At 40.4% G+C, this 57671-nt stretch carries 47 protein-coding genes, 1 tRNA gene and 1 pseudogene (2 of these 49 cut by a window edge); 37 read left to right on the top strand and 12 right to left on the bottom strand.

Annotated features, from left to right (window positions below):
• From VYJ22_RS10415 to VYJ22_RS10400, 4 genes are all read left to right on the top strand, one after another.
• A protein-coding gene (locus VYJ22_RS10415; RefSeq protein WP_329903989.1) for a D-alanine--D-alanine ligase crosses the window boundary here: on the top strand, nucleotides 1-771 show its 3' portion. Its footprint begins 222 nt before the window's first position; 771 of the gene's 993 nt are visible here — the last part of the coding sequence; the start codon falls outside the window, past its left edge; the stop codon is at nucleotides 769-771.
• Nucleotides 772-789: 18 nt separating this feature from the next.
• Nucleotides 790-1968 carry an acyltransferase gene (locus VYJ22_RS10410; RefSeq protein ID WP_329903987.1) on the top strand — a complete coding sequence of 393 codons (1179 nt, stop codon included), beginning with the start codon at nucleotides 790-792 and terminating at the stop codon, nucleotides 1966-1968.
• A 936-nt stretch (nucleotides 1969-2904) separates the two neighbouring features.
• Nucleotides 2905-4365: an Ig-like domain-containing protein gene (locus VYJ22_RS10405; RefSeq protein ID WP_329903986.1), complete on the top strand. Its 1461-nt coding sequence runs from the start codon at nucleotides 2905-2907 to the stop codon at nucleotides 4363-4365.
• Nucleotides 4366-4540: 175 nt separating this feature from the next.
• Nucleotides 4541-4708, top strand: a complete 168-nt coding sequence (locus VYJ22_RS10400) for a hypothetical protein (RefSeq protein WP_329903985.1) — start codon at nucleotides 4541-4543, stop codon at nucleotides 4706-4708.
• A 13-nt stretch (nucleotides 4709-4721) separates the two neighbouring features.
• On the opposite strand, the gene VYJ22_RS10395 is transcribed toward VYJ22_RS10400, so the two are convergent.
• Together VYJ22_RS10395 and VYJ22_RS10390 are read right to left on the bottom strand one after the other, a co-directional pair.
• Nucleotides 4722-5939: a bifunctional 3,4-dihydroxy-2-butanone-4-phosphate synthase/GTP cyclohydrolase II gene (locus VYJ22_RS10395; protein ID WP_329903984.1), complete on the bottom strand. Its 1218-nt coding sequence runs from the start codon at nucleotides 5937-5939 to the stop codon at nucleotides 4722-4724.
• A 17-nt stretch (nucleotides 5940-5956) separates the two neighbouring features.
• A complete protein-coding gene (locus tag VYJ22_RS10390; protein WP_329903983.1) occupies nucleotides 5957-7903 on the bottom strand; it encodes an LptF/LptG family permease in 1947 nt (648 codons plus the stop codon).
• A 227-nt stretch (nucleotides 7904-8130) separates the two neighbouring features.
• Between VYJ22_RS10390 and VYJ22_RS10385 the strand changes: the two genes are divergently transcribed.
• On the top strand, nucleotides 8131-8457 hold the full coding sequence (locus VYJ22_RS10385) for a hypothetical protein (protein ID WP_329903982.1): 327 nt from the start codon (nucleotides 8131-8133) through the stop codon (nucleotides 8455-8457).
• Here VYJ22_RS10385 and VYJ22_RS10380 read toward each other — a convergent pair.
• Nucleotides 8414-8833: a YkvA family protein gene (locus VYJ22_RS10380; protein ID WP_329903981.1), complete on the bottom strand. Its 420-nt coding sequence runs from the start codon at nucleotides 8831-8833 to the stop codon at nucleotides 8414-8416. The two genes, VYJ22_RS10385 and VYJ22_RS10380, sit on opposite strands and share 44 nt — an antisense overlap.
• A gap of 140 nt (nucleotides 8834-8973) precedes the next feature.
• On the opposite strand from VYJ22_RS10380, the gene VYJ22_RS10375 reads away from it, so the two are divergent.
• Nucleotides 8974-9480: an RNA polymerase sigma factor gene (locus VYJ22_RS10375; protein ID WP_329903980.1), complete on the top strand. Its 507-nt coding sequence runs from the start codon at nucleotides 8974-8976 to the stop codon at nucleotides 9478-9480.
• A gap of 389 nt (nucleotides 9481-9869) precedes the next feature.
• Here the strand turns inward: VYJ22_RS10375 and hemN are convergent, their stop codons facing one another.
• From hemN to VYJ22_RS10355, 4 genes are all read right to left on the bottom strand, one after another.
• Nucleotides 9870-11246: an oxygen-independent coproporphyrinogen III oxidase gene (gene hemN / locus VYJ22_RS10370; RefSeq protein WP_329903979.1), complete on the bottom strand. Its 1377-nt coding sequence runs from the start codon at nucleotides 11244-11246 to the stop codon at nucleotides 9870-9872.
• Nucleotides 11243-12457 (bottom strand): MFS transporter, encoded by a 1215-nt coding sequence (locus VYJ22_RS10365; protein ID WP_329903978.1) that lies wholly within the window; start codon nucleotides 12455-12457, stop codon nucleotides 11243-11245. Before VYJ22_RS10365 ends, hemN begins: the two co-directional genes overlap by 4 nt.
• Nucleotides 12454-14541: a TonB-dependent receptor gene (locus VYJ22_RS10360; RefSeq protein WP_329903977.1), complete on the bottom strand. Its 2088-nt coding sequence runs from the start codon at nucleotides 14539-14541 to the stop codon at nucleotides 12454-12456. Before VYJ22_RS10360 ends, VYJ22_RS10365 begins: the two co-directional genes overlap by 4 nt.
• 132 nt (nucleotides 14542-14673) lie before the next feature.
• Nucleotides 14674-15027, bottom strand: a complete 354-nt coding sequence (locus VYJ22_RS10355) for a hypothetical protein (RefSeq protein ID WP_329903976.1) — start codon at nucleotides 15025-15027, stop codon at nucleotides 14674-14676.
• A 425-nt stretch (nucleotides 15028-15452) separates the two neighbouring features.
• Here VYJ22_RS10355 and VYJ22_RS10350 point away from each other — a divergent pair, with 425 nt between their 5' ends.
• The 8 genes from VYJ22_RS10350 (at nucleotide 15453) to VYJ22_RS10315 (ending at nucleotide 20858) form a co-directional block, all read left to right on the top strand.
• Nucleotides 15453-16151, top strand: coding sequence for an energy transducer TonB (locus tag VYJ22_RS10350; RefSeq protein WP_329903975.1), 699 nt, complete (start codon nucleotides 15453-15455; stop codon nucleotides 16149-16151).
• A 110-nt stretch (nucleotides 16152-16261) separates the two neighbouring features.
• Nucleotides 16262-17248 carry a polyprenyl synthetase family protein gene (locus VYJ22_RS10345; protein WP_329903974.1) on the top strand — a complete coding sequence of 329 codons (987 nt, stop codon included), beginning with the start codon at nucleotides 16262-16264 and terminating at the stop codon, nucleotides 17246-17248.
• An 11-nt stretch (nucleotides 17249-17259) separates the two neighbouring features.
• Nucleotides 17260-18051 carry a TatD family hydrolase gene (locus VYJ22_RS10340; protein ID WP_329903972.1) on the top strand — a complete coding sequence of 264 codons (792 nt, stop codon included), beginning with the start codon at nucleotides 17260-17262 and terminating at the stop codon, nucleotides 18049-18051.
• A gap of 154 nt (nucleotides 18052-18205) precedes the next feature.
• Nucleotides 18206-18293: transfer RNA gene (locus VYJ22_RS10335), tRNA-Ser, on the top strand.
• An 83-nt stretch (nucleotides 18294-18376) separates the two neighbouring features.
• Complete coding sequence (locus VYJ22_RS10330; protein ID WP_329903971.1) at nucleotides 18377-19216, top strand: MotA/TolQ/ExbB proton channel family protein; 840 nt, start codon at nucleotides 18377-18379, stop codon at nucleotides 19214-19216.
• A gap of 15 nt (nucleotides 19217-19231) precedes the next feature.
• Nucleotides 19232-19708 carry a hypothetical protein gene (locus VYJ22_RS10325; RefSeq protein ID WP_329903969.1) on the top strand — a complete coding sequence of 159 codons (477 nt, stop codon included), beginning with the start codon at nucleotides 19232-19234 and terminating at the stop codon, nucleotides 19706-19708.
• Nucleotides 19709-19749: 41 nt separating this feature from the next.
• Nucleotides 19750-20373, top strand: coding sequence for an ExbD/TolR family protein (locus VYJ22_RS10320; protein ID WP_329903968.1), 624 nt, complete (start codon nucleotides 19750-19752; stop codon nucleotides 20371-20373).
• Nucleotides 20373-20858 (top strand): ExbD/TolR family protein, encoded by a 486-nt coding sequence (locus VYJ22_RS10315; protein ID WP_329903966.1) that lies wholly within the window; start codon nucleotides 20373-20375, stop codon nucleotides 20856-20858. The genes VYJ22_RS10320 and VYJ22_RS10315 overlap by 1 nt, the downstream gene beginning before the upstream one ends.
• 152 nt (nucleotides 20859-21010) lie before the next feature.
• Here VYJ22_RS10315 and VYJ22_RS10310 read toward each other — a convergent pair whose 3' ends face one another.
• Nucleotides 21011-21136 carry a hypothetical protein gene (locus tag VYJ22_RS10310; RefSeq protein ID WP_329903965.1) on the bottom strand — a complete coding sequence of 42 codons (126 nt, stop codon included), beginning with the start codon at nucleotides 21134-21136 and terminating at the stop codon, nucleotides 21011-21013.
• A 983-nt stretch (nucleotides 21137-22119) separates the two neighbouring features.
• Here VYJ22_RS10310 and VYJ22_RS10305 point away from each other — a divergent pair.
• The 9 genes from VYJ22_RS10305 (at nucleotide 22120) to ppdK (ending at nucleotide 34250) form a co-directional block, all read left to right on the top strand.
• Nucleotides 22120-23271 (top strand): NADH-dependent flavin oxidoreductase, encoded by a 1152-nt coding sequence (locus VYJ22_RS10305; protein WP_329903964.1) that lies wholly within the window; start codon nucleotides 22120-22122, stop codon nucleotides 23269-23271.
• 2708 nt (nucleotides 23272-25979) lie between these two features.
• Entirely contained in the window at nucleotides 25980-26861 is an 882-nt protein-coding gene (locus VYJ22_RS10300) for a cell division protein FtsX (protein WP_329903963.1), read from the top strand.
• 96 nt (nucleotides 26862-26957) lie between these two features.
• Nucleotides 26958-27176 carry a DUF3098 domain-containing protein gene (locus tag VYJ22_RS10295; protein WP_329903962.1) on the top strand — a complete coding sequence of 73 codons (219 nt, stop codon included), beginning with the start codon at nucleotides 26958-26960 and terminating at the stop codon, nucleotides 27174-27176.
• 88 nt (nucleotides 27177-27264) lie between these two features.
• Nucleotides 27265-28107 (top strand): undecaprenyl-diphosphate phosphatase, encoded by an 843-nt coding sequence (locus tag VYJ22_RS10290; RefSeq protein WP_329903961.1) that lies wholly within the window; start codon nucleotides 27265-27267, stop codon nucleotides 28105-28107.
• Nucleotides 28108-28111: 4 nt separating this feature from the next.
• Complete coding sequence (gene truB / locus VYJ22_RS10285) at nucleotides 28112-28861, top strand: tRNA pseudouridine(55) synthase TruB (protein WP_329903960.1); 750 nt, start codon at nucleotides 28112-28114, stop codon at nucleotides 28859-28861.
• Between the two features lie 16 nt (nucleotides 28862-28877).
• Entirely contained in the window at nucleotides 28878-29927 is a 1050-nt protein-coding gene (gene queA, locus VYJ22_RS10280) for a tRNA preQ1(34) S-adenosylmethionine ribosyltransferase-isomerase QueA (protein ID WP_329903959.1), read from the top strand.
• A gap of 31 nt (nucleotides 29928-29958) precedes the next feature.
• Nucleotides 29959-30450 (top strand): 2-amino-4-hydroxy-6-hydroxymethyldihydropteridine diphosphokinase, encoded by a 492-nt coding sequence (gene folK, locus VYJ22_RS10275; RefSeq protein WP_329903958.1) that lies wholly within the window; start codon nucleotides 29959-29961, stop codon nucleotides 30448-30450.
• Nucleotides 30451-30541: 91 nt separating this feature from the next.
• Complete coding sequence (locus VYJ22_RS10270) at nucleotides 30542-31213, top strand: glycerophosphoryl diester phosphodiesterase membrane domain-containing protein (RefSeq protein ID WP_329903956.1); 672 nt, start codon at nucleotides 30542-30544, stop codon at nucleotides 31211-31213.
• 310 nt (nucleotides 31214-31523) lie between these two features.
• Nucleotides 31524-34250 carry a pyruvate, phosphate dikinase gene (gene ppdK / locus VYJ22_RS10265; protein ID WP_329903955.1) on the top strand — a complete coding sequence of 909 codons (2727 nt, stop codon included), beginning with the start codon at nucleotides 31524-31526 and terminating at the stop codon, nucleotides 34248-34250.
• Nucleotides 34251-34262: 12 nt separating this feature from the next.
• Here the strand turns inward: ppdK and VYJ22_RS10260 are convergent, their stop codons facing one another.
• Complete coding sequence (locus tag VYJ22_RS10260) at nucleotides 34263-34547, bottom strand: hypothetical protein (protein WP_329903954.1); 285 nt, start codon at nucleotides 34545-34547, stop codon at nucleotides 34263-34265.
• Nucleotides 34548-34676: 129 nt separating this feature from the next.
• On the opposite strand from VYJ22_RS10260, the gene VYJ22_RS10255 reads away from it, so the two are divergent.
• The 13 genes and pseudogenes from VYJ22_RS10255 to VYJ22_RS10200 all read left to right on the top strand — a co-directional run bounded on the left by VYJ22_RS10255 (nucleotide 34677) and on the right by VYJ22_RS10200 (nucleotide 52264).
• On the top strand, nucleotides 34677-34856 hold the full coding sequence (locus tag VYJ22_RS10255; protein ID WP_329903953.1) for a hypothetical protein: 180 nt from the start codon (nucleotides 34677-34679) through the stop codon (nucleotides 34854-34856).
• A 1003-nt stretch (nucleotides 34857-35859) separates the two neighbouring features.
• The gene (folP, locus tag VYJ22_RS10250) at nucleotides 35860-36774 is read left to right on the top strand and encodes a dihydropteroate synthase (RefSeq protein ID WP_329903952.1); all 915 of its coding nucleotides are present in this window, start codon (nucleotides 35860-35862) and stop codon (nucleotides 36772-36774) included.
• Between the two features lie 16 nt (nucleotides 36775-36790).
• Nucleotides 36791-37555: a diadenylate cyclase CdaA gene (gene cdaA / locus VYJ22_RS10245; protein ID WP_329903951.1), complete on the top strand. Its 765-nt coding sequence runs from the start codon at nucleotides 36791-36793 to the stop codon at nucleotides 37553-37555.
• A gap of 90 nt (nucleotides 37556-37645) precedes the next feature.
• On the top strand, nucleotides 37646-38698 hold the full coding sequence (locus VYJ22_RS10240; protein WP_329903950.1) for a branched-chain amino acid aminotransferase: 1053 nt from the start codon (nucleotides 37646-37648) through the stop codon (nucleotides 38696-38698).
• Nucleotides 38699-38928: 230 nt separating this feature from the next.
• Nucleotides 38929-40110, top strand: a complete 1182-nt coding sequence (locus VYJ22_RS10235) for an AAA family ATPase (protein WP_329903948.1) — start codon at nucleotides 38929-38931, stop codon at nucleotides 40108-40110.
• A gap of 116 nt (nucleotides 40111-40226) precedes the next feature.
• Nucleotides 40227-43772 (top strand): pyruvate:ferredoxin (flavodoxin) oxidoreductase, encoded by a 3546-nt coding sequence (gene nifJ / locus VYJ22_RS10230; RefSeq protein WP_329903946.1) that lies wholly within the window; start codon nucleotides 40227-40229, stop codon nucleotides 43770-43772.
• A 293-nt stretch (nucleotides 43773-44065) separates the two neighbouring features.
• Nucleotides 44066-45301, top strand: a complete 1236-nt coding sequence (locus VYJ22_RS10225; RefSeq protein WP_329903944.1) for a PDZ domain-containing protein — start codon at nucleotides 44066-44068, stop codon at nucleotides 45299-45301.
• 677 nt (nucleotides 45302-45978) lie between these two features.
• The gene (locus VYJ22_RS10220) at nucleotides 45979-47286 is read left to right on the top strand and encodes an IS5 family transposase (RefSeq protein WP_329903943.1); all 1308 of its coding nucleotides are present in this window, start codon (nucleotides 45979-45981) and stop codon (nucleotides 47284-47286) included.
• Between the two features lie 657 nt (nucleotides 47287-47943).
• Nucleotides 47944-48111: pseudogene (locus VYJ22_RS10215) on the top strand (Arm DNA-binding domain-containing protein); the annotation flags it as partial.
• A 787-nt stretch (nucleotides 48112-48898) separates the two neighbouring features.
• Nucleotides 48899-50641 (top strand): DNA mismatch endonuclease Vsr, encoded by a 1743-nt coding sequence (gene vsr, locus VYJ22_RS10210; protein ID WP_329903941.1) that lies wholly within the window; start codon nucleotides 48899-48901, stop codon nucleotides 50639-50641.
• On the top strand, nucleotides 50622-51710 hold the full coding sequence (locus VYJ22_RS10205) for an HpaII family restriction endonuclease (protein ID WP_329903939.1): 1089 nt from the start codon (nucleotides 50622-50624) through the stop codon (nucleotides 51708-51710). Before vsr ends, VYJ22_RS10205 begins: the two co-directional genes overlap by 20 nt.
• A gap of 9 nt (nucleotides 51711-51719) precedes the next feature.
• Nucleotides 51720-51881 carry an AAA family ATPase gene (locus VYJ22_RS11650; RefSeq protein ID WP_407989477.1) on the top strand — a complete coding sequence of 54 codons (162 nt, stop codon included), beginning with the start codon at nucleotides 51720-51722 and terminating at the stop codon, nucleotides 51879-51881.
• Between the two features lie 197 nt (nucleotides 51882-52078).
• On the top strand, nucleotides 52079-52264 hold the full coding sequence (locus tag VYJ22_RS10200) for a hypothetical protein (RefSeq protein ID WP_407988940.1): 186 nt from the start codon (nucleotides 52079-52081) through the stop codon (nucleotides 52262-52264).
• Nucleotides 52265-52387: 123 nt separating this feature from the next.
• Here the strand turns inward: VYJ22_RS10200 and VYJ22_RS10195 are convergent, their stop codons facing one another.
• The 3 genes from VYJ22_RS10195 to VYJ22_RS10185 form a co-directional block, all read right to left on the bottom strand.
• Entirely contained in the window at nucleotides 52388-54364 is a 1977-nt protein-coding gene (locus VYJ22_RS10195) for a TonB-dependent receptor plug domain-containing protein (protein ID WP_329903938.1), read from the bottom strand.
• A gap of 76 nt (nucleotides 54365-54440) precedes the next feature.
• A complete protein-coding gene (locus tag VYJ22_RS10190) occupies nucleotides 54441-55136 on the bottom strand; it encodes an HmuY family protein (RefSeq protein WP_329903936.1) in 696 nt (231 codons plus the stop codon).
• A 293-nt stretch (nucleotides 55137-55429) separates the two neighbouring features.
• Nucleotides 55430-56737 (bottom strand): IS5 family transposase, encoded by a 1308-nt coding sequence (locus tag VYJ22_RS10185; RefSeq protein ID WP_329903935.1) that lies wholly within the window; start codon nucleotides 56735-56737, stop codon nucleotides 55430-55432.
• A 218-nt stretch (nucleotides 56738-56955) separates the two neighbouring features.
• On the opposite strand from VYJ22_RS10185, the gene VYJ22_RS10180 reads away from it, so the two are divergent.
• A protein-coding gene (locus VYJ22_RS10180) for a SusC/RagA family TonB-linked outer membrane protein (protein ID WP_329903934.1) crosses the window boundary here: on the top strand, nucleotides 56956-57671 show its 5' portion. It continues 2590 nt past the right edge of the window; 716 of the gene's 3306 nt are visible here — the first part of the coding sequence; the start codon lies at nucleotides 56956-56958; its stop codon lies beyond the right edge, outside the window.

The following is a 57671-nucleotide window of genomic DNA, read 5'->3' as shown; positions in this document are numbered from 1 at the left end:
CAGCATATAAAGTTCGATTATGCTTTCATTACCATACACGGTACACCCGGAGAGAATGGGCTGTTACAAGGCTATCTGGATATGCTGGGTGTGCCTTATAATACGGGTGACGTGCTGGTAGAGTCGCTTACGTTCAATAAATTTGTTTGCAATAAATTCTTGAGTACTTTCCCCGGTATACGTGTGGCTCGTGCTTATCGTTTGGCCCATGGTGACACTATTCCCTCAACATCCGATATTGTATCTGATTTGGGGTTGCCTCTCTTTATAAAACCCAATGTGGGAGGATCCAGTGTAGCTACTACCAAAGTAAAGGATGAGGAGGGTATCATGCCTGCTATACAATCAGCTTTTGAAGAAGGGAATGAAGTGATGGTCGAATCTTTTATCAAAGGTACCGAGGTCACTTGCGGTTGTTATGCTCTTGGGGGGGAGATACATCCCTTACCTGTTACAGAAGTAGTAACGCACAATGAGTTCTTCGACTTTAATGCCAAGTACAATGGTCAAGTAGAGGAGATCACTCCTGCCCGCATTTCAGCCGAGCTTACTCAAAGCATACAGAGCCTCACGGCACAAATTTATCATCACTTGCGTACCAAAGGTATTATTCGTGTAGATTTTATCATCGAACCTGATGGTATACCTACACTACTTGAGGTCAATACCACCCCAGGTATGACACCTACAAGTTTTTTACCCCAGCAAGTTGTTGCTGCAGGTCTCGAAATGAAGACTTTATTGAGTGATATTATTATGGATCAAAAATAACCTAAAACATTACATAACATGGCCGATACACAGAGCGAAAATAAACGATTCGAATCTATCAGACCTCTGATGGATTGTGAGGTTACCGAAGCTGTGAACTATCTTGCTTCTCTACCTGTGCTTGAGGATACTTTTAATAACCTGCACTCCGGTTACCCTTGGGAGTTACTTGTAGCCAAAGCCAAAGAATGCCACACAGTGGAGGAATTTAAGCTTAGGATCAGCTTCTTCTTGGTGATGAGAATCGCAGAGAATACAGCTTTTTCCTTATCTCTTTCGGGTAAATCCAAACTTAATAGTAATACCCCTTATACATTTATATCCAATCACCGGGATATCATCCTTGATTCTGCTTTTCTCAACGTATTGGCTGCCGATGCAGGGCTCAAAATACCGCAAGTAGCGATAGGCGACAATCTCCTACTCGATGAGTGGGTAAAGATTTTGGTCAAGCTAAACAATAGTTTTATTGTCAAGCGCAACCTCAAGGGGCGCGACACGCTCTTTGCCGCCAAAGAACTCTCGGAGTATATGCATGAAAACATAGTTCAGGGCAATTCGCAGTGGATAGCACAACGTGAAGGTCGTGCCAAGGATGCTAATGATACTACACAGCTAAGCCTCCTCAAGATGCTGGCAATGGGTGGTGCTTCGAGTGATTTCATTGAGAGTATCAAGGAGCTTAATATAGTACCGCTTACCTGCTCATACGAGTATGATCCTTGTGACTATCTCAAAGTACGTGAGATGCAGTACAAGCGAGATAATGAGAATTATAAGAAAACCCCTCAGGAGGACGCCTTGAATATGAAGAGCGGTGTTATGGGCTATAAAGGCAGAGTGCACCTTACGCTATCCCGCCCGCTCAATGAGATCATAGACCGTATATCTCCTAAATTGCCCAAACAAAACCAGGCAGAAGAACTGGCTAAACTACTCGACAAAGAGATCCATAGCAACTACCGCTTATATCCCGGAAATTATGTGGCGCTCGACTTGCTCAACAAAACCGAGCTATATGCATCACATTACAGTGAAGAGGAAAAACAGTTTTTTATTGATTATATTATCGGTCAGGTAGCCAAGATAGAGGTGGAGGAAGGCTATACCAAAGATATTCCTTTCCTATACCATAAGATGTTGCAAATGTATGCCAATCCGGCTATCAATAAGTTGCGTACCGGTAAAGCAGAGTAAGCTCACACGAGCAAGTGACAGCTTTGAATGAATAAGAGGTTATCCGTATCATTACGGATAACCTCTTATTCATTCACACTAGAGACCGTTGCATAGCAGGCTAATTGCTTCGTTGCTTGCGAGATTCGCGCTTGGTCATTTACCTGAAGTAAACTCCCTGTGCACTCACTCTTAGCGCCTTGCACTTTACCCTCTCTGCCCGGTCAAAGAGTCTTTTGTCGGCTTTACCTCCAAAATCCATGAGACTGTTGACTTTTGCAACAGTCTCACTAAATCTTATCATCCATGTAGAGGCTATGATCTGCCAATGCTGCTCCGTCGAAGCTATTTTTATGATTACACTTATGTCGGTAGGAAATGAGAAATTCGGGTATAACCGGTGAGATAAGCAACAAGCCTTGACAAGCAAAAAATTACAATTGGAATTTATGATAATGACCCAAGCTAAATCATTCCTTTTTTACCAATAAGAAGATCTCTGAAATCAACTTCAAATATTGAACATATCAACTTCAAAATTTGACGAGATTAATCTCAAACTTTGACGAGATCAACTTCAAAGATTGATCTGGGTGTTTTTTTAGAAATATTTTTCAGCTTGTTCAAGCTATGGGATAGTAGATATATAACACCGCATTACCTTCTTATCCGGAACCTCAGAACTTATTTTTAGTGTGCATGAATAAAAAATATAAAGCTGAAATCAGGAAAATACCATAAAAAGATATACTTTTAGATACCATACTTTTGTTTTAGAGATTGGTATGGGCGAACTTTCAGTTATATATTAATGAAATCTTGATCTCTGCATCGTCTCTAACGATCTTTCTTACAGTCAGTATATCGTCAGATATGTTTTATGATAATGCAGTAGCCGGATGTATGGATTACATCCGCTTATATATATCAATAACTTAACTCAAAAAAATTACAGCAATGAAATACATCGTTTATTTTATATCTGCCATATGTGCGAGTCTTCTCATTGTATCATGTGACAAAGAAGATAGAGTATCACTCCAAAAAATCTCTATTGACCCTACTTCTCTGAATATCCAAGTGGGTGCATCACAAAAGCTCAAACTGACCGCAGAGCCTTCCGATTTTGTTTTGGACAAGGTAGCATGGAGCGTCAAAGACAAGAAAATCGCTTCCGTAGATAATAATGGCTTGGTAAAAGCTCTTAGTGTAGGAGAGACGGAAGTTTATGCTGATGCGGAAGGGAAGCGTGCCATGTGTAAGGTAGTGGTGAAGCCCCAGCCTGTGACTTCTATGCGTATAGTGCCTAGTCAAGCTAATTTGCAAGTGGGACAGTCTCTTGCTCTCAGTGTAGATGTTGTACCTGATGATCCTTCTTCTAAAAAAACACTTATTTGGTCAAGCTCAGATAAAGCCATAGCCACAGTGGAAAAGAATGGCATTGTCACTGCTATAAGCCCCGGAAAGGTAATAATATACGCCAGTATTGGCGACGTGAAAGCAGAATGTCACTTAGTTGTGGAAAATAATAAAAATCCACTTTTTTATGTTGCAGAGTTTAACCTCGAAGCGGTAAATAAGTTTGCAAGTGGTGATCCCCAAACAACTATGGGCGGTATATTCCAGTGGGGACGGAACGTGGTTTTTGATAATAAAACGGAAACTATAGATACCTATGATAATCAAGTCGCTCCGGACGATGCACGAGTGTGGGGAAACTTGTACTTTACAAACAAACATGATAAATCTTGGATGACAGGGAGTACCAAGACTGACACCTGGAGCTCTGTGGTAATGAAAGCGCATGGTGCGCCAAAAAGCTATATAGGTGATAACGGAGGTGATCCTTGTCCCAAAGGTTATCACATCCCAACCTCATCACAAGGACGGATTTTTACGGGTTTATACAAAGTAGGTCCCAATTTTAAACTCAATAGTGATTACTCCGGTACGGAAACTGTGAACTTCCAAGGTCACAATATGACCTATACAGCTCAGTATAGAGCTACACCCAATAATATCGTTTACGGAATCAAGATGAAAGGGGTATCTAATGATGAATATGCCTGTGTATTCAAGTGGGAGAAAATGTCTAAAAATAATGTGATTTATCTCAAGATTACCGCACGACATGTAGGCGTAGAGGTACGCAAGCTTAGTTTGGACAACATTTCTAATCCTCAATATTGGGAAAAAGATAACAAAAATGATATCTCTCGTTACTTTCCCAGTGCGGGATTCAGGTACAATGATGACGGCTCTCTTGATGGTGTAGGGGAGAACGGTGAGTTTTGGTGTGCTGATACAGGCTTTGAAAATCACGCATGGCATATAATCACTGCTCCGGACTTAGTATCTACCTTTTACAGAGCTCGTACATGGGGACAATCGATCCGCTGTGTTTCTGAGGCTTATTAGAAATTCTTCCGGGAGACAAGTGTTTACATGATAGTTTTTGCTATTGGAGACTGTTGCAAAAGTCAACAGTCTTGTGGATTTTGGAGGCAAAGCCGACAAAAGACACTTTGACCGGGCAGAGAGGGTAAAGTATAAGGCGCTAAGAGTGAGTGCACAGGGAGTTTACTTCTGGTAAATGACCAAGCGCGAATCTCGCAAGCAACGAAGCAATTGGCCTGCTATTCAACGGTCTCTATTGGTAAAAGTATATATGACCTCACTCTCCAATAAATATCAAAGCCCAACCTTGCACACAGAGCATGGTTCGGCTTTGATATTTATTGGGCTGCTATACGGCTTATAAGGCGTGAATGACTTTATTTGATATTATGAAGGGTGTGTCCCATGCGTTCTTTTTTGGTCTGCATGTAAAACATATTGTATTTATTGGGCTCTACTTCTATGGGTACGATCTCCGATACTTCCAATCCGTATGCTTCGAGTCCGATGCGTTTTACGGGATTGTTAGTAAGCAGTTTCATTTTGGTTACACCCACTGATTTGAGTATCTGCGCTCCCACACCATAGTCACGCTCATCAGCATCATGCCCAAGATGGAGGTTGGCATCCACAGTATCCATGCCTTCTTCCTGTAATTTGTATGCTTTCATCTTGTCCATAAGCCCTATGCCACGTCCTTCCTGATTGAGGTATACCACAACGCCCTTACCTTCTTTTTCTATCATGCTCATAGCCTTGTGAAGTTGCTCGCCGCATTCACAACGCATAGAACCGAAGATATCGCCTGTAGCACAGCTGGAGTGTACTCTTACTAGTATGGGTTCATTGTCGTCAATATTGCCTTTGATGAGTGCTACATGCTCCAGTCCGTTGCTTTTCTGCTTGAAAGGAATGAGTTTAAAATGCCCCCAATGTGTAGGCATATCTACTTTTACTCCCTCTTCTACAATACTCTCGTTGCGTAGGCGGTAAGCGATAAGATCTTTGATGGAAATGATCTTGAATCCGAATTCACGTGATACTTCTATGAGCTGAGGTAAACGAGCCATGGTGCCGTCCTCATTGATAATCTCGATGAGAGCTGCAACAGGTTGTAGCCCGGAAAGACGAGCCAGGTCCACTGCTGCTTCCGTATGTCCTGCACGGCGTAGTACACCTTTGTTTCGAGCACGAAGCGGGCATATATGCCCCGGGCGTCCCAGATCGGACGGGTGAGTATTGGGATCAGCAAGCGCCAGGATGGTCTGGCACCTGTCGTACATGGATACCCCTGTTGTGCAGCCGTTGCCCAGTCTGTCTACTGTGACAGTAAAAGGAGTTTCGTGTACAGATGTATTGGTAGGGACCTGCATTTCTAACTCCAACTTCGCAGCACGATCTTCTGTAATAGGTACACAAAGTACACCCCTGCCGTAGCGCATCATGAAATTGACTTTTTCAGGAGTTACTTTTTCAGCGGCTATAATAAAGTCGCCTTCGTTCTCACGATCCTCATCATCAACAACGATGACAAATTCACCGTTACGAAAATCTTCTAAAGCTTCTTCAATTGTATTTAATCGGAAGTTATCCATAGTTATATTTTAGTTGTTTAAATCTTCTTATCGTTGTTTATTATAGCTTTTATTTCCTCCAAGACGTTGGTGAGTACGTTGAGATCTCTCACAATGTGCTTCCTTTTGTGAGCAAAATATATGCTTAAAGGTAATGATATTGGGACGATTACCCAAAGAACTTTACTCAGTATCTTATTCTGTGGAATCCACATGCTCAGCTTTTGCGGGAAAAGAGGGATGTCCATAAGTTTGACTATGATAAGCGTATTAGCACTGTTTCGCAAGTCATCGATGATGGCTTCCACCTTCGTCCTTATCTCGCTGATGGTATAGTTGTATTCCGAGTGAAGCGGTATCTTGAAGGCTGATTGGCTGATAAGTGGCAGTTGCATATATCTCTTGATATCGGATTGCAATTGAGCGATGTCGGCAAGAGCCTTTTCTTCATCGGCATATACCATAATCACCTCTTTGAACTCTACTTTGCGTACAGCCTTACGTCCGAAGAGCTTCTTGAAGAAATTGGCGTAAGCATCGGTGTTGAGTGATGCGGAGTCTTTGGTGGCCTTATAGGTGAGGAAAAATCCGAGTGGTAACAAGATGAGTGTGCTTAGCCACATACCCAGGGCAATGTTTATCTCTCCGCTTCGAGCCATTTTGAAGCCGAAAGTATCGATCATATAATAGATGATAAACAATACAACTGATGCCACGATGGGAGTGCCCAACCCTCCTTTGCGGATGATAGCTCCGAGTGGGGCTCCGATAAAAAAGAATACGATGCAGGCTACTGGGAATGTGAATTTACGGTGCCACTCTATCGTATTGATGCGGTATTTATAATTCTCTTCATCCTGCAGATACTTTCTGTTGTTGAGCTCACTTTCCAATAGCTCTACTCTGGAGATGGCATTGGCTATGGCTGATGTGCTATCTTCGTAATTACTCGCTTTGGCAAGTGTATCTAAGGGGTATGACTTTTTGTTATCTATAGCGAGTATCTTTTGCCTGTATTGTTTGGCTGTCGTAGTTGTGTCTGATTCGTATGGCATGCTACTGCTGTAACGCCCTGCAAACTGTATGGCCGATATAGCCTGGGAATTGGCAGTACTGACGCTGTCGGCAATGACTGATACGGAGTCAGCATAGTGCTGCAACTGAAAGAGGTTTTTACCGACGTATTGAGACTTTAGCTCGTTTTCGTCGATCATCTTGAAGTTGGCGTCAAATGCTATGACTATTTGCTTTTTTGTAAAACGCTCTTTGGCAAAAGAGCTGGGGTCATTGGAGATAGTCGAAAAGTCCTGACTCTTGAGGTTATAAAAACTCTGTCCGCTGAAGAGTGAAAGAGTGAGAAACTGCTTGCTTGCATCCATTACCAAGCGAGCAGAGTCCGCAGCTATAATACGTGTGTTTTCAAATCCTTGAGAGTGGTCGTAGATGAGGACTTCTTTGAGTAGGCCGTTCTTTTTGTCTTTTTGTTTCACAAAGATATTGTAGCCTTTGATACCGCTGTAGAAAGTCCCTTCAGGGATCTCTAATTCAGGTGCAGAGTTGCGAGCGGATAGCAATATGGTAAACATCTTTACCTGTGACTTGATCATCAAATCGTTTTGGAAGATAAACAAACCCAATGCGGCAGTGAGTACGGCTACAAATATGGGGTACATGATTTTGTACAATGGTAAGCCTGAGGATTTCATAGCAAGTAGCTCAAGGCGTTCGCCCAAGTTGCCAAAAGTCATAAGCGATCCTAAGAGTATACCCAGAGGTAAAGCTAAATTGACCAATGACAAGGCGGCATAGAACATGAATTGCATGAGCACATCCATACTCAAGCCTTTGCCTACCATTTCATCTACGTATTTCCATAGGAACTGCATGAGCACCACAAACCAGCAGATAACGAAAGTCATCAGCAGAAGAGGGATGAAGGTCTGGAGTATATAGGTATATATTCTTTTTTTTAAGACTACTTTCATTTTTACGAATAAATATTCTGCTTATTCAGAGGTACAAAAGTAATCATTTTATATCAATGCATGTTTGCATAGCCTCTTAGAAACGTACAAAATAAGGTGAGACTGTTGCAAAAGTCAACAGTCTCATGGATTTTGGAGGCAAAGCCGACAAAAGACACTTTGACCGGGCAGAGAAGGTAAAGTGCAAGGCGCTAAGAGAGAGTGCACAGAGAGTTTACTTCAGGTAAATGACCAAGCGTGAATCTCGCAAGCAACGAAGCAATTTGCCTGCTATGCAACGGTCTCAAGGTGTGAAATTGTGCGGTTTTTACATAATGATAAAGATTACACCCACATTACTCCCAGGCGCAATACTTTGTTCTCATGATGCGAACAGTTTTTATTTGCTTTGGAATGATGTGGGTGCTTACCTTTATTGTAATGCTGTGGATGTACGACCCTCTGATGCAGTTGACTATGGTATAGGAGCTATAGTACGATCAATAATGCTGGTCCAATGTGAAAAGGTGGTTATTGAGCCTTTGCCGCAAGTTTGTTACATGAGAATAGCTTGATGGCCTTAGCATGAGCCTTGGCTCTTACGTTGGGCGTTACCTTCGCTCCCAATACGCTCATCACAATAGCTGCTACTGCAAGATCATCACTGAATCCGGCAAGAGTGAAAAGGAAGTCGGGTATAATATCTATAGGTAAAATAAAATATCCTAAACATCCCACGAGCATCGCTTTCTCCTTTGTTGTCAGAGGTAGCCCCTCCCCTTTGAGCAAGTAGTAGAGAGATAAGAACTCCTCTGTGGCTACTTGGCCTATTGCAATCCCGGATCGAACGAGTTTGTTTTTGAGTTTCGACTCATCATAGTATTCTTTGTATCGCGATAGATTTTTGAGATCTGAAGGCAATCTTTTCAAAAGAGAAAAAGGGATTTTCATTGTTTCTATTTATTATGTGATAGAGAAAATCTATTAAAAATGTTAAAAATGAAATTTGCAAGTCTGGAAACTTTTTTTAACTTTGTAATATAACAAATCGAAAAGCTCAATTTGTTCACATACAACAAAAAATAATCGTTATGAATTCACTGCAATTTCAGAAAAAACTTTTAGGGATGCAAGATTATATGAAGAATTTTGCACTATCTCTCACTGCTGATATGGCCGATGCAGAGGATTTGGTGCAAGATACTACATTAAAAGTCTTAAATAATAGGGAGAAGTTTGTTGATAATGTAAATTTCAAAGGATGGGTTCTTACCATCATGAGGAATATCTTTATCAATAACTATCATAAAATTGTTAGAAGTCAGTCTGTTATAGACTATGGTGTTGATCCCTATAATGTGTCTATACTTAATGAGGGTGGGTATGAAACTCCTGAGGGCAGCCTTGAGATCAAAGAGATATCAGAGGCTATCGAACGCCTTTCAAACTCGTTGAAAGAACCTTTTTCAATGTATGTTTCGGGTTATAAATATAATGAAATAGCCGACGCTCTTGATATTCCATTGGGTACGGTAAAGAGCCGTATCTTCTTCGCAAGACAAGAATTGCAGAAGGAGTTGAAAGATATGAGGTATTAGTTTTTAGGAATATTTTTGATTGATTTGAAAAAGGGTTCTCTGTAAGGAGAGCCCTTTTCTTTCATCTATCCGCTGCATTTCTATTTGTGTGTTTACAAATAATTACATTCTTGTTAAGATTTTGTTTTGCTTTCATATTGATTGTTTAACATTTATTAGCATTAATTAGGGCCTGTCATTATTATCTATCACGGATAGTGTCTCAAAAAAGTGTGTAAATCTTAAGAGTATTATCTTGGATTTCTGAAGGGAAAACAATAATAACACTCTTAAGACTTATACATTTTTGGGGATAATACCAAAAAGACGCATAACCAGAATGGTTATGCGTCGAGGTCATATTTGTATGAGAGAGCACTCTTTCTGTGAGTTATTCTCGTGTATATTGTTTATAGAGTTCTGGAGTACTTGTTTTGTTCAGGCTTGTATTGAGGATCAAAGGCGGCTGCAATGTTGCGTACCACCATCATTCCTGCTTCGTTTACGGCTATGGAATCAGTGCCTAGTGTCACGATGCCGTCTTGTAGCTGTGAAGCTACTTTGCTTTGGTCGAACGCTGTGCAGATGTAAAAGTCGGCCATGCTGATTCCATACTTCTCTGCAATACTACCGAAGTGCAGTTTGCCGTTGCACATGATCTCATCTATGGTGTCGCGTATGATCTTGTCCTGTTGTGTGAGAGCATAGCCTCTTTCTGTAGCATATTTTCCCGATTGTATCAATGATACATATAGTGGAGTACTTTTGACATTCTGAGCATAAGCACCATCCATCTGGCTGATACCCGATGCTCCGAAAGCATACACTTGACCGGTAGTCTTCTTGGTATTGTAGCCTTGGAAATTACGGTGCAGGTTGTGCTCTCTGAGAGCTATAGCAAGCTCATCATCTTTTTTTGCGAAGTGATCCATACCTATCACATCGTATCCTGACTCAGAGAGGTAATTGATCGTATTCACCAGCATGGTCAGTTTTTCATCAGGTTGAGGGAAAGGATATATCTCCAGCCTTTTCTGATTTTCATTGAACCATGGTACATGAGCATAGGAAAAGGTAGCTAGCCTGTCAGGCTGTAAGCGTGCTATCTCTGCTATGTTTTCGGCAAAGCTCTCTACCGTCTGTAGTGGAAGTCCGTATACAAGATCGATGTTTACACCCTTGAATCCCTGAGATTTGATATGCTTGAGCATATCTTCCACAGGGTGAAGCGGAGGCTTGCGGTTGATGGCATCCAATACCGGAAGGTGAAAATCCTGAATACCCAGGCTGATCCTGTTGAATCCCATTGCTTTGAGGTGATCCACATGCTCGAACTCTAAATAAGCCGGACTGCACTCAATGGCGATCTCTGCACCGTCATCGAAAGTAAACACTTCTCTCAGGGTGTTCATGATGCTCTCAATGTATTCATACTTGATGGAGTTGGGGGTACCGCCTCCCCAGCTCACTTGGGTTACACGGCGCGACTTATCTACGTGAGCTCCCGTCATCCTGATTTCTGCTTGTACACAGCGTACATATTCTTCTATCTTTTCTTCACGGGGATATAGTACCGTGTTGCATCCGCAAAAGTGACATCGTTGCGGGCAGAAGGGGATATGGATATATATTGATATGTTGTGGGGCGAAGCTTGGTTGGATTGTTGTACAAACCGCACAAAATCTTCTCCCTTGAATGATGTATCAAAACTTGTGGCAGGCGGATAGCTGGTGTATCTGGGCACTGCCGTGTTATATTTATGTAAAAGGCTTTCTGAAATAATCATACAGCGTGGATGTTTTTCTCTCTTTTGCTGAGAGATAGGATGAAAAAAGTAAGTAAGGAGAGTCCTGCTTCGATAAGAAAAAGATTACTATAACCCCATAAATCCGATATTTTGCCACTCATAGAGGATATCAAAAGACTACTCAGGTGAGTGAGCATGATCTGGATGGTAAAATCGGTACCCTCCCTGCCGGGTCTTACCTGATCCATGGATATAGTATATACTCCCACGGTGGACAATCCATAGGCTCCCCAAATAAGAGCAATACCCATATATAGCATGCCACGGGTGGGGGATTGTATACCGGAGATAACCCAGAAGTATAATGCAGTAATAAAGCTTATACCCAAGAAGAGATACAAAGCCTTTTTTCTCCCTATAAGTTTTATGGTAAATCCGCTGGCAAAAGCGCATAGCGCAGCTACCGAACAGCCAAATATACCAAGCATGAAAGCGATTTCTTTGGTGCTGTAACCAAGGTCCACCATGAAAGGCTTGAGCATCGTCATGATACCGATGATACCCGAGTAATAAAAAATCAGAATGAGGATATGTGGCAGATTGTTCTGGGCGGAGAAAAATGCTACAATATCTTTGAGGTTTACCTTGCGAGAGGGAAGGGTAGCTTGCTGTATGGGAGACTGCTCTTTCCTAAGCAATAAGGGCAATACGGCCACTACAATAAATAGAGAGAGGAGTAGCAGAACATTGGACCATCCGTAGTAATGATAAGCCATAAGCAAGATACCGGTACCAAAAAGGCTACCTATAAAACTGCCCGCAGATTGCATGCTATTACCCAAGCCTCGCTCTTCCTTCTTCAGCGTCAGGATGGCGTACTTGTCTACTGCTATGTCCTGTGTGGCAGAAGCGATAAAGGAAAGTATGATGAGAATAACGATTAGGCTAAAGTCCGTTTTCAGACTAAACATTCCAATGCACAAAATCACCAATGCGTAAAACATTTCCGAGAAAACAATCCACCTTTTGAGACTGCCGGATGTGCGACCTTTGTTGTCTACCACAGGTGCCCATAAAAATTTGAATACCCACGGAAGTTTGATAAGTTGCAACAATCCTATCGATGCCAAAGAATATTGTTCTTGTCTCATGATGATAGGTACCACCGTGGAGAAGAAAGACATCGGTATTGACTGTGCTATGTATAGACTGAAAAGTATGGGGAATTTAGCCCAATCGTTTTGTTTCATTTCGGGAATTTTAGTGAAAGAGTTACACCGGCTTGGAAGGGCTTGCCTTTTTGGGCATAGGCCGTGTTTTCCGCACCCATGACAAAGAAGTGTGCCAAGTAATTTTTGTTTGTAATATTATTGGCCCAAAGGTCGATCTGTACAGCTCTGCGTATGATACTAATGCGTGCGTCAAGGAGTCCGTAATACTTTTGTTTAAGTGTATTGGCGTCATTGTAATAGAAATTGCCCGCACCCTTATATAAGGATGAAAGTATGATTTTGTCGGCAAAACCATTAGGTGCTAATGCAAAAGTTTTACGTAGCTGTACTGACAATGTGTTTTGTGGTACATAAGGGATATAATTGCCACTGTAATCACTTTTGTCATTCTTTTTGTTGTCAAGGAACTTAGCATGTGTGAATCCGTATGACCCCATGAGTTCGAAGCCGTGGATAGGAGCTGTGTGAAAGCTAAACTCTAATCCCTTGCTCGCAGAGTGTCCCGCATTGATAAGCATGGCACCTCCTACCTTGAGTGTGCGATAGATCTGCTGGTCTTTCCAGTCTATATAGAATAATGCCAATTCGGTAAACAGATTCTTATTGAACCAAGATGATTTTATCCCCAGTTCGAAGTTCCAGCTATATTCGGGCTTGAAGGTAACCTCATCCGGTTTGGAGAAGCTCGTATTGAATCCCCCGGTTTTGTAACCTCGGGCTATAGTCCCGTAGATATTATGATTGGGCATTTCGTAGGTAAGGGCCAGTTTGGGTAAGAATTCCAGAGAGTTTAAAGCCTTGAAGGTGGTATCTGCTTTGGTAGAGGTTCCTTTTGGGGTAATGAGGTCGTATTTATATTTGAGTACGTCACGCTCCATATCCATCCTGAGACCTGCCGTCAGATTGAGGTTTTCTACCAGCACGTTTTTTATAGTAGTCTGCTGGAAGAGAGCAGCCCCCATGATAGCATGATCATAGGTCTTGAATGTCTCAGTCTTTTTAGGGTAGGCATGAACCCTTACGTTATTGTCGAAATTTTGATAAAAGGCATTGACTCCGATGAGCATATTGTAACGCTCACTCCATTTGGATTTGAGTGTGAGATCTTGTGTAACCAAGTGCTGATTCTGTTTTTGGGTTACATAGGTTATGGAGTCTTTACTGAAGTCTTGGTCGATAGATTGGTTGTCTTTGAAGAACTGATATGATGTTGCGGATGTAAGCTCGTACTTGTCCGTATTGTATTTTACAAGAAAAGCATCGGAGATCATCCCTCTCTTGTAACTGCTGTATTGATTATAGGAGATGTCTTCAACTTTTTGGGTATTTGTATCGTATATTGCATAGGGGTAACCACCCTGATTGCTGATCTCAAAATTGAGGATATTCTCGAACGATAGCTTGGACGATACTATATAGTTCATTCTGTTTCTCATGCCGTAAGAGTTGATTTTATCCACTTTGCTATTGAGAAATTTATTGGTGAAAAAACCGTCACGATGCAGATAGTTACCACTTATAGAGTAAGCAAACTTGTCGGTAGGGCGTGCATAGTAACCACTACTTACTGTGTAGTCTCCATAGGTGGCTGCCTGAAGTTTTACATCCAATCCCTGATATTGCAGAGGAGACTTAGTTGTAACGTTGATGATTCCCCCCATAGTGTTTCTGCCGTACTCCGTGCCTTGGGGCCCGCGCAAGACTTCAATACGATTGATGTCGTAGAGGTCGAAATTCATGAGGGACTTGTCATAATAGGGTACATGATCCACATATAGCCCTACTGAAGGGGAATTTATTCTAGACCCAATGCCTCGGATATAAACGGATGATGTAAGTTTGGAGCCATAATCGTGCATGAAAAGGTTGGGCATGACTACGCTGATATTGGGCATGGTGTAGACACCGTTGAAACCTAGCTCGTCAGACGTAAGTACGCTCACAGATGCCGGAACTCTCTTGAATTGTATATGTTCCTTGGATGCCTCTACAACCACTTCATGCAGTTGTATGGTATCGATCTTTTCCGGTTCTGATGCCTGAATATAAAATGTATGGAGTAGAATAGCCGGGAGTATAAGCCATCTAAATAATTTTGTCATATTGGTTTGCAGTTTATTGTAAATAATTACTCATTGGTATCCCTAAGTGTAAGGGACATATGCTTTAGTGGGTATCGGGTACCTCACAAAGAGCATCATTCAGCATCCTTGTAAAATACTGAACACAGACGTTTAGCTGCAAATAAATGGGGGAGGTCTACTGAATATGAAGAGACGGTAGTCGGAGTCAAATCCGTCAATAGTTTTAGGGCAAAAGATTCGGGGCTTCGGAAGGAAGTGAATATAAAGAAGCTTTGTCCGTGGGAGCTTGCGATTGTATACTTTGCTGAAGAGATGGCATACTGCACCTGTGCTCCTATTGACTGTCTGTTTATGATCAGTCAAGTGTATGATGCGTAGCTCCTGATTGTCCTGAAGAGATTTTGCTTCTTTGGCACCAAATGGATTCAGCATAAATGTAATATACCCCAAGATAACCAATATCTCGGGTATAAAATGACTGAATACTATGTTGTCAAAAAACATAAGTGATAATCTCTAAATCGCTCTAAAAAGCTATATTAAGTTGTTTGTTGCTACAAAGGTAAGTGTTTTTTTTATATGTGTGTTTAGAAATATGTATGCTTACAGGTTTTGCAGGATGTATATACGGATAGTGCAGCATATGCCACAGGCATTAGTTGAGCAAGAATACCGGAACTTATTACTCATATATAAAAGGGGGAGACCATATTGTTTTTCATTATTTTATCTCGTGAGAATGTCAATCTTATAATTGTTTGACAATAAGGTTAAATATAATCTTGAAGGGGATGATAAAATGATAATTAACGCATAGTTTAAACTCTTTTTTTATTAAATACCCTTTTTTTCTGTCTATTATCATGAAAACATCAAAAAACTTTGTATTTTTGTCCCCACAGGATGATATTAAATAACACAGCAAGCATATGGAAATTAAAAAATCACCTCAAGCAAATCTTGAAAATCAAAAAGGTTTGTCCTTCCTACTAGGATTGGTGGTAGCTTTGGCGATTGTTTTTGTTTCGTTAGAAGCACGCACCAGCGATGCCGCGGATAAGATCGATAAAAAGGCATTGGATATTTCAGATATTGATGATGCGTTGGTGATTCAGGATCAAAAACAAGAAGAGCCTGAGCCCGAACCAGAGCCTCAACAAAAAGTGGAGGTTACACTTCCTGATGAATTTAAAGTTATGGACAACAGTGTCAAAGTAGAGAAAGTAGCGTTGGTTTCAACTGATGAACGTGATAAGTTGCCCCCTCCTGCACCTGTAATGGCTCCTAAGAAAACAGAAGAAAACTTGGAGCAGATCTTTGAGATTGTAGAGGAGAACCCTGAATTTGTCGGTGGTACTGCAAAGATGTACAAGTGGATGAAAGACAACTTGAATTACCCTGAAATCGCACAGGAGAATAATGTGCAGGGTAAAGTAATTGTACGTTTTGTTGTCGAAAGAGATGGTTCTATCTCCAATGTTGAGGTAGCAAGAGGTGTTGACCCTCAGCTTGACAAAGAAGCTATGAGAATGGTGAAAGCCATGCCTAAGTGGAAACCGGGTATGCAGCAAGGTAAAGCCGTTCGTGCTCGTTTCACTCTGCCTGTAGTATTCAAACTAAACTCATAAGGCATTGATAGATTATCTCAATGCTTCCCATTAGAGAGAGCTGCATTTCTTCATCGGGAATGCAGCTCTTGTCTCTAATATAGTACTCCATAAATTATTCAAATCCGTCCATGTATACTTATCAGGAACTTTTGACTCTTGTAGAAGAGGGTGTGGAAAACATATCTTTTAATACCTCGGGACCTAATAAACTTTATGAACCTATAAAATACAGCCTGGCAAACGGAGGTAAGAGATTAAGGCCTATGCTGTGCTGTATAGCCGCTCAGGCATTCGGCGGTAAAGAAGCTGTGAAGCAGGTGATGAACACGGCTTTGGCGCTTGAGGTGTTTCACAACTTTACCCTGCTCCATGATGATCTTATGGACAACTCTCCTATACGACGCGGTAAGCCCACGGTATATAAGAAATGGGGCGGTAATGTAGCCATCCTTTCGGGCGATGCTATGCTTACACAAGCCTATGTATTGCTTGCCGGTACCTCACGGAAAGAGCTTATCGCGCAGACCCTGGATCTGTTCAATAAGATGTCTTTGGAGATATATGAGGGGCAGCAGTATGATATGGAGTTTGAAGACAGAGATGATGTCACGGAGCAGGAGTATCTGCGCATGATTAGACTAAAGACCGCCGTGCTTCTTGCTACTGCCTTGAAAATAGGTGCTATTTACGGTGGGGCTTCGCTTATGGAGGCAGACTTACTTTATGATTTTGGTATAAGTCTCGGATTAGCTTTCCAGCTTCAAGATGATTTTTTGGATGTTTATGGCGATGAGAAGGTTTTTGGAAAACCCATTGGCGGAGACATCTCCAATAACAAGAAGACCATGCTTCTCATCAAGACTATGAATAAGGCTGATGAAATGCAACGCAAAGAACTCAATAATCTCTTGTCTTTGGGTATGGCTGACAAAGAGCGTAAATACAAATCCGTAGTAGCTTTATATGAGGCCTTGGGTGTGGACAAAGATGTGTCTAAGCTGATTAATGATTACGGGCAAGATGCTGATCGTATTCTTCAGAATCTCTCATGTGAACCATCGCATCTTATACCCCTGCATGATTTGGTGAAAAAACTGTCTGCAAGGTCGGTATAAACTTACTTAGGATGATAGACTCTCATACCCATATTTACGAGCCGGAATTTGATGATGATAGAGCTGATGTAATCATTCGTGCTCGTCAGGCAGGTGTGTCGCATCTGATCTTACCTAATATTGATGTCGAAAGCCTTCCGCGTATATTATCTTTACACAGCCAATATCCTCATTATACATCTTTGGCTTTGGGACTACATCCTACATCGGTGAAGTCTGACTATGAGAGTAAACTGCAAGAGATAAAAAACGCATTGATGCAAACCCATGTTGTGGCTATCGGTGAGATCGGTATTGATTTATATTGGGATAAGACCTTTATTAGCCAGCAGAAAGATGCTCTTGTGACTCAGCTACGATGGGCACAAGATATGGATTTGCCGGTAATATTACATGTTAGAGATGCCTTTAAAGAGGTGTTTGAGTGCATTGATGAAGTTGGCTCGGACAAACTCAGAGGTGTATTCCATAGTTTTACGGGCGATGAGGATGCGTTGAAAACAATCATTGGATTACCTACCTTTATGATTGGTATCAATGGTGTAGTTACATTTAAGAATTCACATCTGAAGAATATTATTCACACCATCTCATTGGATAGGCTTCTGATAGAAACTGATGCACCTTATCTTTCGCCTGTACCCAAAAGAGGCAAACGCAACGAACCCGCTTTCCTTATATATACCTTGGAATTTATCTCCAATTTATATGGAAAGGCAGTAAATGATATAAAAAATATAACTACCGCTAACGCCGTGCGACTTTTTTCTCTTAAATGTGAACATATTTCACCTAAAAATTAAAAAAGTAGGGTAATTATAGAGGATAAGTGACGAAAAAAACATAGATTTGCGGTTGAATCAGTGTAATCTTATTAATTAAAAACTTTAAGGAAGTAGGTGTTTCTTTTTATAGGTTTGATTAAGAGTTACATAATAATGGATATTGAATATAATTGGAGAGGTGCTCGAGTGGTTGAAGAGGCACGCCTGGAAAGTGTGTAAACGCCAAAAGTGTTTCGCGGGTTCGAATCCCGCTCTCTCCGCATATTTGTTACACTAACGTCATTGAGAATTAGAGATTAAAAAAACAATAACAAAAGAACTATTAATTCAAAAACAAATCACGATGAAAAAGTTATTTGCAACTATTGCGTGCATGGCTCTTCTGTCCGTAGGATTTAACAACGTGGCAATAGCCCAGGACTCTGTTCCTGCTGCAACAACTACCGCTGTTACAGACTCTGCAGCAACTCCAACTACTGAAGAAGCAACTGCTGAAACTGCAACTCCTGAAGCTGTTGTTCCCGAGGCTGCCGAGAACCAATCATTCCATCAAGCGTTGAAGACTAAATTTATTGAGGGTGGTGCAGACTTTATGGGTCTTGTAGCTATTACTTTGATCATTGGTCTTGCTATCTGTCTTGAGCGTATCATCTATTTGAACCTCGCAGATATCAACAACGAAAAACTCCTTAAAGATCTTGAGGCTGCTCTTGATCGTGGTGACGTAGAAGGTGCAAAAGACATCGCTCGTAACACTCGCGGTCCTGTTGCTTCTATCGCTTACCAAGGTTTGATGAGAATCGATCAAGGTATCGACGTTGTAGAAAAATCTGTAGTATCTTACGGAGGCGTTCAAGCCGGCCTTTTGGAAAAGAACCTTTCATGGATCACTCTTTTCATCGCAATGGCTCCTTCTTTAGGATTCTTGGGTACTGTAGTAGGTATGGTTATGGCATTCGACAAAATCGAAAAAGTAGGTGATATCAGCCCCACGGTTGTTGCCGGTGGTATGAAAGTGGCTTTGATCACCACTATAGGTGGTTTGATCGTTGCTCTTATCCTTCAGGTATTCTATAACTATATCCTTTCTAAGGTTGAAGCTATCTTGAACCGTATGGAAGATGCTTCTATCACTCTTCTTGATATGGTTATCAAATACAACCTCAAATACAAAAGAATCTAATAAAAAATAAAGATCATGGCTGTTACTAAAATCAGAAAAGTATCCAGCTGGACTTTATTAGCATCAATAGGTATCAGTCTTATTGTCGTTTTGATCTTCTTCTTTGGCGGTTCGCACATGGAAGGGGAGAATAAAGTCTACGAATTCACTGGATTACTTTTGAGTTGGACATATATATTATTTATTGTTTGTGTTATAGCGGCATTATATTTTGCTCTTATGGGTATTATCAATGCTTTCAAACACGATAAGAAATCGGCACTCATATCTATGGGAGGTTTTGCCCTTCTTGTGATTGTGCTTTTGATTTCTTATGCTATAGGTGACACCACTAAGATGGCAAACCTCAATATTGATTCTGCAAAATTCAATACTCCTCATTGGCTCAAGATTTCCGATATGTTCTTGTATTCAATCTATACAATGTTCACATTGGTTGTTGTAGCTATTATCTGGGGCACCGTTCGTAAAACGCTTGCCGGCAAACATTGAATAACGTAATCAAATAATCAGAATTAAAAACAAAAAGCATCATGGCTAGAAAGAAAAGAAAAGTACCCGCCCTTAACGGGTCATCATCTGCCGACATCGCTTTTATGTTGCTTATATTCTTTTTGATTACAACATCAATGGATACTGATAGAGGTCTTAAGCGCCGTCTTCCGCCGCTTTCACCGAAGCAGGAACAGAACGAACAACCTATTGAAATCAATGACCGTAACATTATGCGTATCCTTGTGGACCGTAATGACAAAATCGGGGTTTCGAGAAAAGTTGGCGGTGTTGATAATGTGATTGACGTTGATATAAGCAAGCTAAAAGATATGGCGGTGGAGTTTATCATGAATCCCAATGATCGTCCTGACCTTCCAGAAAAAGAAGTTCGTGATATACCGGGTCTTGGTAATCTGAAGGTAGTAACAAATGCATATGCTATCTCACTGAAGAATGAGATTGAAACCAGCTACCAGATGTACGTAAGCGTACAGAATGAGCTGATGAAAGCTTATAATGAAGTGTGGGATAAATTTGCAATGACTTACTTCCATCAGAAGTTTAATGAACTACCTCCTTCTAAGCAAAAAGCTGTTACAGAAGCATATCCGATGCACATTTCGGAGATGCCATTGTCTAACCTAACAAAACAGAAGCAATAATGGGAAAATTTAGCAAAGCCGGTGGTCGTGAAATGCCGGAACTGAATACTTCTTCATTACCTGACTTGGTATTTGCATTCTTGTTCTTTATCATGATGGTTACGACAATTCGTGAGGTAACGGCTAAGGTTTCTTACAACAATTTGCCTAACGCTACCGAATTGACTAAGCTCGAAGAGAAGTCATTGGTAACATTCATCTATATTGGTCCTCCTACTGAGGCGTATCAGGCTATGTATGGTACAAAGCCTTGTATACAGATCAATGAACAAATTACCCAAGATCCTAAAGCTGTGTACAGCTATGTAAAAGGGGAGCAGGGTAAGATCAAAGATGAACGTAAAAAGTTGATGACCGTATCATTGAAGGTAGACAAGAATACAAGAATGAAGATCGTTTCTGATGTAAAAGAAGAACTTCGTCGTGCAGATGCGCTCAATATTAGCTACTCTGCTCGAGAAGATCGTAGAAAAACAGAAGAATAATCATTTTTAGATTTTACTTCCGAAATTTATGAAGGCATTCCTCTAAAGGGAATGCCTTTTTTATATAACAACTTATTTACTAATAAACCTAATCGCAATTGCCATTAATTCATAGGCTCTTAAAAACAGCGTCTCTTACTATGTGCAGATTATCAATAATATAATATTACAACTCCTCTTGTAAATCTGCAAGTTATTGTATCAGTAGGTGCACAAACTTGAGACCGTTGCATAGCAGGCCAATTGCTTCGTTGCTTGCGAGATTCGCGCTTGGTCATTTACCTGAAGTAAACTCTCTGTGCACTCACTCTTAGCGCCTTGCACTTTACCCTCTCTGCCCGGTCAAAGTGTCTTTTGTCGGCTTTGCCTCCAAAATCCACGAGACTGTTGACTTTTGCAACAGTCTCTAAAAATTATTTCGCTCAAATATGCTTTTTAAGGGACGATCATTTAGAATAAAAAAGATAGCTACAATAGAGAATTTTTTGATGTTTTAAAAAGATTTTTTACTATAGTATTTGTTTCTTTTAGTCAGCATTTTACGCGTTCTATTAATCCCATATTATTTTGTTGTTACGGTTATTCCCGCTCTGGCTTTTGCCTTCGTTCCAAGCGTTTCTTTATAGGCATCCAGTTTGCCCTCCAATAATTCATTTTTATCTCTGACGAATGACTTACTGAAATATCCTCACAATTCACAATAGTGTTGTCATGACTTAGCGTAATTGATTGTGAGATATACTTTTTTCGCAACACAGATAAATCCATTGGGATGAATAATTCTTCCGCATGTTTCGACATGTGATGATCCACCGGAATCAAGTTTGTAAAGTGGGCATGTCTATTATGAAATCTTTACCGAAAAGGTATTACAACTTACGATTATAGCTGACAATGCAGTATAATTAATGTGCATATGCAATCTTTCTCCGTATCCCCATATGCGACAGTCATATATTCATTATCATTTTGTGAGAGAAAAAGGGTGCGTTTTTCTTTCTTTGTAATGAAGATTTTTATATTCAAGTAAGCGTTCTTAGTGTTTTGTAGAAGAATAGTAAAGATAAAACATATCCGCTCGTTTCCAAATCATAACCCGTTTTTTGAGTTGTGCCTTTTACTTCTTGTTTTTCATAGAATATTTTTCATAATAATCCAGACAATGCATCAATCGCAATTTCTTCTATATTGTAAAATGTGGAAAACCCATTGATTTGATTGATTGTTTTATCTGTACATAATTATTAACGATATATTTCTTATGAAGACAAAAGAGCTTATATTCTCTTCTTTCCGTTTTCCCAAATGCGGTATTGAACTGAAAAACAGAATTGTTATGGCACCTATGACTACTTTTTCAGGCCATGACGATGGTATGGTATCTGATGAAGAATTGGAGTATTATAAAGAACGTGCCGCTACAGCAGGGCTTATCTTGCCAGCATGTGCTTATATTCACCCGGGAGGGAAAGCCTTTACAGGACAAATTGGCGCTGACTCTGATGATAAGATCCCCAGCATGCGCAAAATAGCCGATACTCTCAAGTCACGTGGAGCCAAAGTGGTTTTTCAAATTCACCATGGTGGGCGTATGTGTCCTACCAATACTTTACCTCCCGGAACATTGCCCGTAAGTGCAAGTGCAGTAAAAGCTGAGAGAGATGGTTTGGTAGAGCCGCGTGCATTAGAGCCCGATGAAATCGAGATGCTTATCGAAGCATATGCTCAGGCAGCAGTGAGGGCTGTAAAAGCAGGCTATGAGGGTGTAGAAATTCATGGAGCCAATACTTATCTTATCCAGCAGTTCTTCTCGCCACATTCTAATAGACGCACTGATAAGTGGGGTGGAAGTCTTGAAAATAGAATGCGCTTTCCGCTTGCTGTTGTAGACGCAGTGGTGGAAAAAGTGCGCTCAACTACTGACCGACCTTTTATTATAGGATATCGCTTATCTCCTGAGGAGATTGAAACCCCGGGTATTACTATCGAGGATACCCTTCATTTAGTAGATGCCTTGGCTAACAAAGACTTGGATTATCTTCATATTTCAACTTTGAGTTTCAATTCTCCTTCCATGAGGAATCCTGAGGATACAAGGGCTCGTACTTTGGTGATCAAGGAATTTTTGCAAGATCGCATCCCGTTAATTGGGGTGGGGGAAGTACATACACCTGATGATGCAGCAGAAATTTTGTCATCAGGTATTCCATTAGTAGCAATGGGAAGAGAACTTATTATGGAACCGCATTGGCTGGAAAAGCTGGAGAGTGGCAAAGAAAATGAGATTGAGACCGAACTCTGTGTCGATAAGCGTAAAGAACTCAAAGTCCCCGAAACTATGTGGCAAATGATAACTTCACGTCCGGGCTGGTTTCCTACAAAGAAAACAGAGCTCAACATGGATAATTTCTGATCTGTTGTACCTCATTTTTTTATTCTAAAATATTGCTGGAATATCCATTTCCCCTTTCAATTGTGAGAGGGGCGGATTTTTTCAAAATATTTGTAGCCTTGAGATTTTGTGATTTAATGTCCGGATCTCAGGGCTAAATTTTCATATCCTCTATAATGTGGTGCTTGTTCAGCGGAATCAGGTTTTCTCGACTGTTTTTGTGCATTGATGTCTTGATCGAGTTTGGATTTTCCGATAGCAAAGAACATTATCACAATTTCTTGAAAGAAACGTCATGAGGTTTTCCTTCAGATGAGGCTCCACATAACTTTCTTTGAAAAAGTAATTCCTTTCTTTAAGCAAAATAATTTGTTCTGTTTCGTTGGGATTTTTGGAAAAGGAGGTTATGGCTCTGTAATATAGAGGTTAGAGCTGAAATAGATGTTGTTCGCAGGAATGAATTATCTCTCACGTAAATCTGTCTATTATATCGATGAGAGAGTATAATCTGACAAGAAAGGTAAGAGTATTATTTGTTAAATAGATATTTTTGGTGGTTAAATACAATCAAAAGGGTTGTTTTGGTGGCTATAATGGATCATTTAGTAAAACCTATGTGGTGTTACATTACCTAATAATTGTAAAAATAGATTATCAAGATACTCTCAATATTTTTCTAACTAGGAGTATATATTTTTCTAGTTAGGCTTTGCTAATTTTCTAACTAAGAAAACCTAACCACGTAGTTAAGAAAATAGCACAACCTTGTTAGAAAAATAATGAAGTCAAGTTAAGAAAATCGTTCTTAGAAATATTTCCACTAAAAAGCCGTAAAGAGAATGATAATATCCCTTTACGGCTTTTTTGATCTGTTTCAGATGTGTTTACTGTATTTTGACAATTTGATATTTCTTCCTTTTACTCCTATTTTGACAAAATGTAACTTCTAATAGCTGCATATACAAGCAACGTATAGGGAAAAATAAATACTTACCTATATTATTGTGAAGTGTACTATTTGTGTGAACGCTCATTTGCTGGGTATAAAAAGTAAATTGGTATTATGACAAAGATACAATATCTTACCCCCTTTGTCAAGAGTTCTTCTCATATTTTTTATCTCTACTCGTAAGAATATACTAACCGTGTGTTTATCTTAATCAAGTATGAGGATGCAACCATCCGATAAAAGAACTATTCTCAAATTAAATTAGGCCTATTTGAAACCTCTAAGTTGCAAATTTGAAGTAGATATTAAGACGAGAAACAAGCTAATTGAAATTAATGGCAGAAGGATAATCTTAAACATCAACATTATCATACACACCGCATTTTTTTGCGCTTTGGGTTCAACCATTGCTGAGGATGGGAGTTTGTTTACAGATAATATCAGCCTTAATAATCCTTCTTAGTTACTCTCTTTGTTGATTGTATTAAAAGATAAAACATATATATTAATCTGATTCATTGATATAAACGGATTGTATTTAACCTCTTCACTTTAATATCTCTATGATCAAGAATGTCTGTAAAAATGAATTGCTTTCTTATTTTATGGAAGGGCCTTTTGGTGTCAGATCTCAATTGTTTAGCCAATTATAGTCCTTATTTCGAAGCTTCGGGCAACATTCCATATCAGCTTAAACACATACTAAATAATAATAGGAACACTATTCATAGGTGTTTTAGGTATAAGTATTCTTTCATATTAACAAATTTGGGTATAAATACACCTTAAAAGGATAATTTTTTGTTTCATATTTGTAAATAATGTGAAAATAGCCGATTTTTGCAACAATAACATTGCAAAAAAGGCATTATAGTAATATATTTGTACTTGTTGAAGTAAACATAATCTTTCAAGAGAGGACAAAAAACAGGTTCTTTTTTGTGAGATTTTTACGTAGGTATAAAGATTCAGCAAGTCTGATTACGACCTAAATGCGTTTTTTGCTTAATTCTGTGCTCTTGGAAACGACCGCATTGTGAGTAAAAGAGATATATCTCACGAATAAAAGATTTTTAGTTTTTACAAGATAAGTCATATCCCTTCGTATGTGAGGGGATGCAAAAAACCATACTGATTTTGTTTGGTTTAAGGAGAAAATAACGTTTCTCTCTTTTTTATATAGTTCAATAGTGTCTGCGGCTACCCCACTCGTGAGAGCATGGGTGGCTGCTTTTTTTATAGCTGTATGTAAATTATTGCAGCGAGCAAATAAATAGTGTCAAATAGCCTGCATCATATCCGATGCAGTATATATAAAAAATATAAGAAGTGGTAAATATACTTTCCGGTGCCTACTTAGGAAAAAATAAATTGAGGGAAAAAGTATAATCTGAGACAACACATGCAAATTTACACATATTTTGATGGAAAACCATATGCTTTTGGACTTAAAATAATATATTTATATTAATTAAGTCGTATAAAGCCTTGGATATAAAGATTGGATGGAAATTTGGCTCTATATTTTATTTAGTTAGATTCTAATATTTCTCCTCTAATATTGTAAAATAATATCAGCATTGACGTTGTTTTTAATAAATATAAAAGGAGTAATTGGTGATCATATGCCTTGCTGCACACAGATTAAAATCCAATATGTTTGCCAGAGCTTGACGGAATTATTAAATTTGCATGCAAATTGGGCTCATTGTGTACATATCCAAGCTTTGAGTCTGTAGTTTGTAGGGTATACATTTGTACAAAAGCTTTCTTACAAAGTATGACACAAAAGAAAAAATCGCGCTCTACGGCGTTCTTTCACACACGATTGCTCAGCATCGTAAGTATTATGCTCACCCTCTTCATATTGGGCGGGGTCGGATTGGCCAAGATTGGCGGCAATCAGATTGAAAATCAGGTCAAAGAGCAGATCTCATTTACTTTGTTGTTGCCTCAGGGTAACTCTGAAGCTCAGAATTCTGAAATATACAGCTATATCAGTAAGCAGCCTTTTGTACGGAGCTGTAAGTTTATATCCCCGGAGAATGCTGCTCAGGATTTGGAAAAAGAGTTGGGTGAAAATCCTGTAGATGTATTGGGATACAATCCGCTCCAATCTCAAATTGAGATCAACCTAAAGGCGGATTATACCCACCCTGATAGTTTGACCAAAGTAGAAAATACATTACGACGGTGGAATGCTGATGCGGGACTTACTTACCGTCAGGATTTATTGCAGCAAGTATGCCGTAATATGCATACATGGGAGCTTATTTTATTGTGTGTAGCTATAATACAGCTTATTATCAGCTACATTCAAATCAATAATACTACTCGCCTCATCATCTATTCCAAAAGGTTCCAAATCAGAACAATGTCTTTGGTGGGAGCCAGACCGTGGTTTATACAGCGCCCTATCGTAGGGCAAAGCATGTTGGATGGTTTTTTGGGAGGCCTATTCTCTGTGGGGCTTTGGTGTTTGTGTCTTTGGGCTATACAGATCTATGCATTTACAGAGATAATGAATTATTTGCCATCAGATCAGCTCTTAATTCTTGCTGCTGCCTTAGTGATATTGGGCATACTGATTTCGGCCTTTACTTCTTGGCTTGCTGCAAGGAAATATATCCGCATGAACAATGGTAAGATCAATCTGATCTGACTATTACCGTGTATGCTCGGGCAGCACTTTTTTATTGATAAACAGAATGAAAACCCGGCGAAGCTCGCATGGGAAATTATTTAATAGTACTCAAATATGTTGTACGGTAAAAAGAATTATATCTTGATGGGTGCTTCTGTGCTCATTATTTTGATTGGATTTGTCCTGATGTCCGGTGGTGGATCTGCCGATGGAGTATCTTTTAATCCTGATATCTTCAGTTCAAGACGTATTGTATTGGCACCTATCATCTGTATGATAGGCTTTGTGCTGATGATTTATGCTATTCTGACCAAACCGGGTCGTAACAAATAAATAGTTTATTACAAAAAAACGTTCGGAGCCATAGATCGTGACTTTGTATGTCGGCGAGGTAGTTCCGTGCTTATCATTTTCTTATCGTATGACAGTTATTCAAAGTATTATATTGGCTATTGTCGAGGGACTTACTGAGTTTCTCCCGGTATCAAGTACAGGACATCTTATCCTTTCAGAAGGTATTTTGCAGATGGAAAATACCCCTTATCTCAGAGCTTTCACTGTAATGATACAGTTCGGAGCCATTTTGTCAGTTGTGGTGCTTTATTGGAGGAGGTTTTTTACTTTCGATAGCTCTAAAGCAGTCTCCACAGGTGATGGTACACGGGATAAAAGTTTGACAGGTTGGCGTCTTTATGCCCTTATTATAGTTGGCTGCATCCCTGCCGCAATTGCAGGTCTGATGTTGGAGAAATATATAGACATGCTTTTGGGTAATATCTGGGTTGTAGTGATCATGTTGTTTCTTGGTGGTATTGTGATGATAGCTCTTGATCGATATTTCAAAGCATCGGACAAACCCTCGGTAACTTATAAGAATGCTTTTGTAGTGGGTATTTTTCAGTGTATAGCCATGATCCCCGGGGTATCACGGTCCATGGCAACTATCATGGGAGGTATGCAACAAAAGCTTTCGAGGAAACAAGCAGCTGAGTTCTCCTTTTTCCTGGCTATACCTACTATGTTCGGAGCCACACTACTCAAAGGTTACAAATTATATAAAGAGTTTGGCATAGAGATTTTCAGAGAGAATATGACCACGCTCATCATTGGCAATGTGGTGGCTTTCATTGTAGCCATGCTTGCTATACGCTTTTTTATCGATTATGTTACGCGCAAGGGCTTTAAGGTCTTTGGTTACTATCGTATCATTGTATCCGTGATCTTTATGATCATGCTACTGGCCGGGGTGCCTTTAACACATTGATAAGATGAAGGATATCAAAGAGCCAATAAATCTCAAAGAAGGGGCAATCCTTTATTTTGATAAGCCACTCACCTGGAGTTCATTTGATTTGGTCAATAAATTTCGTTATCAGGCATCCCGACATCTTGGAGTGAAGAAGCTCAAAGTGGGGCATGCCGGTACATTGGACCCGTTGGCTACGGGTGTGATGATACTATGTACAGGTAAGTGTACAAAGCGCATTGATGAGTTACAGACCGGGACGAAAGAATACATTGCGGTAATAAGGCTTGGAGCCACAACTCCTACTTTCGATCTGGAGAGTGAGCCCGATGCTATATACCCTTATGAACATATTACTCGTGAACAAGTGATCCAGATCCTTACCAAAAAATTTATCGGTCGCATCGAGCAGGTCCCACCTGCATACAGTGCATGTAAGGTCAACGGTCACAGGGCTTATGATTTGGCACGAGCCGGCAAGGAAGTTAAACTCAAGTCACGCGAACTTGTTATAGATGATATAGAGTTATTGGATTTCGCTCTGCCGGAGATTACTATTCGTGTAGTATGCAGCAAGGGCACTTACATCAGGGCTCTGGCTCGTGATATCGGCGAAGCGCTGGGTTCCGGCGGACACCTGGCTTCTCTGCGTCGTACCCGAGTGGGGGATGCTCTTATCGACAATTGCATCAAAGTAGAAGATATAGAGCTTTTTCTGGCCAATTATGTTCCTCTTGATGACATCTCGATCACTTCTCAAACGGATAAATAAATAAAAATATATAGACATGAAGCTTTCACAATTCAAATTTGACCTTCCTGATAATTTAATCGCCAAGAAGCCTACACACTTCAGGGATGAATCGAAATTATTAGTTCTTCATAAAGAGACTGGTGATATTGAGCATCGTATATTCAAAGATATATTGGATTACTTCGATAAAGACGATGTTTTTGTTTTCAATAATACCAAGGTCTTCCCCGCACGTCTCTATGGTAATAAGGAGAAGACGGGAGCGCAAATTGAGGTTTTCCTGCTTAGAGAACTCAATAGTCAACTCAAACTTTGGGATGTTTTGGTCGACCCTGCACGTAAGATACGTATCGGCAATAAACTTTACTTTGGCAAGGACGATAGCATGGTGGCCGAGGTAATAGACAATACCACCTCACGTGGGCGCACAGTGCGCTTCCTCTACGACGGATCTCATGAAGAGTTCAAGAAGCAACTCTTTGACCTGGGAGAAACGCCTATACCCAAGTATATGGATCGTGCGGTAAATGCTGACGACGCAGAGCGCTACCAAAGTCTTTTTGCTGAGGTGGAGGGTGCTGTAGTGGCTCCTGCCGCCAATTTGCACTTTAGCCGTGAACTACTCAAACGCATGGAGATCAAGGATTGTCGCATGGCTTTTCTCACAGTACACAACGGATTGGGCAACTATCGTGAGATCGATGTAGAAGACCTTACCAAGCATAAGATGGATAGTGAGCAAATGGTTGTTCCCAAAGACGCTTGTGATATTGTAAATCGTTCACATGACTTAGGCAAACAAGTCTGTGTCGTGGGTACTTCCACCTTGAGAGCTATGGAAACGGCAGCAAGTACAGATGGTCATTTGAAAGAATATGAAGGTTGGACCAATCGTTTTATTTTCCCCCCTTATGACTTCAACCTCCCTACATCGCTGATAACAAACTTTCATATGCCGTACTCTACTTTACTTATGATGACTGCTGCTTTCGGAGGCTATGACAACGTCATGAAAGCATATGAAGTAGCCGTAAAAGACAAGTATCGCTTCGGCGGATATGGTGATGCAATGCTTATTATTTGATAGATACATTTATAAATAACAGTCTTGATTGATGAAATTGCCCGATACTTCTTATAACGTAGTCTGCTTGGGATTAGGAAGCAACGAGGGGCATAGGGAAATGTTTCTCAGATCGGCTGTCAAACTTATTGGAGAGAGAGTGGGAGATATCCTTGCTCTCTCTCATTTTATAGAGACTGCTTCATGGGGATATGACTCTGACAATAAATACCTCAATGCTGCAGTGAAGGTGCAAACATCATTGTCTCCATTCCAAACACTCGACATCACTGAAGGAATTGAGCGAGAGCTTGGACGCAACGTTAAATCTACTTCCGATAGCGGTTACAGTGACAGACCCATTGATATTGACATCCTGCTTTTTGGTGGTGAGATTATCAATACTCCCCGTCTCATCATCCCCCATCCATTGATGTGCAGTCGAGAGTTTGTGATGAAGCCATTGGCTCAGATTGCTCCTGATTTTATTCATCCTATTTGTGGAAAGCAAATAATTAATATCTTTAGGGATATGAAGTTGTAATGCTTCCCATTTTCATGGGTGCTTGCTTCTTCATTAAGTAATATCATCATACGAGGACACAATTATTAACTATTAATAGCAAACTGGAACTATGCATTATTCTTTTAATCACTCGGACGCCATCAAAAGGTCTTGGCGGCTACTCATGGAGAATAAGATACTCATTGTATTCACATTGATCTATTTTATCATCTATGTGGTCAATTATTTTTCTGTGGAAAATGCCCAGCAGATTGGCAGCTATTCGGTCGTGTTTATGTCAAATATCCTTATGGTTATTATTGCCCTCATCTTCCAAATCGGTATAATACGTACAGCTTTGCAAATTACAAGGGGGCATAAACTTACCAATAATGAGATCAAGCGCAACTTCTGGATGCCTAAGTTGTGGATTCCCGTATTTGTAATTTCCGTGCTTTATGCTCTCATGCTTTTTGTTGGGTTTATATTTCTTATCATTCCCGGTATTTGGATTATGATCCGACTCACTTTTTCCGTTACGGCATATATTGACAGGAAAGAAGGCTTCTCAGAGGCTTTTGCCCGCAGTTGGGAAATTACCAAGAACAACTTCTGGGAAGTGCTGCTCTACTACATTATTTCTCTTGGCTTGACATTGCTGGGGCTAATCTGCTTAGGGATCGGTACTATATTCACATTACCTCTTATTTATATCTACAGTATTATGCTCTATAGGACTATCTCCGGAGAATCAGATGTGCCCGCCGAGCAAGATCTGTATGAAATGCACATTGTGGATTGATAATTTGTGTACTGACCGCGTTCTATATTGGTAGAAACTAAGAGCTAACAACACCATTACTAAACTTATACCGCCTCAAAAGTAGCCTAATGGATGCTTTTGAGGCGGATTTATGTTTTTTTATACTACAAAACAGACTTAAATCGCAAAGTCATGATTGCAATTTTACTTTTATTCGTATATTTACCAAGTATTTTTTAAAATCGAAAACCACAAAGGATACATTTTTAAGACAAAACGTATTTTAAAGCACATTTAAGAGATATTAAGTTTGATTTTTTTACATAATACTCATAGAAAAAACATCGACATGGAAACAAAACGAGTTTACACTTTCGGCAATGGAAAAGCCGAAGGCAAAGCTGATCTTCGCAACCTACTGGGAGGAAAAGGAGCAAATCTTGCGGAAATGAATCTAATAGGGGTACCCGTACCTCCGGGATTCACTATTACCACCGACGTGTGTAACGAATACTTCCGGATAGGCAAGGATCAGGTTGTAGAGTTATTGCGCCCCGAAGTGGAGCAAGCACTAAAACATGTTGAGATTTTGATGAACTCCAAATTCGGTGACCCCGAAAATCCCCTTCTGGTTTCAGTGCGTTCAGGAGCTCGTGCATCTATGCCGGGTATGATGGACACTATTCTTAATCTGGGACTCAATGATGAAGTTCTTGAGGGCATAATCAGAAAAACGGGCAATGAGCGTTTTGCATGGGATTCCTACCGTCGCTTCGTACAGATGTACGGCGATGTGGTGCTGGGACTCAAGCCTACAAGTAAAGAAGACATCGATCCTTTCGAGAAGATTATTGAAGACGTAAAGCATGAAGCCGGTGTTCATTTGGATAGCGAGTTGAGCGTAGCCCACCTGAAAGATTTGGTAAAACGCTTCAAAGCTGCCGTAAAAGAAGAAACGGGTCAAGACTTCCCCACTTCTCCCGAAGAGCAACTCTGGGGAGCTATCATGGCGGTTTTCAATTCTTGGATGAATGAGCGCGCCATCCTCTACAGACGTATGGAGGGTATCCCGGCAGAGTGGGGTACTGCGGTGAATGTGCAGGCTATGGTATTTGGCAATATGGGTGAGAACTCCGCTACCGGAGTATGCTTCTCTCGTGATGCTGCCAATGGCGAAAAGCTTTTCAACGGTGAATATCTCATCAATGCTCAAGGCGAAGACGTGGTAGCCGGTATACGCACGCCACAGCAAATCACCAAGATCGGGTCGCAACGCTGGGCAGAAAGAGCGGGTATCTCTGAAGCTGAAAGAGCTGATAAATATCCCTCAATGGAGGAGGCTATGCCGGAGATCTACAAACAACTCGATGAAATACAACACAACTTAGAGATGCACTACAGGGACATGCAAGACATGGAATATACGGTGCAGGAAGGTAAGTTGTGGTTCCTCCAGACTCGCAATGGTAAGCGCACCGGTAAGGCTATGGTCAAGATTGCCATGGACCTCATGCGTGAGGGGCTTATCACCGAGAAGGAAGCTCTCAAGCGTATTGATCCCAACAAACTGGACGAACTATTGCACCCTGTATTCGATCACACATCTCTTCTTTCCGCACATCTTCTTACCAAGGGGCTACCGGCTTCTCCCGGTGCAGCATCAGGGCAGATTGTCTTTTTCTCCGACGATGCAGCAGAGCAGCATGCAGGAGGTAAAAATGTAGTACTTGTGCGTATTGAGACATCACCTGAGGATCTTGCCGGTATGTCTGCTGCCGAGGGTATCCTTACCGCTCGCGGAGGTATGACCTCACATGCAGCAGTAGTAGCCCGTGGTATGGGTAAGTGCTGTGTATCCGGTGCAGGATCGTTACTGATCGATTATAAAAAACGTACCGTAGAGATCGATGGTAAATTACTGCACGAAGGTGATTTTATCTCTATCGACGGCTCTACCGGTAAGGTATATGAGGGCTCGGTGGAGACCCGTGCCGCTGAGATGGACAATGATTTCAGAGAGCTCATGGAGCTTACCGACAAGTATGCCAAGCTAAAAGTGAGAACCAATGCCGATACACCTCACGATGCTGCCATCGCTCGCGGATTTGGAGCTGTAGGTATAGGTCTTTGCCGTACCGAGCACATGTTTTTCGAAGGCGAGAAGATCAGAGCCATGCGTGAGATGATCTTATCGGAAAATGCCGAAGGGCGCGTGAAAGCACTGGATAAAATACTGCCTTTCCAAGAGAAAGACTTCAAAGGTATCTTCCGTGCTATGGATGGATATCCTGTGACAGTGCGTCTATTGGATCCTCCTTTGCATGAGTTTGTACCCCATGATGAGAAGGGACAAGAGGAAATGGCTCAAGCCATGGGTGTATCCGTACACACCATACGCCAGCGTGTCGAGAGTTTGTGCGAGCACAATCCGATGCTGGGGCATAGAGGTTGTCGCTTGGGTAATACTTACCCGGAGATTACTGAGATGCAAACACGTGCCATCCTCGGCGCATGTTTGGAGCTTCAGGCCGAGGGCGTAAAGTGCTTGCCCGAGATCATGGTACCCCTCACCGGTATCCTATATGAGTTCCAGGCTCAGGAGACGGTAATACGAGAAACGGCCGAAAAGCTATTCAAAGAGAGAGGTGCTTCTGTAGACTTCAAGGTGGGTACAATGATAGAGATACCACGTGCTGCTCTTACGGCTGATCGTATTGCATCATCAGCAGAGTTCTTCTCATTTGGTACCAATGACCTTACTCAAATGACGTTCGGTTACTCACGTGATGACATAGCATCATTCCTGCCTGTTTATCTTGATAAGAAGATACTCAAAGTGGATCCTTTCCAAGTATTGGATCAGAATGGAGTGGGCAAGTTGGTAAGAATGGCTACGGATGCAGGACGCAGTACACGCCCTGATCTCAAGTGCGGTATCTGTGGTGAGCACGGTGGTGAGCCTTCATCAGTAAAATTCTGCCATCGTATAGGTCTCAACTACGTATCATGTTCTCCTTTCCGTGTACCCATAGCACGCTTGGCAGCGGCACAAGCTGTACTGGAAGAAGAAAAATAAGTAATAATTTTTTTAGTTTTTTGTATCAGCCCTTATCGACTGTGGTAGCCGGTAAGGGCTCCTTTTTTCATCTGCGATAAGTTTGGGAAAACTATCGGCCACACCCTCATACCCCCAATAATATATGATCAAACCGATGGTTGTAGTAAAACCGACGATCAATACCAAGGTGAAGAAACTCTTTTTATGGAATCTTGTAGCCGGTGTGTTGTGGTAGTTGGATGCTTTCAGTATGAATAGCGTTTGGGGTATTGTGTTATGGGTCATACTTGCGATAGGAATCTTCTCTACTATCATGAGACTGTTGCAAAAGTCAACAGTCTCGTGGATTTTGGAGGCAAAGCCGACAAAAGACACTTTGACCGGGCAGAGAGGGTAAAGTGCAAGGCGCTAAGAGTGAGTGCACAGGGAGTTTACTTCCGGTAAATGACCAAGGGCGAATCTCGCAAGCAACGAAGCGATTTGCCTGCTATGCAACGGTCTCATCATAGGCTTTGTCCGTACTATATTCTTTCAATGTTTATTCTTTGCGGCAAAAAGGAGGTTATGACTATCATTTTGTCACTTTTTCAAGCCTTATCCGATTTTTACCTACTGATGAGCTGAACGCTCTTTTTCGGGGGCTTGACAAAAGGGTAAACGATGTTGTATCTTTGTAAATAACAAGAGCTGCACCCATTATCCCTATTTTGAATATGAGAACAAATCCGTCTAATATGTTATCGCTACGATCTACAGTCTGCTACTGCCTATTACGCACATAGCACAGGTAACTCTTGTATCTCATGAGCCCTCTTCTGAGCTTTTTCCATAGCTCTGGCAGCTATTCCACACTTATATTTCCTCAAAGAATACATAATGGCCCAATATCCCTGTCCGATAAGTGCTCCGACTTATCATACACGGTCGGCTGACCTATCCTACACGGTCAATTGATTTATCGTATACGGACGATCGACTTATCCTATATAGTCGGCTTACCTATCGTATCAAGTCGATAGACCTATTAGGATCGGATTGTCATCCTCATATACAATTTACAATTTGCTTCTGCCTCTCTAAAAATATAAGCTATAAGCCGCCTATATTATTTGAATATTTATTTATCGTACATTTTGCAGATGTGTTATTTATTAAGGTGTGCTTTTCTTGTGATTCTCGTCCATCAAACTTGCTCCCTTATTTGAACTCTGTACAAATAAGCCGAGTGTTGTAACTAAGACAAGGCCGATTTTGGAGTGTTCTTATTGATTATTAATTTGTTTAGTTTCTTTAATATGAATTGATTATATCAAATCTTATCTCTCTTGCTCCGGTTACTTATTTTGACAATTTGTCAAAACAGACATCTCCTCCGTGTGTCGTGTGGGCTGTAGTGTATTTAGTAAAAACATAGTTCTTTAGTGCGCAGGCTACTATACGCCATGCCATATGACAGTGACCCAAATGATCACTTGAGAGTGGCCTGTGATACGGATAAATATTTACTTGTCATCTATAACTCTGCGATGCGGGGCAATGTAGCATCAGAGTGATCTTTACTTTTTTGGTGATGAGTGATAATAATGTTACACGGAATTGGTTAACTTTGGACAAAACTTAAACACGAATGAAACCTCAGACACTCAATCTTAACGGAAGGCTACTACTCCTCAATGACCCTCTTGTAATGGGAATTCTCAATGTAACACCGGACTCATTCTATTCCGGAAGCCGCAAACAGGGTGACAAAGAGATACATGATCGCATAGAAGAGATCGTGTCGCAGGGAGGACGTATGGTGGATGTGGGGGCTTATAGTACTCGCCCCGGTGCTGAGGCGGTGGATGCGGCTACCGAAATAGCTCGCCTTAAGCCCGCTCTGGAGATACTGAGAGATGAGTACCCGGACCTGCCCATATCGGTAGATACTTTCAGAGCCGATGTGGCACGTGCTGCGGTGGAGGAATATGGGGCGGATATGATCAATGATGTGTCTGGTGGGCAGATCGATCGTTCGATGTTTAGCACTGTAGCATCATTGCGTGTGCCTTATATATTGATGCATATGCGGGGAACTCCCGAGACTATGCAGCAGTACACGGAGTACAACGATGTGGCGGTAGATATTTTGGACTATTTTATTGATCGTGTAGGGCAGTTGCGTTCATTAGGCGTCAATGATATTATTTTGGATACTGGCTTCGGATTCAGTAAAACGGTGGATCAGAACTACGAACTCATGGCTCGGATGGAGGAGCTCAATGCATCATTGCAGTTGCCTCTGCTGGTGGGAATATCGAGGAAAAGCATGATATATAAATACCTTGGAGGTACGCCTCATGATGCTCTCAACGGCACTGCCATACTCAATACTTACAGCCTGCTACACGGAGCCGATATCTTACGTGTACATGATGTGAAGGAAGCAGTGGAGTGTGTGAAGCTCGTGAGCAAATTGCGTAATTATGAACGTATCAATCCCTCTCAATATGTGCATCTCTCCAATCCTGACAGTGTGATGCGAAACGAAAATATGCAGTAAAATCAAATTATAAGCTATGTGGTTACCCTTTACATTTAAGGATGCAACGGATATCTTGTTGGTATCGATCTTTTTGTACTATACGTACAATGTGCTCAAAAACTCAGGTAGTAGGGCCTTGTTTACGGGTATCATCACATTCATAGTACTGTGGATACTCATATCTCAGGTGTTTGAGATGAAGCTCATGGGAGCTATCTTGGACAAGTTTGTGAGCATCGGGTTCTTGGTATTGGTGATCTTATTTCAGGATGAGTTGCGAAAGTTTCTGTCCACCATAGGATCAGCAAAAAAATGGAAGCGAATCAACGAAAAGCTACTCGATAGGAAAAAGGATACTCAAGAGGAATACAAGTTTATAGCCCCGGTGGTGCTGGCATGTATGAATATGGCTCGCAAGAAGACCGGAGCTCTCATAGCCATACAGCAGAGCTTGGATCTCTCACCCTACTCACATACGGGTGAGATGTTTCAGTCCGAAATAAATGCCCGTCTCATCGAAAATATTTTTTTCAAGAACAGCCCGTTGCATGACGGAGCCATGATTATTGCGGACAATCGCATCCGTGCCGCCGGTTGTATATTGCCCGTGGCTCACAATAGCGATCTCAACAAAGACCTGGGACTCAGACACAGGTCCGCTCTGGGACTGTCGCAGGAGACTGATGCCAAGGTGATCATTGTAAGTGAGGAGCGAGGCACTATCTCACTTGCTTTTAGGGGTGAGCTGCATCAGGATATCGATCTTGACAAATTGCAGGATTTCCTTACGGAAGATTAAATTTTTGTCGGCTATATTTAGGTTTTTATCCTTAGCTTTTCATCTTAATATTGGTTATCTTTGTGATATTGTAAATCAAATATTAATCTAATGACTAAAGCGAATAAACCAATGGAAAACAAAAAAGACATTGACTGGTCATCGCTGACCTTTGGCTACGTGCCTACCAACTACAATGTACGTTGCTACTATCGCAACGGTGCATGGGGCGAAGTGGAAGTATCTTCGTCCGACATGATAAGCATCCCTATGGCTGCTACATGTCTTCATTACGGACAAGAGGCTTTTGAGGGTATGAAGGCCTTCCGCGGTAAAGACGGGAAAATAAGAATATTCCGCCCCGAAGAAAACGCTAAGCGTTTGCAAAGTTCATCACAAGGGATTATGATGCCGGAAGTACCTACTGATCTTTTTATAGACATGGTAGAGAAGGCAATCTTGTTGAACAAAGAATTTGTCCCTCCCTACGGTACCGGAGCATCTCTCTATATACGCCCCCTCTTGTTGGGATTGAGCCAACAGGTGGGAGTGAAGCCTGCAGGCGAATATCTCTTTATGATATTTGTAACACCTGTGGGCCCTTATTTCAAAGAAGGCTTCAAGCCTACTCCTATGGCTATCATGAGAGGATATGACCGTGCAGCACCTCTGGGTACGGGTACTATCAAGGTGGGCGGTAACTATGCTGCCAGCCTCAAGCCCGGCGAGATAGCCCATCACGAGGGATACTCTGCCGTGTTGTTCTTGGATGCCAAGCACAAAGAGTTTATCGATGAGTGTGGCCCTGCCAACTTCTTCGGAATCAAAGATAATACCTATATCACCCCCAAAAGTACTTCCATATTACCCTCTATCACCAATAAGAGTCTAATGCAAATAGCTGAAGATCTCGGAATGAAAGTGGAGCGCAGAGAGATACATGTGGATGAACTCAACACCTTTGAGGAGGCCGGAGCTTGCGGCACCGCTGCTGTGATAAGCCCTATCCTGCGGATAGATGATCTCGATGAGCACAAGTCTTATGTGCTCAGCAAAGACGGCAAGCCGGGCGTAATGAGTGAAAAACTCTACAATAAGTTGCGTGCCATCCAATATGGTGAAGAGCCCGACACCCACAATTGGGTGAGAATAGTGGAAGAATAATAATGTAAACATTCTTAAAAAGAGTTATAAAGTATAAGGCTTTATTCTAAGAGGTAAAGTATTTATCTATAATATTTAAAGGCGATTGAGTGTATTGGATACTCAATCGTCTTTTTTAACATTACCATGTAAATAGACACAAAAATCCGTAATACCTGCATTTTGTTATGTGTAAGTTGCATTATGTGTATTTTATCTTTATCTTTGCTACCTAGAAATAGCGAAATACTGTGGACATCTTTTATAGAACTCACGATTATTTGGTAAGGAACTATAATCCTTCTCTCCGAAGGGCCCTTATGGATGAGATTGACTGGAGTGACCGGTTGATTGGGATCAAAGGACCTCGCGGAGTAGGGAAGACTACATTCCTTCTCGATTATGCCCGAGAAAAATATGGCTCTCTCAATCGTGAATGTTTATACATCAACCTTAATCAATTTTACTTTACGACCTGTACATTGGTGGAGTTTGCAGGTAACTTTGTAAAGGCTGGCGGTAAAGTTTTACTTTTGGATCAAGTCTTTAAATATCCCGAATGGTCATCAGAGCTAAGACGTTGTATTGATCTATACCCTGACCTCCAGATCGTGTTTACGGGCTCATCCGTTATGCGATTGAGAGAGGAGAATAAGGATCTCAACGGCATAGTGTCATCCTATAACCTTACCGGGTTTTCCATGCGGGAGTTTATCAACCTGAAGCAAGGACTCAATCTCCCGTCATATAACCTTGAAGAGATCATAAAGAATCATGAAGAGATAGCCCGTAATATTCAAAAGGAAGTTAACCCCATGGATTATATTCAGGATTATCTTCATCACGGCTACTACCCCTTCTTTTTAGAGCAAAGAAATTATTCCGAAAATTTGCTTAAGACCATCAATATGACACTTGAAGTCGATGTATTGGTGATCAAGCAAATCGAGCAAAGATGTCTTTATAAGCTCAGGAAGCTGTTGTATCTGCTTGGACTCAGAGCACCTGCCGCTCCCAATGTGTCGCAACTGGCGTCTGAGATAGATACTTCCAGAGCTACGGTAATGAATTATCTGAAATATCTGGCTGATGCCCGCCTGATTACCTTATTGAACAAACCCAATGAGGACTCAAGTAAGAAGCCGGCCGTTGTTTATCTTGATAACACCAACCTGTCGTATGCCATGAATCCTGATCATGTGTCGAAAGGTGATGTACTCAAAACATTTTTCTTGGATCATGTGAAGCATGGTAATAAGGTTACAGTAGGAGATAGGTCTCAGATCAACTTCCTGATTCAGGATAAATATAATTTTAAAATTGATGAAGTGGTGGGGTCACGCTATCGTGCCGACAGGTACTATGCCGTACATAACCTGACAGTAGGCGATAGGAATGTAATCCCGCTTTGGCTCTTTGGCTTTCTCTATTAGGAAAATAGACCAGGCTTAACCTTGTCCCATGCAATCTTTCTTTGAGATAGGACTGATTGTACGTTTTTATTACTTTACTGCTTACAAAAGAATTATTCACTTATACAGGATTAGTAATGGCTAAAGAAAAAAAATTCCTGACTTGTGATGGTAACCAAGCTGCTGCGCATATCGCATATATGTTTAGCGAGGTAGCGGCTATCTACCCCATCACACCATCTTCTACAATGGCTGAGTATGTCGATGAATGGGCTGCTCAAGGTCGTAAAAACATTTTTGGAGAAACCGTTTTAGTAGAAGAAATGCAAAGCGAAGCCGGAGCTGCAGGTACCGTACACGGTTCGCTCCAGGCCGGAATGCTTACCAACACCTTTACAGCTTCACAGGGACTTCTATTGATGATCCCTAATATGTACAAAATCGCGGGGGAATTATTACCTACCGTATTTCATGTAGCGGCTCGTTCTCTGGCAGCTCAAGCGCTGTCTATCTTTGGAGACCATCAAGATGTTATGTCTGCTCGCGCCACAGGTTATGCCCAGCTATGTACCGGCTCGGTGCAGGAGGTGATGGATCTTGCGGGTGTGGCTCATCTGGCTACTATCAAATCACGTATTCCTTTTATCCATTTCTTTGATGGCTTCCGTACTTCACATGAAATACAGAAGGTTGAGGCTTTGGATAACGAAGATTTAGCTCAGTTTATAGATCGGGATGCTTTGAAAGCATTCCGTGAAAGAGCTCTTAATCCTGAGAAGCCTGTATCAAGAGGTATGGCTCAGAACCCTGATATATACTTCCAAGCCCGTGAGGCTTCGAATCCTTTCTATGATGCTGTTCCTGAGATCGTGCAGGAATACATGGACAAGGTAGCTACCGTTACCGGCCGTCAGTATCACTTGTTTGACTATTACGGAGCCGAAGATGCCGATAGAGTGATTATAGCAATGGGATCTGCTACGGAAACCATTAGGGAGGTTGTCGATTATCTCACAGCTAAAGGGGAAAAGGTTGGTCTGCTCGCAGTACATTTGTATCGTCCTTTTAGTGCTAAGCATTTCCTTGCGGCTATGCCTAAAACAGCAAAGCGAATTGCTGTATTGGACAGAACCAAAGAGCCGGGAGCTAATGGTGAGCCTTTGTTCCTTGATGTCAAGGATTGCTATTATGGCTTGGAGGATGCTCCTATGATTGTTGGAGGTCGTTATGGACTTTCTTCTAAAGATACTACTCCCGCCCACATTGCTGCAGTTTATGAAAACCTTAGTATGAATCTACCTAAGGATCATTTCACTGTTGGTATTGTAGATGATGTCTCTTTCACTTCATTGCCTCTAAAAGAAGATCTAATCTTTGATACCGGTATCTACGAAGCTAAATTCTTTGGCTTGGGGGCCGATGGTACAGTGGGTGCTAATAAAAACTCTGTAAAAATCATCGGAGACAACACCAACAAATATTGCCAGGCTTATTTTGCATACGACTCTAAGAAGTCGGGTGGTTTCACTTGTTCGCATCTTCGTTTCGGTGATACCCCTATACGTTCTACTTATCTTGTAGTAACTCCTGACTTTGTAGCATGTCACGTACCTGCATACTTACGTCTCTATGATGTTACAGCAGGCCTCAAGCCCAACGGTACATTCCTACTCAACTCTCTTTGGGATGCAGAAGATGTAGCCGAGCATATCCCTAACCATGTAAAGAGGTATTTGGCTAAGAATAATATTCGCTTTTATATCATCAATGCAACTCAAATTGCCGCTGAGATAGGTCTCGGTAACAGAACTAATACGATACTTCAATCAGCCTTCTTCAAGATCGCCAATGTGATTCCTTATGAATTGGCTGTAGAGCAAATGAAGAAGTTCATTGTGAAGAGCTACGGTAAGAAGGGTGAAGATATTGTGAACAAAAACTATGCTGCTGTAGATCGTGGCGGTGATGTTACTGAGGTAGAAGTAAAACCGGAATGGGCAAGCCTGCCGGATGATGTAGAAGAAGTACACGAAGGTGATACTCCTTTTGTAAACAACATTGTGCGTGTTATCAATGCTCAGAAAGGTGACAACTTACCGGTATCCGCATTCAAAGGACGCGAAGACGGTACATGGGACAATGGTACTGCTGCTTCTGAAAAGCGTGGTGTAGCTGCGTTTGTACCTGAGTGGTATGCCGAAAACTGTATCCAATGTAATCAGTGTGCCTATGTGTGCCCTCATGCCACTATACGTCCTTTCGTTTTGGATAAAGAAGAGCAGGAGAAGACTAATGTTACCGCACTCAAAGCTATGGGCAAGCAGTTTGCCGATATGACTTTCCGTATCCAAGTAAATGTATTGGATTGCTTGGGGTGTGCTAACTGTGTTGATGTATGCCCGGGTAATAAAAACGGTAAAGCTCTTGCCATGAAGCCTATCACTGAACTTTATGATGAGCAGGATAATTGGGATAAGATGGTAGGTGAGGTTTCATCAAAAGCTCATTTGGTAGATACTAAGGCAAATGTCAAGAATTCTCAGTTTGCTACCCCTCTATTTGAGTTTTCCGGCGCATGTTCCGGTTGTGGTGAGACTCCTTATGTTAAGCTTCTTTCTCAGCTTTTTGGAGACCGTCAGATGATTGCCAATGCTACCGGTTGCTCTTCTATCTATTCAGGTTCGGCTCCTTCTACTCCATATACTGTGAATGAGAGAGGTGAAGGCCCTGCATGGGCAAACTCTTTGTTTGAGGACAATGCCGAGTTTGGCTTGGGTATGTACCTCGGAAATAAGAAAATGCGCCAACGTTTGGTGGCTACAGTACAAGAGGCTATAGAAGGTCCTGATTGTTCAGAGGAGCTTAAGGCTTTACTTGCCGAATGGCTTGACAAAAGAGAAGAACCTGAAGCATCCAAATCTCTTGCTGATCAGATTAAGCCTCTTATTGAGAAATGTACTTGTCCTGTATGCCGAAGTATGACGGAAATGAAGTCTTTCTTTATCAAACGCTCGCAGTGGATTATTGGTGGTGACGGATGGGCATATGATATTGGCTTTGGTGGTGTAGACCACGTATTGGCTTCAGGTGAGAATGTAAATATATTGGTTCTTGATACCGAAGTATATTCTAACACCGGAGGACAATCATCCAAAAGTACTCCCGTAGGCGCTATTGCCAAATTTGCCGCTTCCGGGAAAAGAGTTCGTAAGAAAGATCTTGGCCTTATCGCTACCACTTATGGATATGTGTATGTTGCACAAGTGGCAATGGGTGCCAACCCAGCCCAGACTCTCAAAGCTATTCGTGAGGCTGAGGCTTATAACGGGCCATCACTTATAATAGCCTATTCTCCTTGTATATCTCATGGACTTAAAGCTGGTATGGGTAAGGCTCAGGCTGAGCAAAAAGAGGCTGTTTCTTGCGGTTATTGGCACCTATGGCGATTCAATCCTGAGCTCGAGGCACAGGGCAAAAATCCTTTTGCTCTTGATAGCAAAGAGCCTGATTGGTCTAAATTCCAGGACTTCCTCAAGGGAGAGGTTCGCTATGCAACCTTGTTGAAACAGTATCCTGATGAGGCTCAAGAATTGTTTGATGCTTCGATGCAAAATGCACAATGGAGATACAAAGGTTATAAGCGTCTTAGCGAAAGACCTGACGCAGAAGTCAATCCGGCCTAAGATTAATAGTGTTTTTTATCACTACCAAATGGTATGTTTTATGACTTTTAAATAATAGTTATCATTTTGGTATCTCTGATACTTACAATAGAGAGCCTTATCTGTTCATAAGCAGTTAAGGCTCTTTTTATGCTCAATTATATGATTGTCAAAGAAGGTTTTATTTCCTTTTCTATTATATCTTTGTTCCCTATATCTCGTGGAAGCTTTGTGATTAGCTTGATAATAAGCACGAAAGCGATTTTCAGGAGTGTACTTCTCTTAACTTAAACACGTTTAATGCTTAATAAAAAATGAGAAAGAATATCATGTTTTATATAGCTGCCTTATCAGCTGTATTATTTGCTATCGCAACTCCCTTGTCCTCTCAGCAACAGGAGATCAAAATCCCTTTAATAATGGATGGAAGTATTTCTTTGATCCGTGTAAAGGTCAATTCTCAGAAGGATCCTGTCTATTTTATGTTTGATACAGGTTCCGAGGTCACAACCATAAGTAAAGGTTATTCTCAAAAAGCCGCATTGATCTTTGATAAGAAGAATACAGTGATAGGGGTAAGAGGAGAGCAAGAGTTTGCAACATCATCTTCCAACACACTATCTTTATTATCTCAAAATACTGACGAAGTTGTTGTTTTAAAGGATATTGCTTTGACTCAAATGGATTTCCAAACATATACGGTATCGCCGTCAGGACTACCCATAAGCGGTATTATTGGAGCGCAGATTATAAAGAATTACAGTACGGAAGTAGACTATGATCAAAATATCATTACTTTAAGAAGGCTCGGGTCAAAAGTCCCGGCAAAGTATAATAATTCAAGCCTTTCAATCAGGCATACCGGTGATTACTTCCCTCGCATCCCTATTGACATAACTCTCCGAGATGGAAGTAAGATTGCCGGAGAAGCTTACTTTGATAGCGGAGCTGATTTTTGTTTTATGGTCAATGCCTTGTATGCCCAACGTAATGATGTATTGAACAAATCAGGATTTTATTTACAGCGTACCAGTTATGGCGTTGATGATCAAGGCTACAATTATGTTGTCAGAGCACAAAGTGCTGTTATCAATAAGGTCAAGATGCCAAGTTTTACTTTAGATATATCTTCAAGTTCCACGGGAGTTGGTGCAGAGGAAGGTTCACTCGGACTTATTGGTTTTGGATTCATTAAGAGGTTCAATTTTATTATTGACATGTCTTTGGAAAAGCTTTATCTCATTCCCAATAAGAGGATGTCAGAGCCTATGTGGTTTCCGGTAGGAGGGCCTGTTATCGCTAAAAAAGCATCTGCCAATGGAGTGCAAGTGTTTTATGTACAGGATATTAGTTTGCCGGGTGATGCTGTAGCAAAATGTGCTTTGCGAAAAGATGATGAAGTAATTTCGTTTCAAGGCAAACCTGTAACATCAGAAGAGGATTTGATGAATGTTATTTTCGGAGCTGCTCCCGGAGACAAATTTACTTTTGTTATACGCCGTGACGGTAAAGAAATGCCTGTTGAATTTGTTTCAGAGGCCATTTTGTAAACATACGGTATTTCGTTCTGATACGATTAATTGACCTCTTTTTATCGTATCTGGATTTATTGCTACACACTCTAAAACTTGAAATATTACATGCTTTTGTTTTCATAGATATAAGTCTTCTTATAATAGTAGATAAATATCATATGAATGATAGCTTTTCGATAATAATTTACCGGAGGTAATTGCTTTCTGATAAAGCTAAAATCTCATCATAGCTCTTGACAAAGGGGGGTGCATTGTTGTATCTTTGTGATCGTAGGATTCACTTTTATATTTAAATTTTACTCAAATATACAATTAATAAGACTCAATATGCTACTAATAATCATACTCCGCTCTATGTACACATTGGTAATAGCGAATTGCTGGGAAGGGAATTATACAAGCGATAACTTTAATGCTGTTTCAAATTGTCAGAATCGGATGTATTAATAGAAGTGTCAAAATGTCAATCATGAGCTAATCATACTAAGATGTAGCTCGAAAGATCCGCAAATGGGATATACCTGCCCCATTTGCGGGTCTTTTCGTTTCTGTGTATCGGAGATATAAAAACCTAACTAGTCGCCCCTTAAAATCGTATTTATTTTCTGATATACAGTAAATTACACTCTTCTGTTCTTTGATAAATCTGCAAGTTTTTGTATCTTTGGATGTAGAAACTTGCAGATTTTTTTATGATACGCCCTACTCAAACAGTTCGATCACTGTTCTCTTCGCTGGACGATTTGCTCAACCAGCAACATCCTCTGTATAAACTTTCCCATAAAATCGATTGGAAAAGGTTCGAAGAGGCTTTTTCTTCCTTGTATTGCCCAGACAATGGTCGTCCCGGCAAGCCTATTCGTTTAATGTGTGGTCTTTTAATTCTCAAGCATTTGCGCAATATTTCAGATGAATCTGTTGTAGAACAATGGAGTGAGAACGCTTATTTTCAATATTTTTGTGGCATGCAGGAGTTTACACCCTCCTTTCCCTGCAATGCCTCGGAACTGGTTCACTTCCGCAAACGTATCGGCGAAAAAGGGATAGAGCTTATTCTTGCAGAAAGTATTCGTGTGAATGATGACAAAACTGAGAATGATCACCACGATACCGCTTTTATAGACTCCACCGTGCAGGAAAAGAATGTGACTTATCCTACAGATGCCAAGTTGCATAAGAAGATAGTAGGCAAGGTTCTCAAAATCTCAAGGGCTCTCAAACTTCCCATTCGTCAAAGCTATACTTTCGTATTGAAAAGAATTTATCGGGATCAACGTTTTCGTAACCATTCCAAGAACCGTAAGAAAGCTCTTAAAGCGGATAAACGGTTACGAACAATAACGGGACGTTTGGTTCGGGAACTTAAACGAAACCTGGGTAGTAACAGGGAGTACGACAAACTCATTTCCCTCTTTGAAAGGATTCTTTTGCAACGGCGTAATTCCACTCAAAAGATTTATTCTCTTCATGAACCGGATGTTCAATGCATCAGTAAAGGTAAGGAGCACAAAAAATATGAGTTTGGAAACAAAGTCTCGATTATACGCTCCATGACGGGAGTGATTTTGGGAGCCTCTTCTTTCCGTAATGAGTACGACGGACATACCATAGAGCAAAGCCTCGATCAGGTGAAGAGACTCACGGGAGAAAGGATTAAGAAACTGGCCGGAGATAGAGGTTACCGTGGGAAAAAAGAAATAAACGGTACGCAAATATTGATTCCTGACACTCCAAAAGCAAAAGACAGTTATTATCAACGTAAAAAGAAGCATCGACTTTTCTGCAAGCGTGCAGGAATAGAACCAACTATCGGACATTTGAAGTCAGATTATCGCTTGGGACGTAACTTTTACAAAGGGCTCTTCGGGGATGCTATCAATGTAATGTTAGCTGCTGCGGCATATAACTTCAAAAGAGCCATGAAACTTCTTTTGTACCTAATAAACAAAATCAGCGAAACACTCCCAAGGGAGAGGTTTTCGCTGAAATGTGCTTTTTAAGGAACGACTAACTACAATGCAATTTTTTTCTAACTGCGTTTTATTATTTTTCTAACTAAGCCACTCTACTTTTGTAGTTAAGAAAAAAGCAAAGCTTAACTAAGAAAAAATCATGACGTAGCTATAAAAATACGGGAGGGTACAGGATGGCATGTACGCATGCTTCTTGTGTGAATTTCAGATGTCTTATGGATTAAATATGTTTGTTTTTGGTGTCATTATGATGTTGTATGCCCGTTTTATGTGTAATTATGATAATTTACATATTTGTCACAAATGGCTGTCAAATGTAACAAAGTGTCATTCACGAATGATTTGGATCTCTCATAATATCAAGCAAGCTGTATGTATACCGTTTTCCCACATGAATAATTCCTCCCAAAGCACTATATTTCACATCCAAGCAAATAAACATTCAATCCGTTGTAGTTGAGTATTCCGCATTCTCCTGAAACATTGTCAAAGTACTGAATACAGCGAAATTAAGCAGACTTTCCGTTACCAAAACGTTACCCCGATAGTTACCAAAAACAACGAAGGTAACCTGAAGCGGAATAATGATGTGTGGAAAGGATCTTTTCGCTGATACACTGTGTTTTGCAAAGCAAAGAACGATTTGTAAACAAGTAATTTTATAACATTTTAAAAAAAAGTCGTATGAAGACACAAAAATTCAAGGTTTTACTCTACCTGAAAAAAAGCAGTCCCGACAAATTGGGAAAAATGCCCATAATGGGACGAGTTACCGTAGGGCGGACAATGGCACAATTCAGTTGCAAACTGTCGTGCAAACCCACGCTATGGAATACACGAGAGAGCCGACTGTGGAATACCTAACTTTATCTGGATACTAAGTTGAGCAGCAAAAGAATTAACTTTACACAATGGGAATAAAATATTATGACAAGGCATTTAAGGGACAAGCCGTCTGCTTAAGCAAAGAGCGAGGATGCGTTAATGCAGTTGCACGAGAGTTGGGTATCTCCAGTAGCCAACTGAGTAAATAAATTAAAGATTTTGATGCCTTTGGCAATCATAGCTTTCCGGGTTGAGGTATTGAGCGTTTAACAGAAGAGCAGAGAGAGAGCAAAGAACTACGCAAGCAATTAAAGGATACTAAATACGGTTATAGATCTGTATGATCGCAAAATAGTAGGATATAGCCAAAGTACAATATTAAAGACGGTAGATACGGTGATACCAGCTCTGAATATGGCTATAAAGAGATGTCTCAATCGAAGATCTACCTATGAACTCTTATTCCACTCAGACAGAGGTGTTCAGTACACTTGTACCGACTTTACTTCTCTGTTGAACAAGTATAAGATGATTAGAAGCAGCTTCATTCCTGCTCAACAAATGAGACCGGAGGTGTTTAGATATATTGAATGTTGGTATAATAAAAGAAGAAGGCGTTCTGCTCTTGGAAATAGACCATAGATGAGTTTTACAAGAAACTAAAGAATAACAAACAAAAATTATTAACTGCTTCTTAACTTTTTTCCCAGTTTTGGTTGGGTAGTCCAATCTGCCAACTATAGATATCTGTTGAATTGAAATGAGTACCTTTGCAAATTAGATTTGGTATATACTGTTTCTAAAAACAAAACCAATGAACCACCTGACAAAAGAACAACGCCATAAGAATATGGCAGCAAATAAGGGTAAAGGCACCAAACTGGAACTTCTATTTGGTAAATTGCTCTGGAATGCAGGAGTAAGGTATCGCAAAAATGACACATCCGTATTTGGCAAACCGGATTTTGTAATCAAAGGTCATAAAATTGCGATATTTTGCGATGGTGAGTTTTGGCATGGAAGAAACTGGAAGATGAGGAAGAATGACCATAAAAGTAACTGTGAGTTTTGGCACTCTAAAATCCAAAGAAATATCGAGCGAGATAAAGAGGTGAATGCGGAATTGCAGAGACAGGGTTGGAAAGTATTCCGATTCTGGGAGACAGACATAACCAAAGCACCAGATAAATGCTTAAATAGAATTTTGAATTATATGAATATAGATACTAAGACTTCCGAAAAAATTGCCATTACAAAAATGTGTGGCGGTAATAAGGTCGTTATGCAAATGTATGGTCCTCATTCTTTGAATGAAGATGGAACTGTTATGGCGTTTGATGAACAAATGGCAATAGTTTCTCATTATCTGCATAACCAAGGATATAAATATGCAAAGCCGTATGAAGCTAAAGCCGAGGGATTGATCGAGGATGTATATAATATTCATAACAAGCAGGTTGAAGGAAAGTGTGTTTCGGATGTTTGTGTGCAGTATTCTCTATTCTCGGATTTGTTTTCTGTTCCATTCTTACCTATAGACAATCCTAAATTTACCTTTATAGATTTGTTTGCAGGAATTGGTGGATTTAGGATGGCAATGCAAAATCTTGGAGGAAAATGTGTGTTTTCCTCCGAATGGGACGCACAGGCTCAAAAAACATATTTATTAAATTATGGGGAAGTGCCGTTTGGCGATATTACAAAAGAAGCCACTAAATCATTTATCCCTGATGATTTTGATATGTTGTGTGCCGGATTTCCTTGTCAGGCGTTTTCATTGGCAGGAAAGCGGCTCGGCTTTGAGGAAACCAGAGGTACATTGTTTTTTGATGTAGCGGAAATCATACGTCGAAAGCGTCCAAAGGTATTCTTTTTAGAAAATGTCAAAGGGTTGCTTATTCATGACAAAGGAAAAACAATCCAAACGATATTAAAAGTTTTAAGGGAGGATTTGGATTATTATGTTCCAGAACCCCAAATTGTAAATGCAATGAATTTTGGAGTCCCGCAACACCGTGAAAGAGTATATATCGTGGGATTTAGGAAAGACCAAAATGTCAATGAATTTGCATATCCGGTTCCAACTGATACAACCAAAACATTCGCAGATATAAAAGAAGAAAGGACTGTTTCAGCAAAATACTATTTATCCACCCAATATATAAAGACCCTTGTGGCTCATAAAGAAAGACATGCTGCAAAAGGTAATGGTTTCGGATATGAAATAATACCAGATAATGGTGTTGCAAACGCTATTGTAGTGGGAGGTATGGGACGAGAACGCAATCTTGTAATTGATGATCGTCTTGAAGATTTCACACCTGTTACTAATATCAAAGGCGAAATAAATCGAGATGGTTTGCGCAGAATGACCCCACGAGAATGGGCACGTTTGCAAGGTTTCCCGGATGATTTCATAATTGGGGTAGCAGACGCATCTGCTTATAAGCAATTTGGAAATTCTGTCGCAGTCCCGGCTATTCAAGCAACGGCACAGGAAGTAATTAAAAGAATCAATCTCTCAAAATTTAAGAAGTATGGCACTGACAGGAAATAAAGGAGAATGGAGTGAAATATACACTCTGCTCAAATTATTAGGCGAGGGTAAGGTTTATGCCGGAGACCAGAACTTGAACAAAATTCAGAATTTGTTCTATCCAATTATCATGATTCTTCGCCAAGAAAAAGAGGGTAATTTCAACTATGAACTGCGATATAAAGATGTGGTTATTCAAACTCCAGAGGGGGAAGAACTACTGCGTATTTCTGCATCTGTATTCTTGACGGAAGCGGAGAATTTGTTGAAAGCCATCAATGAAAACGATGGAGCTTTTGCCATTCCTCAAATCGAAGCTTTCATGAATAGCATTTATTGTCATTCTTTGAAAGCAAAATCTGCTGATAAAACAGATATACGAATCATTTTGCACGACCGTAGGACCAAAATAAAATCCGAAATGGGGTTCAGTATAAAATCTCAGCTCGGAGGAGATTCGACATTATTAAATGCTAGTAAAGCCACTAATTTTAATTTTAAGATTCATGGTGCCACCCTTTCTGATGAAGATATTGCCTATGTTAATTCTTTGAATCCTAAACGAAATAAAGTTATAGATAGGGTCAATGCAATTAAAAAGAAAGGTGGCAAATTGGTATTTGATAAAGTTGACAATCAAATATTCCGCAATAATCTTGTTATGCTTGATGGAGATCTGCCGTCCATAATTGCCAATTTGCTTTTAGAACAATTGAATAGTGGTATATCCACATTGAAAGAATTGGCAGAACAGATTACAGAAATTAATCCTCTGGGGTATGATACAGGGCAGGCATCGCCTTTTTATGCTTATAAAATCAAACATCTTTTGACTTCAGCAGCGTTAGGAATGATGCCGGCTACTGCTTGGAGCGGAAAGTTTGATGCAAACGGAGGATATTTGGTCGTAAAGAAAGATGGAGAAATCCTTTGCTATCATTTCTATGACCGTAATCGTTTTGAAGATTACCTATTCTCTAATGCGTATTTGGAGCGTTCAAGTATTACTCGTCATAAATATGCTTCAGCCATCAAAGAAGACGATGGTACACTGTCATTCAAACTCAATTTTCAAGTTAGATTAAAGTAATACTATGAAATTAAAGACGATATACTTAAAAAAATCAGATGCTATAAAGATGAAGTTAGCATTGAATTTGACGACTTGACAACATTTGTCGATAAAAACGATATTGGTAAGTCTACTGTATTGGAAGGCTTAGAAATACCCGTTGGCGGAATTAAATTAGTGTGTATTTAACTTGTCCAATAGGTTTGTTGTTGGTTTAATTAACGTGAGTTCGATATAAAGGATATAAGGGAATAATAGGGATAATAGAGTTTACAAGGTGTTGTAAATCAGAGTAATTCCTTATGTATTTCATTGCAAAAGTGGTGAATTATTTGCGTCTTAGTAATTGACAGTCAATAAGATATAAACAAGCAAAACACCACTTTATGAAAACAAATATAGTTGAAATTTTCTGTTTTGCCGATGATTTTTCCAAACTTTTCGATACATTGATTCAGCAAAGAACCATTTCCGAAGGAAACAAAAAGAGAAGAAATCGTAAGTTTAACGTGAATTCGGAGCTTGTTTTATTTATAGACTTCGTCTATTTGAATATACATTTCATTGGATAGCAATAGACCTCGGATACAACTCCTTTATAATATTTTCTCAAACAATTTATTCTTGTGTGAGAGAATAAAAAAATACATTGCAGATCCATTTACTGACTCTACAATGTATTCCATATAAAAAAATTAATAGTTGAGACTTATGGATGCAAAGTAGCTTCGTCCTGGAGAGAGGGAAGAGCTGATATTTATTCTGTCAGATACATGGTCGAAAAGATTATCAGAACCAATACTTACTTTTACTCTATTTTTCCATTGTCCTGAAAGCGTAAAGCGAGAAATACAGTAGCCCTTGTAGGTAACTTCAGTATAGTTATCTGTATTTTGATTATAAATGTTGGATGTAAACTTACTGCTGTAACGATTGTTTAGATTAGCTGATAGTGTATAGTTTGAGAATTTGTAATCATATGATAGTGTCCCTGTCAGGTTATGAGGTCTAGTAGAACTCACGGGAGACGTACGTCCATCCTTACCTTTGACAGTTTGTTTGTCATGAACATAGGCATAATCCATGTCTATACCTAAACCAAAGGGAAGTTTCCACCTAATCATAGCTTGTGCACACCATAATTCGGTCGGTTTATCACCATTAACATATCTCATGATACTACCATTACTCTCGCTACGCATATAAATTCTGTCTGAAATACGGTTGTAATAGCCAATTAAAGTTATATTTAAATTCTTGTATTGATATTCCGGAGAGAGGGCGATCATACGACTTTTTTCTGGATTTAGATCTTTGTTGCCCAAAATCTGAAACATTCCTCTGTGATCCCAATCCATATACAACTCTTTTAGCGAGGGTGATCTGAATCCTTCAGAGTATGATAGGCGCACACGCCAGTTATCGGCTTTGTAAAGCATAGATAGGCGGGGAGTAAGATGCCCGCCGAATCGAGAATGAATATCTTCTCTGGCTCCTAAGATAAGGGATAAATTGGGCAAAACTTTCCAATCGCATTGAGCATACAAAGTGTATATTCCTGCATGATATCTGGTGTCAGAACTTTTGAATCTATCACTTCTCAGGCTTTCGTTAACGGACTCAAAGCCGGCATTGAAGTGTATTTTACTATTTTCGTCTCCTCCTCTGTTGTATTGCAGACGTGTGGTGTGGGTCAGAAGTAGAAATATTGGTTCTATATTATCCTTCGTCGCAGTATAGTAGTAGGTAGACCTATCATAGCCTTCGAGGTTGTAGCTCAAATTGAAACTATTGGATTCGTTGGCAACGAACCCGATGCGCGTGCCGGCAGTATAACCATCATATAAGTATCTGATCTTGTCATCCCAGTCTTGATTGCGGCGGTTGTAGTCGCCGTATAAGTTTATGTCCCATTTCTTATCGTGAGAGCGATAGGAAAGCTTTTCACTTATATTCCATGTTCTACTTCCCGGTATAGGTAATTTCTTATCTTCTCCATCGGGGAGGTCATAGCCTTTTATTCCTTTCCATCCTGCCGAGGTAAGAGAGCTGAAAGCTCGATGTTTGAGAGCCAATGATCCATGATAACGTTGCATTCCTTCGGAAGCCCAATCTGCCGTGGTTGATATCTGTAAAGGTTTATCAACATTACGAGTTATAAAGTTAATAACACCACCTATGGCATTTGAACCGTAGATTGCAGAGGCGGCACCTCGTATGATTTCCACACGTTCGATATTGGCTACATCCAATCTATTGAGATCCACTATGCTATTTCCTTCGGAAGAAACTCTTTCTCCATCTATTAAAAATAAGATATAATCAGCCGAAAGGCCTTGTATTGACATGCGGTATTGAGCTCCGTGCATTGATACCTGCGTTCCGGGAATACTCATTTGTAGGATATCCGTTACAGATCGGGGATGAAGTCGCTCAATATCCTTATGACTGATCACTTGTGTGATGATGGGTAGATTTTTGAGTGCGCGCGGAGTTTGTGTACCTGTTACTACCACCTCATCTATTTTATAACTTCTACTACAGGTGGTGTCATCAGGAGTCAATGACGATGGCAATTTATGAATCTTACCTTGTGCCATTGCAAAAGAAGAAACTGTCGCACATAAGATTCCTAATTGGGAAAGGGATATGAGTAGATTTCTTATTTTCATATAAAAAAGTGAGCCATCTTCTTAATATAATAATTACACTAAGGAAGATGGCCGGATATATTAATTGTTAAGGTTTTTAGTTTATCGGATATACATACTGCATCGTAATATGCCCTGTCTTAGCCTTCTCATCACGATATTCCGTGATCTTTATTTTGGCATATTTGCCATCGGCACATCTTATGACAAACACTTTGCCCGATAAGTGTACTTGGGGAGGCATACCCACTGATACTATAGCCCCTTCGTGCGATACTTCCATCTCGGGCTGCTTTGTTACTTCATTTATGATAGGTTTGCCATTTACCATCTTAGGCTTTTTTTGTGTAGTCAATATTTTGTTGATAGGTAGCATACCATATTCTACAGTATGCCCGGCTCCCATACCCCCATATTTGGTAACGAGTTTTGCTATCTCATCTGTTTTGAATTTAGATTCTTGCGGAATGACTATTTTTTCTGAGATTTCTTTAGATCCGCTTTCTGCAGCAGCTCCTTGGCCCTTGCCAGATAGTCCTCCATTGGTACGAAAGTCATATCTATGAAACCCTAAATCCCAATCTGTATTTTCGCCGGCATTGCTTGGCTGTACGAGTTCCCCTTTTGCAAACGAAAAATATTTAAAAGAGGAATAATCAGAAGCATCAATTTTAATAGTTTTTACTATATCCTTTCCTGCTGGTGTAGGACTTGGCTCATTATTTTTGCCACATGACGATACCAATAGAGCTATACCCGTAAAAATAGCTAATAGATAAGATGATTTTTTCATTTTGATTTCAGATAATTTAATAGGGTTATAAAACGTCCTTGATTTTTTTGTGAAAGTATACATTGATTCCTTACTGTTAAATACCCATTTGGAGTGATTTTTGTATCATTTATACCTGAGATATGCTAAGTCAGTCATACTCGTTTTTACCAATACGGACGTAATTTACGTTTGTAAAGTGTCAAAAATACATAAAAAGCCCCCTTGTAGTAGATAAAACTTGATTAATCTCTGTTGTTTCTTTCACAAAGTTGCTATATTTGTTTCCACCCTAATATATAGATAGTCGTTCCTTAAAAAGCACATTTCAGCGAAACACTCCCAATGGAGAGGTTTTCGCTGATTTTGTTTATTAGGTACAAAAGAAGTTTCATGGCTCTTTTGAAGTTATATGCCGCAGCAGCTAACATTACATTGATAGCATCCCCGAAGAGCCCTTTGTAAAAGTTACGTCCCAAGCGATAATCTGACTTCAAATGTCCGATAGTTGGTTCTATTGCTGCACGCTTGCAGAAAAGTCGATGCTTCTTTTTACGTTGATAATAACTGTCTTTTGCTTTTGGAGTGTCAGGAATCAATATTTGCGTACCGTTTATTTCTTTTTTCCCACGGTAACCTCTATCTCCCGCCAGTTTCTTAATCCTTTCTCCCGTGAGTCTCTTGACCTGATCGAGGCTTTGCTCTATGGTATGTCCGTCGTACTCATTACGGAAAGAAGAGGCTCCCAAAATCACTCCCGTCATGGAGCGTATAATCGAGACTTTATTTCCAAACTCATATTTTTTGTGCTCCTTACCTTTACTGATGCATTGAACATCCGGTTCATGAAGAGAATAAATCTTTTGAGTGGAATTACGCCGTTGCAAAAGAATCCTTTCAAAGAGGGAAATGAGTTTGTCGTACGCCCTGTTACTACCCAGGTTTCGTTTAAGTTCCCGAACCAAACGTCCGGCTATTGTTCGTAACCGCTTATCCGCTTTAAGAGCTTTCTTACGGTTCTTGGAATGGTTACGAAAACGTTGATCCCGATAAATTCTTTTCAATACGAAAGTATAGCTTTGACGAATGGGCAGATTGAGAGCCCTTGCGATTTTGAGAACCTTGCCTACTATCTTCTTATGCAACTTGGCATCTGTAGGATAAGTCACATTCTTTTCCTGCACGGTGGAGTCTATAAAAGCGGTATCGTGGTGATCATTCTCAGTTTTGTCATCATTCACACGAATACTTTCTGCAAGAATAAGCTCTATCCCTTTTTCGCCGATACGTTTGCGGAAGTGAACCAGTTCCGAGGCATTGCAGGGAAAGGAGGGTGTAAACTCCTGCATGCCACAAAAATATTGAAAATAAGCGTTCTCACTCCATTGTTCTACAACAGATTCATCTGAAATATTGCGCAAATGCTTGAGAATTAAAAGACCACACATTAAACGAATAGGCTTGCCGGGACGACCATTGTCTGGGCAATACAAGGAAGAAAAAGCCTCTTCGAACCTTTTCCAATCGATTTTATGGGAAAGTTTATACAGAGGATGTTGCTGGTTGAGCAAATCGTCCAGCGAAGAGAACAGTGATCGAACTGTTTGAGTAGGGCGTATCATAAAAAAATCTGCAAGTTTCTACATCCAAAGATACAAAAACTTGCAGATTTATCAAAGAACAGAAGAGTGTAATTTACTGTATATCAGAAAATAAATACGATTTTAAGGGACGACTAGATAGAGTTTTTACTATATTATAGATAGAATTTTCACAATAGATAGAGAGTAGTTGCCAAGTAGAAGTATGCATACTACTCGTTTTTTCAAAAAATAAACTTATGAGAAACATTAATCCTTATTGCATCAAGCGATTTGATCTCTTTAACCGCAGCCACGGTCTTGTGTTTTTGGCATTATTATTAGTTGTGGTAGCTATTCCTGTAAGATTATCTGCCACTGAAGTGTCCGGCTTGTACGCCCTTATACCAAAAGATCACGGCCTTCCACAAAATCCTCAAGGACGAAAAATTACCGGTGTTGTAACTGACGAAAATGGAGATAAAGTTATTGGCGCATCTGTTAGAATCAAAGAAACCAACCGTGCTGTGCCAACAGACATTGATGGTAAGTTTGAATTATATCTGACTCCTAAAGAAAAAACGCTGCTCATTTCATGTGTGGGTTCAAAACCCAAAACAGTCATCATCACAAATAAGAATGACTATAGCATTGTATTAGTTTCATCTAATGAAATGTTAGATGAAGTCGTTGTAACCGGATATCAGAAAATATCGAAAGAGAGAGCAACCGGTTCTTATGCGATTGTTACTCCCAAAACATTGAAGATGAAACTTCAGCCTAATATCACATCAAGGCTGGAAGGGCAAGTTCCCGGATTGCTTATAAATGATAAGTATTTACTCATTAGAGGTGTTTCGTCTATTAGGGCCGACAGTAGAGCTCCTTTGATTGTAGTTGACGGTATGCCTATGGCAAGCGAAGACTTGTCTCTCATAAATCCTTCGACAATTGAAAATATTACTGTTCTTAAAGA

The sequence above is a fragment of the Porphyromonas pogonae genome, from assembly GCF_036320655.1.
GTDB classification, from domain to species: Bacteria; Bacteroidota; Bacteroidia; order Bacteroidales; family Porphyromonadaceae; genus Porphyromonas; species Porphyromonas pogonae.
Note: the sequence above shows the minus strand (reverse complement) of the source record. Positions and strands in the feature narration are given on the sequence as shown.

Bases quoted from the DNA above. Each gene is read 5' to 3' on its own strand.
- queA (WP_329903959.1), top strand. From the start codon at position 28,878: ATGAAGCTTTCACAATTCAAATTTGACCTTCCTGATAATTTAATCGCC.
- VYJ22_RS10195 (WP_329903938.1), bottom strand. From the start codon at position 54,364: ATGAAAATAAGAAATCTACTCATATCCCTTTCCCAATTAGGAATCTTA.
- VYJ22_RS10395 (WP_329903984.1), bottom strand. From the start codon at position 5,939: ATGGATAACTTCCGATTAAATACAATTGAAGAAGCTTTAGAAGATTTT.
- VYJ22_RS10190 (WP_329903936.1), bottom strand. From the start codon at position 55,136: ATGAAAAAATCATCTTATCTATTAGCTATTTTTACGGGTATAGCTCTA.
- cdaA (WP_329903951.1), top strand. From the start codon at position 36,791: ATGTGGTTACCCTTTACATTTAAGGATGCAACGGATATCTTGTTGGTA.
- truB (WP_329903960.1), top strand. From the start codon at position 28,112: ATGAAGGATATCAAAGAGCCAATAAATCTCAAAGAAGGGGCAATCCTT.
- VYJ22_RS10295 (WP_329903962.1), top strand. From the start codon at position 26,958: ATGTTGTACGGTAAAAAGAATTATATCTTGATGGGTGCTTCTGTGCTC.
- VYJ22_RS10240 (WP_329903950.1), top strand. From the start codon at position 37,646: ATGACTAAAGCGAATAAACCAATGGAAAACAAAAAAGACATTGACTGG.
- VYJ22_RS10205 (WP_329903939.1), top strand. From the start codon at position 50,622: ATGGCACTGACAGGAAATAAAGGAGAATGGAGTGAAATATACACTCTG.
- VYJ22_RS10375 (WP_329903980.1), top strand. From the start codon at position 8,974: ATGAATTCACTGCAATTTCAGAAAAAACTTTTAGGGATGCAAGATTAT.
- vsr (WP_329903941.1), top strand. From the start codon at position 48,899: ATGAACCACCTGACAAAAGAACAACGCCATAAGAATATGGCAGCAAAT.
- VYJ22_RS10365 (WP_329903978.1), bottom strand. From the start codon at position 12,457: ATGAAACAAAACGATTGGGCTAAATTCCCCATACTTTTCAGTCTATAC.
- VYJ22_RS10405 (WP_329903986.1), top strand. From the start codon at position 2,905: ATGAAATACATCGTTTATTTTATATCTGCCATATGTGCGAGTCTTCTC.
- ppdK (WP_329903955.1), top strand. From the start codon at position 31,524: ATGGAAACAAAACGAGTTTACACTTTCGGCAATGGAAAAGCCGAAGGC.
- VYJ22_RS10290 (WP_329903961.1), top strand. From the start codon at position 27,265: ATGACAGTTATTCAAAGTATTATATTGGCTATTGTCGAGGGACTTACT.
- VYJ22_RS10310 (WP_329903965.1), bottom strand. From the start codon at position 21,136: ATGACCAAGCGCGAATCTCGCAAGCAACGAAGCAATTGGCCTGCTATG.
- VYJ22_RS10400 (WP_329903985.1), top strand. From the start codon at position 4,541: ATGACCAAGCGCGAATCTCGCAAGCAACGAAGCAATTGGCCTGCTATT.
- VYJ22_RS10380 (WP_329903981.1), bottom strand. From the start codon at position 8,833: ATGAAAATCCCTTTTTCTCTTTTGAAAAGATTGCCTTCAGATCTCAAA.
- VYJ22_RS10300 (WP_329903963.1), top strand. From the start codon at position 25,980: ATGACACAAAAGAAAAAATCGCGCTCTACGGCGTTCTTTCACACACGA.
- VYJ22_RS10200 (WP_407988940.1), top strand. From the start codon at position 52,079: ATGAAAACAAATATAGTTGAAATTTTCTGTTTTGCCGATGATTTTTCC.
- VYJ22_RS10410 (WP_329903987.1), top strand. From the start codon at position 790: ATGGCCGATACACAGAGCGAAAATAAACGATTCGAATCTATCAGACCT.
- VYJ22_RS10385 (WP_329903982.1), top strand. From the start codon at position 8,131: ATGACCAAGCGTGAATCTCGCAAGCAACGAAGCAATTTGCCTGCTATG.
- VYJ22_RS10220 (WP_329903943.1), top strand. From the start codon at position 45,979: ATGATACGCCCTACTCAAACAGTTCGATCACTGTTCTCTTCGCTGGAC.
- VYJ22_RS10255 (WP_329903953.1), top strand. From the start codon at position 34,677: ATGACCAAGGGCGAATCTCGCAAGCAACGAAGCGATTTGCCTGCTATG.
- VYJ22_RS10350 (WP_329903975.1), top strand. From the start codon at position 15,453: ATGGAAATTAAAAAATCACCTCAAGCAAATCTTGAAAATCAAAAAGGT.
- folP (WP_329903952.1), top strand. From the start codon at position 35,860: ATGAAACCTCAGACACTCAATCTTAACGGAAGGCTACTACTCCTCAAT.
- VYJ22_RS10260 (WP_329903954.1), bottom strand. From the start codon at position 34,547: ATGATAGTAGAGAAGATTCCTATCGCAAGTATGACCCATAACACAATA.
- VYJ22_RS10390 (WP_329903983.1), bottom strand. From the start codon at position 7,903: ATGAAAGTAGTCTTAAAAAAAAGAATATATACCTATATACTCCAGACC.
- VYJ22_RS10360 (WP_329903977.1), bottom strand. From the start codon at position 14,541: ATGACAAAATTATTTAGATGGCTTATACTCCCGGCTATTCTACTCCAT.
- VYJ22_RS10225 (WP_329903944.1), top strand. From the start codon at position 44,066: ATGAGAAAGAATATCATGTTTTATATAGCTGCCTTATCAGCTGTATTA.
- VYJ22_RS10345 (WP_329903974.1), top strand. From the start codon at position 16,262: ATGTATACTTATCAGGAACTTTTGACTCTTGTAGAAGAGGGTGTGGAA.
- VYJ22_RS10325 (WP_329903969.1), top strand. From the start codon at position 19,232: ATGGCTGTTACTAAAATCAGAAAAGTATCCAGCTGGACTTTATTAGCA.
- folK (WP_329903958.1), top strand. From the start codon at position 29,959: ATGAAATTGCCCGATACTTCTTATAACGTAGTCTGCTTGGGATTAGGA.
- VYJ22_RS10330 (WP_329903971.1), top strand. From the start codon at position 18,377: ATGAAAAAGTTATTTGCAACTATTGCGTGCATGGCTCTTCTGTCCGTA.
- VYJ22_RS10340 (WP_329903972.1), top strand. From the start codon at position 17,260: ATGATAGACTCTCATACCCATATTTACGAGCCGGAATTTGATGATGAT.
- VYJ22_RS10320 (WP_329903968.1), top strand. From the start codon at position 19,750: ATGGCTAGAAAGAAAAGAAAAGTACCCGCCCTTAACGGGTCATCATCT.
- VYJ22_RS10315 (WP_329903966.1), top strand. From the start codon at position 20,373: ATGGGAAAATTTAGCAAAGCCGGTGGTCGTGAAATGCCGGAACTGAAT.
- nifJ (WP_329903946.1), top strand. From the start codon at position 40,227: ATGGCTAAAGAAAAAAAATTCCTGACTTGTGATGGTAACCAAGCTGCT.
- VYJ22_RS10305 (WP_329903964.1), top strand. From the start codon at position 22,120: ATGAAGACAAAAGAGCTTATATTCTCTTCTTTCCGTTTTCCCAAATGC.
- hemN (WP_329903979.1), bottom strand. From the start codon at position 11,246: ATGATTATTTCAGAAAGCCTTTTACATAAATATAACACGGCAGTGCCC.
- VYJ22_RS10355 (WP_329903976.1), bottom strand. From the start codon at position 15,027: ATGTTTTTTGACAACATAGTATTCAGTCATTTTATACCCGAGATATTG.
- VYJ22_RS10270 (WP_329903956.1), top strand. From the start codon at position 30,542: ATGCATTATTCTTTTAATCACTCGGACGCCATCAAAAGGTCTTGGCGG.
- VYJ22_RS10185 (WP_329903935.1), bottom strand. From the start codon at position 56,737: ATGATACGCCCTACTCAAACAGTTCGATCACTGTTCTCTTCGCTGGAC.